Origin of the sequence: Microcoleus sp. w2-18bC1, from assembly GCF_036700365.1 — a bacterium.
In the GTDB taxonomy this organism is placed as follows: Bacteria; Cyanobacteriota; Cyanobacteriia; order Cyanobacteriales; family Microcoleaceae; genus Microcoleus.
Genome location: NZ_JAUBOS010000052.1, coordinates 1 through 42472, shown reverse-complemented (window position 1 = coordinate 42472; position 42472 = coordinate 1). Strand labels below are relative to the sequence as shown.

39 protein-coding genes and 1 other RNA gene are annotated in these 42472 nt (G+C 45.5%); 12 read left to right on the top strand and 28 right to left on the bottom strand.

Features of this window, described 5'->3' with window-relative positions:
* Positions 1-75: 75 nt before the first annotated feature.
* The 3 genes from dndE to dndD form a co-directional block, all read right to left on the bottom strand.
* Positions 76-477: a DNA sulfur modification protein DndE gene (gene dndE / locus QT979_RS21730; RefSeq protein WP_333206025.1), complete on the bottom strand. Its 402-nt coding sequence runs from the start codon at positions 475-477 to the stop codon at positions 76-78.
* A gap of 80 nt (positions 478-557) precedes the next feature.
* Positions 558-947, bottom strand: a complete 390-nt coding sequence (locus tag QT979_RS21725) for a GxxExxY protein (RefSeq protein WP_333213121.1) — start codon at positions 945-947, stop codon at positions 558-560.
* Between the two features lie 312 nt (positions 948-1259).
* Entirely contained in the window at positions 1260-3257 is a 1998-nt protein-coding gene (gene dndD / locus QT979_RS21720; RefSeq protein ID WP_333311657.1) for a DNA sulfur modification protein DndD, read from the bottom strand.
* Between the two features lie 11 nt (positions 3258-3268).
* On the opposite strand from dndD, the gene QT979_RS21715 reads away from it, so the two are divergent.
* Positions 3269-3433, top strand: coding sequence for a hypothetical protein (locus QT979_RS21715; RefSeq protein ID WP_333311656.1), 165 nt, complete (start codon positions 3269-3271; stop codon positions 3431-3433).
* 69 nt (positions 3434-3502) lie between these two features.
* Here the strand turns inward: QT979_RS21715 and QT979_RS21710 are convergent, their stop codons facing one another.
* Positions 3503-4066: a GxxExxY protein gene (locus QT979_RS21710; protein ID WP_333311655.1), complete on the bottom strand. Its 564-nt coding sequence runs from the start codon at positions 4064-4066 to the stop codon at positions 3503-3505.
* Positions 4067-4195: 129 nt separating this feature from the next.
* Positions 4196-5863: a DNA phosphorothioation system sulfurtransferase DndC gene (gene dndC / locus QT979_RS21705; protein WP_333311654.1), complete on the bottom strand. Its 1668-nt coding sequence runs from the start codon at positions 5861-5863 to the stop codon at positions 4196-4198.
* A 185-nt stretch (positions 5864-6048) separates the two neighbouring features.
* Between dndC and QT979_RS21700 the strand changes: the two genes are divergently transcribed.
* Both QT979_RS21700 and QT979_RS21695 read left to right on the top strand, forming a co-directional pair.
* A complete protein-coding gene (locus QT979_RS21700) occupies positions 6049-7227 on the top strand; it encodes a DNA sulfur modification protein DndB (protein ID WP_333213115.1) in 1179 nt (392 codons plus the stop codon).
* 67 nt (positions 7228-7294) lie between these two features.
* The gene (locus QT979_RS21695) at positions 7295-7906 is read left to right on the top strand and encodes a hypothetical protein (protein ID WP_333311653.1); all 612 of its coding nucleotides are present in this window, start codon (positions 7295-7297) and stop codon (positions 7904-7906) included.
* 65 nt (positions 7907-7971) lie between these two features.
* On the opposite strand, the gene dndB is transcribed toward QT979_RS21695, so the two are convergent.
* Positions 7972-9093: a DNA sulfur modification protein DndB gene (gene dndB / locus QT979_RS21690; RefSeq protein ID WP_333311652.1), complete on the bottom strand. Its 1122-nt coding sequence runs from the start codon at positions 9091-9093 to the stop codon at positions 7972-7974.
* 252 nt (positions 9094-9345) lie between these two features.
* Here dndB and QT979_RS21685 point away from each other — a divergent pair, with 252 nt between their 5' ends.
* A complete protein-coding gene (locus QT979_RS21685; protein WP_333311651.1) occupies positions 9346-10938 on the top strand; it encodes a DGQHR domain-containing protein in 1593 nt (530 codons plus the stop codon).
* A 362-nt stretch (positions 10939-11300) separates the two neighbouring features.
* Here QT979_RS21685 and QT979_RS21680 read toward each other — a convergent pair whose 3' ends face one another.
* From QT979_RS21680 to QT979_RS21605, 16 genes are all read right to left on the bottom strand, one after another.
* Complete coding sequence (locus QT979_RS21680) at positions 11301-13241, bottom strand: alpha-amylase family glycosyl hydrolase (protein WP_333311650.1); 1941 nt, start codon at positions 13239-13241, stop codon at positions 11301-11303.
* A 255-nt stretch (positions 13242-13496) separates the two neighbouring features.
* Entirely contained in the window at positions 13497-14075 is a 579-nt protein-coding gene (locus tag QT979_RS21675) for a hypothetical protein (RefSeq protein ID WP_333311649.1), read from the bottom strand.
* Between the two features lie 53 nt (positions 14076-14128).
* Positions 14129-15721, bottom strand: a complete 1593-nt coding sequence (locus QT979_RS21670; protein WP_333311648.1) for a M36 family metallopeptidase — start codon at positions 15719-15721, stop codon at positions 14129-14131.
* Between the two features lie 720 nt (positions 15722-16441).
* Positions 16442-17893, bottom strand: coding sequence for a methyl-accepting chemotaxis protein (locus QT979_RS21665; RefSeq protein ID WP_333311647.1), 1452 nt, complete (start codon positions 17891-17893; stop codon positions 16442-16444).
* 319 nt (positions 17894-18212) lie between these two features.
* Positions 18213-19061 (bottom strand): endonuclease/exonuclease/phosphatase family protein, encoded by an 849-nt coding sequence (locus tag QT979_RS21660; protein ID WP_333213108.1) that lies wholly within the window; start codon positions 19059-19061, stop codon positions 18213-18215.
* A 208-nt stretch (positions 19062-19269) separates the two neighbouring features.
* Positions 19270-19740 carry a DNA phosphorothioation-associated protein 4 gene (locus QT979_RS21655; RefSeq protein WP_333082402.1) on the bottom strand — a complete coding sequence of 157 codons (471 nt, stop codon included), beginning with the start codon at positions 19738-19740 and terminating at the stop codon, positions 19270-19272.
* An 88-nt stretch (positions 19741-19828) separates the two neighbouring features.
* Positions 19829-20149, bottom strand: a complete 321-nt coding sequence (locus tag QT979_RS21650; protein WP_333213107.1) for a nucleoside triphosphate pyrophosphohydrolase — start codon at positions 20147-20149, stop codon at positions 19829-19831.
* 12 nt (positions 20150-20161) lie between these two features.
* The gene (locus QT979_RS21645) at positions 20162-20815 is read right to left on the bottom strand and encodes a Uma2 family endonuclease (protein WP_333311646.1); all 654 of its coding nucleotides are present in this window, start codon (positions 20813-20815) and stop codon (positions 20162-20164) included.
* Positions 20805-22868 (bottom strand): AAA family ATPase, encoded by a 2064-nt coding sequence (locus tag QT979_RS21640; protein WP_333311645.1) that lies wholly within the window; start codon positions 22866-22868, stop codon positions 20805-20807. The genes QT979_RS21645 and QT979_RS21640 overlap by 11 nt, the downstream gene beginning before the upstream one ends.
* Positions 22865-23140 carry a hypothetical protein gene (locus QT979_RS21635; RefSeq protein ID WP_333213104.1) on the bottom strand — a complete coding sequence of 92 codons (276 nt, stop codon included), beginning with the start codon at positions 23138-23140 and terminating at the stop codon, positions 22865-22867. Before QT979_RS21635 ends, QT979_RS21640 begins: the two co-directional genes overlap by 4 nt.
* Positions 23141-23227: 87 nt before the next feature.
* Positions 23228-24595: a DNA phosphorothioation system restriction enzyme gene (locus QT979_RS21630; protein WP_333311658.1), complete on the bottom strand. Its 1368-nt coding sequence runs from the start codon at positions 24593-24595 to the stop codon at positions 23228-23230.
* Between the two features lie 96 nt (positions 24596-24691).
* On the bottom strand, positions 24692-25261 hold the full coding sequence (locus QT979_RS21625) for a Uma2 family endonuclease (protein WP_333213103.1): 570 nt from the start codon (positions 25259-25261) through the stop codon (positions 24692-24694).
* A gap of 34 nt (positions 25262-25295) precedes the next feature.
* The gene (locus tag QT979_RS21620) at positions 25296-25739 is read right to left on the bottom strand and encodes a hypothetical protein (protein ID WP_333213102.1); all 444 of its coding nucleotides are present in this window, start codon (positions 25737-25739) and stop codon (positions 25296-25298) included.
* 198 nt (positions 25740-25937) lie between these two features.
* Positions 25938-26318, bottom strand: a complete 381-nt coding sequence (locus QT979_RS21615; protein WP_333311644.1) for a phasin-related domain-containing protein — start codon at positions 26316-26318, stop codon at positions 25938-25940.
* A 23-nt stretch (positions 26319-26341) separates the two neighbouring features.
* Positions 26342-26438, bottom strand: an RNA gene (gene ffs, locus QT979_RS21610) — signal recognition particle sRNA small type.
* 23 nt (positions 26439-26461) lie between these two features.
* Positions 26462-26728 (bottom strand): YciI family protein, encoded by a 267-nt coding sequence (locus tag QT979_RS21605; RefSeq protein ID WP_333213101.1) that lies wholly within the window; start codon positions 26726-26728, stop codon positions 26462-26464.
* Between the two features lie 120 nt (positions 26729-26848).
* Here QT979_RS21605 and QT979_RS21600 point away from each other — a divergent pair, with 120 nt between their 5' ends.
* Positions 26849-27403, top strand: a complete 555-nt coding sequence (locus tag QT979_RS21600; RefSeq protein ID WP_333213100.1) for a 2'-5' RNA ligase family protein — start codon at positions 26849-26851, stop codon at positions 27401-27403.
* A 266-nt stretch (positions 27404-27669) separates the two neighbouring features.
* Here QT979_RS21600 and QT979_RS21595 read toward each other — a convergent pair whose 3' ends face one another.
* Positions 27670-28374 (bottom strand): ComF family protein, encoded by a 705-nt coding sequence (locus tag QT979_RS21595; protein ID WP_333213099.1) that lies wholly within the window; start codon positions 28372-28374, stop codon positions 27670-27672.
* A 72-nt stretch (positions 28375-28446) separates the two neighbouring features.
* Here QT979_RS21595 and QT979_RS21590 point away from each other — a divergent pair, with 72 nt between their 5' ends.
* Both QT979_RS21590 and QT979_RS21585 read left to right on the top strand, forming a co-directional pair.
* Positions 28447-30933: a putative PEP-binding protein gene (locus tag QT979_RS21590; RefSeq protein WP_333311643.1), complete on the top strand. Its 2487-nt coding sequence runs from the start codon at positions 28447-28449 to the stop codon at positions 30931-30933.
* A gap of 456 nt (positions 30934-31389) precedes the next feature.
* Positions 31390-31836, top strand: coding sequence for a hypothetical protein (locus QT979_RS21585; protein ID WP_333213097.1), 447 nt, complete (start codon positions 31390-31392; stop codon positions 31834-31836).
* A 269-nt stretch (positions 31837-32105) separates the two neighbouring features.
* On the opposite strand, the gene QT979_RS21580 is transcribed toward QT979_RS21585, so the two are convergent.
* Both QT979_RS21580 and QT979_RS21575 read right to left on the bottom strand, forming a co-directional pair.
* Positions 32106-32393: an RNA recognition motif domain-containing protein gene (locus QT979_RS21580; protein WP_015179076.1), complete on the bottom strand. Its 288-nt coding sequence runs from the start codon at positions 32391-32393 to the stop codon at positions 32106-32108.
* A 971-nt stretch (positions 32394-33364) separates the two neighbouring features.
* Positions 33365-33583: a hypothetical protein gene (locus QT979_RS21575; RefSeq protein WP_333040721.1), complete on the bottom strand. Its 219-nt coding sequence runs from the start codon at positions 33581-33583 to the stop codon at positions 33365-33367.
* A gap of 182 nt (positions 33584-33765) precedes the next feature.
* Here QT979_RS21575 and egtC point away from each other — a divergent pair, with 182 nt between their 5' ends.
* The 3 genes from egtC (at position 33766) to egtD (ending at position 37242) form a co-directional block, all read left to right on the top strand.
* The gene (gene egtC / locus QT979_RS21570) at positions 33766-34554 is read left to right on the top strand and encodes an ergothioneine biosynthesis protein EgtC (RefSeq protein ID WP_333311642.1); all 789 of its coding nucleotides are present in this window, start codon (positions 33766-33768) and stop codon (positions 34552-34554) included.
* Positions 34526-35818, top strand: a complete 1293-nt coding sequence (locus tag QT979_RS21565; protein WP_333311641.1) for an ergothioneine biosynthesis protein EgtB — start codon at positions 34526-34528, stop codon at positions 35816-35818. The genes egtC and QT979_RS21565 overlap by 29 nt, the downstream gene beginning before the upstream one ends.
* Before the next feature lie 380 nt (positions 35819-36198).
* The gene (egtD, locus tag QT979_RS21560; protein WP_333213091.1) at positions 36199-37242 is read left to right on the top strand and encodes an L-histidine N(alpha)-methyltransferase; all 1044 of its coding nucleotides are present in this window, start codon (positions 36199-36201) and stop codon (positions 37240-37242) included.
* A 149-nt stretch (positions 37243-37391) separates the two neighbouring features.
* Here the strand turns inward: egtD and QT979_RS21555 are convergent, their stop codons facing one another.
* Positions 37392-38003 (bottom strand): hypothetical protein, encoded by a 612-nt coding sequence (locus tag QT979_RS21555; RefSeq protein ID WP_333213090.1) that lies wholly within the window; start codon positions 38001-38003, stop codon positions 37392-37394.
* Positions 38004-38418: 415 nt separating this feature from the next.
* On the bottom strand, positions 38419-38727 hold the full coding sequence (locus QT979_RS21550; RefSeq protein ID WP_333213089.1) for an RNA-binding protein: 309 nt from the start codon (positions 38725-38727) through the stop codon (positions 38419-38421).
* A 942-nt stretch (positions 38728-39669) separates the two neighbouring features.
* On the opposite strand from QT979_RS21550, the gene QT979_RS21545 reads away from it, so the two are divergent.
* Both QT979_RS21545 and QT979_RS21540 read left to right on the top strand, forming a co-directional pair.
* Entirely contained in the window at positions 39670-40479 is an 810-nt protein-coding gene (locus QT979_RS21545) for an SDR family NAD(P)-dependent oxidoreductase (protein ID WP_333311640.1), read from the top strand.
* Between the two features lie 222 nt (positions 40480-40701).
* Positions 40702-41538 carry an MBL fold metallo-hydrolase gene (locus QT979_RS21540; RefSeq protein ID WP_333311639.1) on the top strand — a complete coding sequence of 279 codons (837 nt, stop codon included), beginning with the start codon at positions 40702-40704 and terminating at the stop codon, positions 41536-41538.
* Between the two features lie 419 nt (positions 41539-41957).
* Here the strand turns inward: QT979_RS21540 and QT979_RS21535 are convergent, their stop codons facing one another.
* Positions 41958-42119 (bottom strand): hypothetical protein, encoded by a 162-nt coding sequence (locus QT979_RS21535; protein WP_333217055.1) that lies wholly within the window; start codon positions 42117-42119, stop codon positions 41958-41960.
* Between the last annotated feature and the right edge of the window lie 353 nt (positions 42120-42472).

Here is a 42472-nt window from a genome sequence, read left to right as displayed (position 1 = left end):
GTGTCCTATTTTATGACACTTTGTGTACTCTGCTTACTTTTTTTCTCTCCTACCCCTACTTATTGAGCCGATACGTTAATTTCTTAATTTTTCAGGCGATAAAGCGATCGCCACCAAGTCTTCGATTTTCTTAATATTCGGATCGCCCGCCAAATAACCAATCCCTCGGTGCAAGTGCAGGCGAAACTGTTTGGCTAGAGTTTCTTTTTCTGTGCCTAAATTGTCTTGATAACAGCGCTGCTTGAGGGCCATTATTAGGATATCGGCCATGTCGCCGCCGAAGACATCCCAGCTTAATTCGACGTTGCTGTCGCTGGGAATTGGTACTGGGGATGGGATGCTGGGCTCGGCGAGCGATCGGCAAAATCCCCACCTGCATAGAATATTCCACTGATCGATTTTGGTCGATCGTTTCAGTTTTGATAGTTGGTCTTTGCCTGTTTGGGAGAGGCGGATGCGATCGACTGGTGGTTCCATAGGTTGATGATTTGTTACCGCAGATGAGGGCAGATGAACACGGATTAACGCAGATGATAGCATGAGATTGGAGCTGCGGTTTAGAAGTTGTGGACTATTCGTTTAATTTCTACTTTGGGGTTGCCGAAATTAATTAGCAAGCAGATGGTTATTTTTGTAGCTTTTATGACATTGAGACACTGTGCTGTTTCTCTTTCACCCAGTGATTTGATAGCTTTGAATTCTACAAGCACGGCTCTTTCCACTAACACATCTGGCACAAACTTCCCAACAATTATATCTTCGTAATGGACATAAATTGTAAACTGAGGTTCAACCAACATTCCTGTTTTCCGAAGTTCATAAACCAAAGCATTCTCATAAACTTTCTCTAAAAATCCGTAACCCAACCTATTCCCAACCTTAAAAGCACACCCAATAATTTTTTCCGTAATCTCATTAAGTTCCAATCTGCGTTCATCCGTGTTCATCTGCCCTCATCTGCGGTTCCAAAAATCCCACATCCAAAACTCTACCAAAAATCACCTTCTGCTACAATGTAAAATCAAATCTGCGTTCATCAGCGCTCATCTGCCATCATCTGCGGTTCATTAACAAATTTTTACACGGCGCGGGCTTGATTAAATCGGCGGTTTTTGGTATTGTATTTCTAGTAGGATTTATCCTATATAATCGGATACTAGCAAAAATAAAATTTTCACAACCATCCCATTATTATATACATATTACCGCAACTCCCCAGCAAAGTCAAGGGAGTTGTGGCTATTTTTTAGGGCGAATTTTTATTCCCAGAAGTAACCTTTTTCGACGGTGGTTTGGTGTTTGGCGGAGTCGTATTTGAGGAGATAGCTGTGGGCGATCGCCTCTAATTCTTGGAGTTTTTCGTATTCTACTTTTCTAATTTCCGTGTCGGTAGAAAGCAGGATGACTTGGTGGCTGGCCGAGGGGAAATAGCGTTCCACTAGGTTGTTTCTGTGGGAGGAGTCGAGGCGGCCCAAGGGAGTGTCGATCGCGACTGGCAATTGTCTCCCGGATACTCTAGCCAATCCCCACAAAAAGGCGATCGCCAGCAATTGTTTTTCCCCGGCTGAAAGTCGGTGTTTGGGTACCGGTTTGCCTTCTGGATCGTAAATGGAGAGGCTAAATGTTTGAGTGTCGATCGCAACTCTGTGCACGAGGTCGGTTTTGTGCAACAGGTAGCGGAAACAGTCGGTAATTTCTATTTCGAGTTTATTGAGTTTTTTGAGGGTGAGTTTTTCTTTAAAGAGTTTCAGAGTAGCTTGGGCTTTAGCGATCGAAGCGATGACGTGTTGGCTGTTTCTGATGGTGATGTATTCGCTGCTGTAGTTTTCTAGTTCTTTTTGGTTTTTGGCTAATTCTCTCTCTAATTCATCGACGCGGCGGTTGGCTGATTCCAAGGCTGCGGCTGCGATAGCGACTGCTTTTTGCGCTTTCCTGACTTCTTCTTCTAGTTTTTCGTAGGCTTCGGGGGAAGCTGCGGCTGCGAGTTGCCTGTCTGTAAAGTCGATTTCTGATTCGATGTTTTTGATTTCTTCTATTTGGTCGCGGGCTAGAACTTGCTGGGCTTTGATTTGGTAGCTAAGAAGGTTTTCTAGTTGCTGGATGCTGTTGTTGTCGGCGTTCATCCAGGGCGGAACGTCTCTTCCGGCTTGCTGTTCGAGTTCTTGGTTTTCTTGGCGGATGAAGTCTTTAATTTTATCTAGCTGTTGGGGATTTAAGGAGATTTCAGCGATGTAGTTGAGAAGGCGATCACTTCTTTGTTTGATAACATTTTGGGCAATCTTTGCTTGCTGCTGGCTGGCTTCTGTTTCTGCTTGAATTTTTGCTTCACTTAGCAATGGCGAAATTAAGGCTAGTGGTAGCGTATTTGATGCCAATTCCATCATGGCTTGACGGGTTTTGTCTGCCTGATTTCTGTAGTCATTTAGCTTGCTGTCTAGCTGACTGCGATCGGCGGCAATCTTCCCGCCTTCATAGATAAATTTTTCTGATGCTTGTTGCTGATTTTTTTGAGCTTTATCTAACTCGTTTTTAAAGCTGGCTTGTTCTTGCTTAGCTAACTCTATTTCATCAGTAATTTTCTTAAAAGTTTGTTCAATTTTTTCTAAAGCAGCCAAGTCTTTTTTGCCAGCAATTTCTTTCCGCTTGCGGCCGGCCAATATTTCTAAATCGACGGCGAGGCGTTCTGCTAATTCTAAACCTAAAAGAGATTTAATCGCCCCGACGACGAACTCCGGCGGTGTTTCGAGTTCGGCGAGTTCTTTTACTTGTTCGCCGTCAAATAAAAATAGGTTGGATATTCCGACGGGTAAAAGGGTTTCGATGTATTCGTCCCAAGTGTTAGTAATTGCTTTGTCCGACCACCAATCACTGACTATCTCGCTGTATATAAGAATGCTTAGGTTGTCTTTGATATCTAATTTTTTCCAGTATCTAACTATTTTGAATTGAGTTAATTTGTCGTCTTGGACTTGTTCAAATGTTAGTTCGACGCGGGTATCTTCTAATGGGGGAGTGTGGCGGTTGACGCATTGATTGAGAAAGTCGCTGTAGCTTAAATTGCCTCTGGTGGAACATTGGGCGCGGCCACCGTAGAGGGCGAGGCGAATGGCGTCCATGAGGGTGGTTTTGCCGCCGCCATTCATGCCGCCAAATAAAATGACTGGGCATGGATTTCCGTCTTTTTCGGGGCGGAGATTGATGGTTTGGGTGCCTGCATAGGGGCCGAAGTTTTTGAGGACGAGTTCGAGGAATTGCATTGTAGATGTATATGTTGTTGGTTGGTGGGGGGGGGCGGTTAGCAGCGGATTTGGTAGCGGATTTAGCGGATGGGTGGTTGGTGGGGGGGTGGTTAGTGGCGGATTTGGTAGCGGATTTAGCGGATGGGTGGTTGGTTGGGCGGCGGTTAGTGGCAGATTTGGTGATCTCCCACTAATGATCCGTTACATCCGTTACATCCGTTACATCCGTTACAAAATCCGCTGCTAACCGCCCCCCTCCCTTGCTACCAATCAATTACATCGGTTGAATCTTCCTCTTCGTTTTGGGACTGAATGTTGGGAGGTAATGGGAGTTCGTCATCTGTTTCTTCATAGGTTCCTGCACTTCCTCTCGTCCAACCTCTGCCATTTGTTTTCGGCCGCCACAAGTATGGTTGAATGTGTTGTTGCCAACCTTGTACAGATTTTGGTGGGAGAATGCGGTGATATTCTAATTTACTGCGTCCAAAGTTTATAAATAAACCTACTTGTGCTCCTGTAGCTGCTAAGTAAGCTATTATTTGAGCTTTATCTTTATCGGTCATTGGATAATTCACGGCTTGATCTTCTACTACAATACATTCATTCACCCAATGGTCTAGATAGAGAATTCCGATCCAAACTTGACCGTCATAAATTTGTCGGGGATATTCCATTTCTGTTGTAATACTGGATTTCAGCATTTCTGCATCAAATGCTCTTTGGTAATGTTTTTCTCTTAAACCTTTTTGTGTCCTCCGGTGTACTCTCATTGCACAGCCGATGATGCTGTATGTAAGCTCCTGATGGGGAATATTAGGATTAATCATGGTCGTAAAAATTTTGTAATTTCAACGATGAGGGTTGGGTAATAATGAGGTTAGTTGACAGCCTATTGTATCCGATCGATCGGGGGGTGGCTGTCAACAAGTTTGGGTTTAACCGCAGGCTAGCGCGTGCTAATCGCTAGGTTTTTCCTCTCCTGAATTTGGCGGTGAAAATTTAATATCCGCCCAAGATAGCTGTCTGCTTTGATTGCTGTTGCTTTCGAGTTCTTCTTTAAGTTTGGCAATATCAACGGTATCGTTTTTGGCGGAACTGTTGGTTTGGGCGATCGCATCTTTGAATTGCTGAATGTTTTCCGTCGGATTTGCTTTAATATCTTCCACCGCTTTTTTTAAATTGCGTTGATAGTGGGCGTTGCCAATTGCTTCATCCTTCGATCGCGAACTGGTTTCAAAGCATTTGTCCAAATCGGCGTAAATACCTGTACGGCGGGGCTTCGTGTAGTATTGGCGTTCTGTATCAAGGAGTTTTGCCATCAATTCGAGGTGCATTTTGTCCTCGCTGCAAATCTCTTCGATCGCAGTCCATTCATCGCTACCGAGGAGTTTTCTTTCGGCGGCGGGACGGGAATCTTCAAAACGTTCGCCCGTGACTTCTTCGTAAATCCGGGGCAAACTGTCGTCAAATTCGTGCTTTTGTTCCAGCCAAATTCGGCGGATTTCGCTAAGTTCTTCTGGGGTAATTAAGGTGATATCGCGCATTTCTAGGGGTGCGGTTTTGCGGATTTGGGTTTGTGCTTCCAAGAGTCGTCTGAGCCAGTGTTCTCGCCAGAATTTGGTGTAGGGCCCTGGGATGGGTTCGACGGAGGTTGTGTCGTCGCCCATGTTGCGTTCAAACAGTTCTACTCTACCGTAGATGCGGCGGAAGTCTCTTTTATCGTGATCGTTTTTAATGTCTAATTCGTTGCGAATATCAAGGAGAGGCTGCATCCATTCTTTTTCCTCATCGTTTTGAATCATTGCCTCCATAGATTTATCTTTGTCAACCATTGTACACACCCAGCACCCAAAGCGAGAATCGCCACAGCTAGGAGTAGAAGTATCAACAACTAAAGGACACTCATTGTCTGCGGTTGCACCCCGATACATGGCAAATAAATCTTTATTGTTATTTCCCCAAGGATTGTCCCACTGCATTAGATACAGCCAAACTTCATCATCACGCCAATTCTCAATAGGGGTATAAATTAAAGAGTTAGGTAAGCGACCATTAGGACTGAGGCGATCGCGCAATCTACCTGCTTCATACTTTTTCATTGTTGCTGCACGTTTGCTGCTTTCAGCCTTGCGAGTACCCAAAACAACAATAGTTTCACCATGTACTCGAACTAAATCTCGGATAAATTGATTGACCGGCTGAATTTTCATCCTATCTGTACACCACCGAAATCCATTGCGAGGCGCTGGATAGCCTTTACCAATTAAGCATACCCAGAATGTTTCTTTCACCTCTGGATGAAGCAGATGCGGAGAAACAGGCATTTTTTGCTCTTGAGCAAGTATCTTGAGCTTAGCTAAAGATTTACGTACCCAATTTGAAATAATCGGATTTTCCGCGAAAGTATCCGTTGTAATTACATGGATAGTTTTTGTGCGTTTCTCGATCGGAAGTGCTGCGATTGCGTTCCAGATAAGCTGCAATACTGCGGTGCTATCTTTCCCGCCACTCCAACCGATTAACCAAGGTATAGCGTCTGAGCAGTATAATTCTTGAATTTCTTTAGTTAGCTCTTTTATCTCATCGAGTAACTCCTTAACAGTTCGCGGCGCAAATAATGACATCTGCTGAATTTCTATCACGTTTTAAAACCCCTATCTTGCTAATTTTTAAGTTTTATGATACAATCTGCTTGTTGGCTAGCATACTGATCCATGTGTCTTTGTTATTGGCCTTTTTGCACAATAGCATCCCTGATTCACGTACCATCAAAAAAGTTATAATAATTAAATAAGCTTTTACCCCCATTATGTCTGAAAACAACTACCCAGAGACTGATTCGAGCCAGAAACTGGAGGAGGTTCTAGAGCCTTACTTTGCCAAGTACCACCGTCAGAAGTGCTATCCAGGGCTAATTTTCCAGCAGGGGAAGCGGAAGATGGTGCAAATAAATATCCCGGCTGATGACTTGCCTACTCTCCTCCAGGCCAAACCCTCAACTGGCAACGATCCTGATTCTGGTAAAAACCGCCCAGAGATAAAGGGTCATGCTGAGGAAGTAAAACAATATATTCTTAAACGTGCTAGAAACGATCAACCCTGGATTTTGGGGACACTGACAGCAAATGTCGATCCAGAAAAGATTGACATTATAGAACTAGGTCGGGGGATTTGTCTAGTAGTTATTCATCGTGGTGTTAAGTTAGATATTACCGATGGGCAGCATCGCAAGCGCGCTATTCACGAGTTAATTGAAAGTGCTGACGGCGAGTTAATAGGTGATAATGATTTCCCTATTACGTTGGTTTTAGAGGAAGACTTTAACCAGTGTCAGGCGGATTTTCGAGATATGGCGCAGACAAGACAACTTGATAAATCCTTACTTTTGTCATTCGGTGAGTTTGAAGGTAGGGTTGGTATTACCAAAAACTTACTTGAAAAAGTTTTAATGTTTCATGGAAAAACAGATAAAATTAAAACTAATCCCGACAGTAAAAGGAAACTTATATACACAACTAATTTTATAGCTAAATTGGTGAGTTGTGCGTTTACTGACGGCCCAATTGATGAACTCCAAGATTATGACGTTGCTGAATCCTCAAGGATTCTGGCTAGATGTCTTAACAATTTCTTTTCCGAATGTAGTCAGAGTAGACATATTTGTGAAACCAAGGTTGAAGATTTGACAGTTGAAGATGTGAATCATTTTAAGGAATACTGTATCTTAGGTAGAAGTGTAGGGCTAGAAGTTTTAGGTCGGTTGCTATACTATACCTATGACACAGATAGCAGCCAAGATTTTGATCCTGAAAAAGTATCGGAAGTGGCACAACTGGATTGGTCTAGACAAAGCCGTATTTGGGAGGGAAATGTTGTTTTATCTAACTCCAACCCTAATAATCCAAGAGCCTCCTATAAAATAACAGCAAGTGCTAGTGCTGTAAAAATGGCGGTCGAGGCAGCAAAAGCCGAGTTAGGATGGATTTAACTAATATTATCGGCGTTCATCTGCGTGCATCTGCGGTTCTCAAATCCATCCCACCCGCAAACTAAATATGTCCTACAGCGACTTCAAAACGATCGACCAAGCCGTCTCAACCCTGGATCTAACCGTTGAAGACATTCCCCACTTATTCAGCCAAATTACCCCGATCGCACCTTCAGAACGCCTCAAAGAAACTCTAGACGAAGCTTTAGACTTAGCCTCAAGTATCAGCACCGAAAAAGCTCGATCGGAATTAATCATTACCCCCATTTTACTCGAAATCCGGCGCACTTTTAACAACAAAATTGGCTACTTTTCCGGCAACACATTTAACGTAGAAGAGAGCAAAGGATTAACCGGGGCTTGTGACTTTATCCTCAGTGCATCGAGCAATCAATCATTGGTGACTGCCCCAGTCTTGACATTGGTGGAAGCAAAAGACAACGATATTAGAATAGGATTGGGACAGTGTGCGGCTCAGATGGCAGCAGCTCAAATATTTAATGCCCGCAAAGGGCAAGAACAATCTGGGATTTATGGAGCAGTTTCAACAGGTACAAACTGGAAATTCCTAATTCTAGAAAATCAGTTGTTAAAAATTGATTTGACTGAATATTTCATTACTCAGCTAGACCAAATTTTGGGCATTCTTGCAGAACCATTCAGACGCTATTTTAATTAGCCTAGTTTTTGGAGGCATTTGGGCGCAATTACAAAGGTGGCACGGGCGTCCCGCCTGTGCTGTATCTACGGGCGTCCCGCCTGTGCTGCATCTGCGGTTTCCAAACCTAACTTAACCTTCAAATAATCAGTCATCCAACTAACACTAGCCCTCGACTTAGAAATCCCCCCTTTCAACAAAATACCCCCCTCCCAATCAGGATTAGAAATCGACCAATCAACCTGCTGCAAAAGGCTCAAACGTTCCTCCCAACTCTCAGGAAAAACCGATCGCAAAGCCGCCCCAACTTCGCCCAAACTCTCAAGCACAACACTGTGACAGTGTACGCAATCCCGGCGCATTTCCCCCGCCGCAACTTGCTTGTGCAGAACTAATTGCCAATCTGGAATAAAACTGCAAACCGCATTCCAATAACTAACCGCTAGTTGTATTTTTTGAGCAAGTTCTTCCTCTTTCTGTTCTTTTTTGGTGCGAGAACCAGAGGGTTTGGCCTGTTCGCTGCCGTGAATATTAGACAGCAAAGCCACGATCGCACGATCGATCGCACTCAGCGTAAACAATTTGTGCGATCGCCCGTTCAAACTCCCCCTCTCCATCTCAGTCAAACACCGGAAAACCTCAACCTGCTTAACAACAGCCTTCACCACGAAAGCGCGATCGTCCCGGTGGTTGTAAAGTAGACTGAGTGACGCCTCCAAAGGAACTTGAAAATTATTCAAATCAGCAAACATCTGCTGCGATTTTTCCAACCCAATATCGAGAAACAAAATCAGCGCCACCGTCTCATATCCCAACTGCGGATTTTCCCTCAAAGCCATCTCGAAAGCCGCCCGGCGATGCTGTCCGTCATTAATAGTAAACTTAGCATCCATCGGCACTCGCAAGCGACCGATTTTCCGTTCTTCGGCCTCATTTCCCACTGCTTCAAAAGTAATATCCGCATCAATCGAAGCAGCAATTGCCCCACAAGTATAATTTGTAGGATTCTTAACAAAATAATCAGCAATTTCGGGAATCCTAGCTTTGTTAAGCGCGCGTTTCGCCCGCATAGACGGCGGCAATTCTTCCGATTCAAAGGGAAACAATTTCGGCAAAAAACGCACCGGACACATCGACACGTAATATTCGCGGCCCGCTTGAATGCCCCGAATTACCGGCAAAATGTATTCAAAGGAAGGAGTAGACATATTTTAGAATGGGGCATTGGGAATGGGGAATGGGGCATGGGGCATTGGGAATGGGGAATGGGGCATGGGGCATGGGGCATGGGGCATTGGGCATTAATAGCTATTGACTTTTAGCAAAGTTTATGGTAATAAGGTCGGCTAGTAGGGCATAAATTAAGTATTTCACAAGGTTTTTTTAAAAACAAGTGTTGACATAAACTTTAATATATGATATTTTTTGAAAAAAATAGCCTAATTATATAAAAACCGCCGATGAACACCAACCCAGCGGATGACCTCGCTAGCAAAATTTTAGAAAAAGAAAATAGCGACAGACAGGAAATCGCACTTTTATTAGATAATTATTTAGGAAAGGACGATCGCATTTTCGTACAAAAAACCCAGATGGGAAACAGCGAAGCATACATCGGTTCAGTCACCCTAGAATGGTTAGACTCTCGCGTCCGTTTCGCCTCGCAAATGCCGCTTTTCCGCCAAAAATTTGACCTCCAAACCAACAACATCGTCCGCGACGACGAAACCATTGACGAAATTATCCAGCGTCCCTTAGATTGGTCGCGGCAAGCCACCTTAACTCAATATTTAACCGCCCGAAAATCGCACAAATTCCCCGCAGTTTTAGTAGTCGTCAGTCCCCCGTGGGTAGACAATCCTTTAGCCGAGGAATGGGATAAAAATGGCGTAGCAACCAAATCCGCGACTGAATTTATATCCTTTGATAAAAACGAAAACTTAGGGCTTTTGAATGTCTCTCAAAAAGTCTCAATTTTTGCCTTAGACGGCCAGCATCGGCTGATGGGAGTTCAAGGTTTAATGAGTTTAATTAAAACCGGAATCCTGCAAAGATACAACAAAAATAAAAAACCTGTCGGCGCTGCAATTACTCTGGAAGATTTAGCAGAAGAGTATCAAATCGACCCCGAAACAGTGTATAAATTAGCTCACGAAAAAATCGGAATTGAGTTTATTCCGGCGGCGGTAGCGGGGGAAACGCGGCAGCAAGCACAACGGCGCGTGCGATCGATCTTTGTGCACGTTAACCTCATGGCGGTAACGCTGAGTCAGGGCCAGCTAGCATTATTGAACGAGGACAACGGATTTGCGATCGCGGCCCGAAAAATTGCCGTCACCCATCCCTTATTAAAAGAACAAGAAGACAGAAACCCCCGCGTCAATTGGGACAGCGCCACAGTCGCAGCCAAATCAACTGTCTTAACCACATTGCAAGCGCTGCAAGATATGTCCGAACGATATTTAGAATACAAATTCCCTCATTGGAAGCCGGAACGAAAAGGTTTAATTCCCATGCGTCCAGAAGATGAAGAACTAAAAGAGGGAATTGAAGAGTTTAAAAAATTGTTCGATCATTTAGCAACTTTACCCAGCTATCAAAGAATTGAAAGCGGCGAAGAAACGGCAGAATTGCGCCGATTTAGTTTTGAAAAGCCAGGGGGCGAGGGAAATATTTTGTTCCGTCCAGTCGGCCAAATTGCTTTAGCTAATGCTTTGGGAATTCTAGTATTTAGAAAGAAACTTTCCCTGAAATCTATTTTCGACAAACTCCGCAGATTCGATGTCGATGAAGGATTTAGCCACATGGACAATCCTGAGTCTGCGTGGTACGGGATTTTGTACGATCCGAACAAAAAGCGAGTTCTAGTTTCTGGAAAGGATTTGGCGACGAAGTTAATTGTATATTTGGTGGGGGGAATTCAGGACGATATGGATCGAGCTCATTTGCGGCAAGCGGTAGCGGAAGCGAGGACTTTTGAGGATAAAGCTATTAGTTTTAACGGCCGATTTGTGCAGCCGCAAGAGGTAGGATTGCCGCCAGTGCTGAGTTAATTTTGTTACTGCAGATGCAGGCAGATGTTTTTTCACGATCGGCGATCGACTGCACATATAGCCTTTCTCAGTAACATGAGGTACTATCTGGCCACGGGCATAGGGCATAGGGCATAGGGCATAGGGCATAGGGCTTGAGAACCGCTATAGCTGCGGCAATTTATTGTTTTTCTCGTACTCTAGATTTGCGATCGCACGGCGTTGCAAAGTTAATCAAATCAGTGGAGTTGAAACTGCACTGACTCGATCGCTCCTTTCGCCCATTCAAGATATGCGATCGCACGGCGTTACAAAGTTGATTTGCTCAAGGTCATGTCACCGACTGATTGATTCCGGCGATCGCACGGCGCCTCAGCTTGACTTTAGGGATAATTCGTCAAAATCAAAAATTCGGATGCTGGAAGCGGTTGGATCTCGACATAGGCAGTCCCATCTTGTCGCTGCACTGACACCGTTGATCCCACCTGATGAGCACCCCTGTAACCCGGATTACCTACTTCGGCCGTATTCAGAATTACCGTCATTGAACTCCCGATCGGGTTGAGATTGGCATCTACTAGCACTCTCGCTCCTCGATTATCCGTTCCATGACTGTTTAGCACACAAACCGCTTCTTCATCATCTAAAACCCGTGACCAACCAATAATTTCTCCACTCCGTCCATGCTCGCCAAAGGGCAAATTCAAGAAGGGAATCGCGGTTGGTCGCAAATACTGTCGTCCCAAGCGCAGCACAGGGAACTTTTTGCGGAGTGCCGCCATTGCCGCAATCCGAACATAGACAGGGTGATTCGGATCGAAACAGTGAGCACCCGCTGTCCCAAACGGCCCAAAGCCGGGTAAGTTTTGATCGATCGCTTGCAGTCCTGCTACTCCTGATTGCCGGGGATGCGAGGGGCCAAACATTGCTTCCCGCAAATAGCGATCAGATCCCTTCCAGTCGGGCAACCACTGGCGTTCAGACGGTTCTGGTCCCGCCAATGCCTGCTCAGTTCCCGCGTAAATGCAAGGAATCCCCAACGTGAACAGTTGCAATGCCACTCCCGCAATCACCTGATGATCCGATGCAGCTTCGCTGGAAAAGCGGATTTTTTCACCGAACACATGATCGTGATCGTCCAAAATTGAAACATGACGCCGCCCGAGATTCCGGTGTGAACCCATCACCGCGTTCATTGGATCAAACCCGTTAAAGTAGGCTCTTGGGTCCATCAGCCCTTTGGCAACCTGGTTAAGATTTCCCCGCATCTCGCCGATATCCAACGCAGCATTTAAGTTTTGCCCCACCACATCCAGATAACGGTCTTCGTTGTAGTCTCCGCCTGCGACTTCTCCTACCAAAAAGAAGTCACTCTTACCCAGATTGGCAGCAAACTCCTTAATCGCCCCGCAGAAATTTCGGGCTTGCTCGTAGGTAACGTGTTTGAGGGTATCAATCCGAAAGCCATCGCAGTCTGTCAGGGCAATCCAGTATTTATAACACCGGGCTAAGTTATCTAAGAGATGGGGATAGTCCAACTGGAAATCACGCAGCGTAATGAAATCCGATCGCCGGAATTCGGCATTGGGATCATCGAGATCGCCACGCCCTAAATCGCCCTTTCCGGCACGAGTATAGCAATCTGGTTCCTGGAGTTCGATCGGCCAGACTCCTTCCGCGTCGGTTTGAGGTTGCCCCGCAATGGGTTGTCCGCGATCGCCTACCCACGACCCAAACTGATACCAACTAGGTGTATAGGGTGGTTCCCATTCTCCCCCAGGGGTACCAGGAGCATAAAACCAGTTAGATCCTGAATGGTTAAAAATGATATCAAGGATAATGCGTAGCCCCTTGGAGTGCGCTTTATTGACCAGACTGACCAAATCTTGGCGAGTCCCAAACCGAGGATCGACCTCTAGAAAATCTTGAATGCCGTAACCGTGATAGCTATCCAAGTGACCCCGTTGCTGAAAGATTGGCCCTACCCAGATCGTTGTCACGCCTAGTTGGTTGAGATAATCCAGCTTTGACTCTAATCCTTTGAGCGTCCCACCCTGCCAGCGATCGCCTCCCGACTCTGCCCATTTGTCAAATTGCCAAGACTGTCCATTGGGCAGATTAGGTCGGGCCTGATTCAGTTGCTGCCGATTAAGTAGAGGGCGTGTATCTTCTTTACCATCGCTAAAGCGATCGGGTAAGAGAAAGTAAAGTACCTCATTTCTCCAATCTGCAGAGGATGGAAAGTAACTCTCACGTCGGGGTAAAGAAAAGTCTTTTAGACTAGCTGGGCGCTGATTAGTGAGATTTTGATCGGTAAATGTCATAGGAATTATCTCAAGATTCGTGAATAGCTTTGCTCGCACTTCTGAAGTTATGTTTTTTTGGTTAATGTGGGGCGATCGGCGATCGCACTCTGGCAAGAATGAACTGGACTCAGGCGATCGCCCGATCTTGTGCGGACTGAGTTAAACTTCTGTGAAACCCAGATTTTTTGTTGTGGCGATCAGTTTGGGATGATGGGTTTCGTTCCCTCAACCCATCTTGCTAGAAGATGGCGATCGCACTTACTTAGCAGCAGACTAATTATCCCCGCAATGCTGCCGTACAAGTCGATCGATCGCCTGTGCAATAGTTAGGAATCTCGATCGAGGAGTTTCGGGTTGATTATGGAGTGTTCTCAGAACATTCTCAATACTTTGACCTGTTGGCAATACCAATGTTGATGATTTCTCCCCCAGGCGAATAGTGAGCCGATGGGGGTTGAGGGTAGGTTCAGATGGGATATCAGAGGGTAGGTCGGCAAAATCCCGATCGGACAGAATATTGGCAAGCATTACTAAATCCTGTCGCTCTAATTGACATATTTGATGGGGAGATGACACTGTATCGTTGATAAAACGACTAGCCTCACAAGTCCCATTAGGGAGAATTGTCCAAGTTATGCCAGAAATCCCCACAAAGCCCATCTGTCCATCTCGGAACTCTAACTCTGCGATCGGGTCACCATCTTCCGTGAGGAAAGGATTGTTACGAGGTGTACTCATCGCCATAGCAGTCATAAACGCTAGAAGTGATACCAGAATGGTGACTGGAATGAGTTTTTGGTAAAAAGGCTTCTCCATAGCAAAAAACCTATCTCTGGGGCATGGTTTCACCATACCCCCAGTCCTAATTAGACTATTCTTCTAGTTGACATAGACAAAGCAAACTACTAAACAGGGATGCCTCGTTCAGTTTCAAATATCCGCTGGATCGTTGCTTTGTATTCTCCACCACACCAGGATTGGTCAACCGCGAGTAGCATATCCTTGGCATACTTGAAGGTCGGTGAAGTTGTTCCTAGAACCAGCATACTCCCAAAGATCAGGAAGTCTGCCACTTCTTGTCCGAGTTTTTTTCTCAAGTGCCAGCAGGCCCCGGCCCAAGCTTGACCACGGTCATGGGACTCTGTTGAAGTTTCGGAATATTTCAAATCATTATCGCAGTTGCGAATCAGCCCCGCTTTTTCAGGAGCAGGTACGACATACTCCCCTAAGTCAGGATCATTCAATAAAGAGCAAGCGAAATAATCAGCGTAACCTTCGTGCAGTGCAGCTCCTTCACTTCCAAACATAGCAGGGTGATATTCATCAATCACGGCATGGGTGAACTCGTGAGCAACTACATCAAATTCCTTGGCTAGGTCGCGAAGTCCACCGGGATTGCCGGGATAACTGCCATCTCCGAAGTAGATCTGCCCCGTACTGGAAGAGTAATAAGCATTATCGTATTTTGTTCCGGTATGGACGTTAGCAGCGAGTTGTCCACTGTTAGCTTTGCCATAGGGGTTATTGACTGTAAACCCTCGGAATCCCAGGTCCAAGAAGTATTGATAGACTTTCTCCACAGCATAGTAGACTTGGCATTCATCAAAGTGCGTATCTTCAGGAGGAAAGTCAAATCGGTAATTGCTGCCTACCACTGCGCCGGAAGCATCCTCATTAATCACCTTACAATACCGACCATCTAACTTGTTGTAAGGAGATTTGACATCGCGCAGCATCACAGTTGTTAGGGGCGTTTCCTCGGGATTTTCAGAGTAAACTCGCGCCCGAGGTGCAAAGTAAAATGAGTGAAACTTCATCGAGTTGTAGCTGTCTACAATTTCTCCATTCTGGACATCAATAAAGTATTCCCAGTCACCGAGGGGGGTTTCTGCCGGAACAGTTAAGTGATAGACTCGCACATCACCCTGTTGGGTCGGATAGAGGACGGTTTTATGACTAATGCCACCCCTCAACTCAACCGCTTCACCGAGATCTTTTCGGGCAATCTGGCGAGCTTCTTTTAGGGAGATAGCTGTCTCGCCCGGTTTGACAGAAATTTGCGATCGCAGACCACTCGTCACTATCCGAACTTGATTTTTGTCATCTACACCTACCAAAACGCTGGCACCAAAGACCGGTAATCCCTGGTGATTTTGCTGGCGACGAATGAATTTCAGCCCGCCCCACTTAAAGGAATCAACTTCAGTCAGTTCTTCAGTATCTTCTGCGCTCAGTCCTAAAATGCCAGGGTTTTCCATCAGGAAGGAACGGCTGGCGTCAGCGGCAGTGCCTGTCATTTTCATGGACAATTTTCCTTCTAAGTAAGCAGGATTTCCGGTCATGGTGTTCACCACTAAGGAAGATCCCGATCGCTGCGCTAGGAATGTTTTCCTCTGGGTCGAAGCAACCGCGACTGGCTCAGTGGCTACACCAGAGACGAAGGCATCAACACGATTTCGGTTAGCTGGATGACTAAGGCTAGACTCTTTATAAAACATAGGTTTTTCTCCTTCAATTTATGCAATGAATTCCTGAAATTCGGATTTCTAAAGACGCGGGATGATAGCGTTTGCTCCAATACTCCTTCAAATAAACTTGGGAAACAATACGATGATCTGCGTATAGGATTATGAAGATATTGCAACAAATTCTCCTTTAAGCAGTCCCAACTTTTCTTGGCAACCATCACCGCACCCGTTCGAGTTTGTATAGTTTTTTGTAAAGATTCTCCCAATGTTTTCGCACTGTTCCTTCAGTGCAACCCAGCACTTTAGCTATAGCAGTTTTCAATCGGACATCTGCACTTAAGCTGTTGCGGCTTTTAAATTGTCTGTCAAAAAACAATCAAAGTTTTGTGGGGTGCGCGTCCCGCCCGCCTTGAATATGCAATTTAAATGCGCGACAGCTTAACTCAACTGAGAAAGGCTATATTCCGGCATTGCTATTATTTTTGGCAATCCAAAACAACGCCGGGGCCTCGCGTTTGGTGAGTCTTAGGAATTCCCAAGCAGCAATAGAGAAGGATTGCGGTTGTTGTTCTTCCCGTAGCCAGAAATATTGCTTCCCCATTTGATCGGGAATGAGACGGATGATCTGTCGTCGGAGTAATTTTAGGAATATTTAGCTAAGTTTTTGCGAACAGTCGCTACCAGCCATGAAAAAGGGGGATTGAATTCGTTAAGTCCCCCTTGAGAACGGAGATGCTGAAGGGTGGAGGATCAAACAACTGCTTGCAGCTTTTGAGCAGCAGAATTGAGTTGGTGCGTGCTGACTTTGATTTGCGATACACCCGAAGCCGTCTCCCGCGCACCGTGATTAATCGCATTCATCGCTTCGACCACTTGATTAATCGCAACTGCTTGTTGTTTGGCATTCAGCGAAATCTGTTGACTGCTGATGAAAACTTTGTTGATGGAGTTAGACACACCTGTGAATGCCTCTGCCATGCTATGGGCAAGGGACAAGCCTTCATTCACTGTCTTGTTGCCTTCATCGGTGACCATCACGGTGGAGTCGATCGCCGTTTGAATTTCCGATACTAGCCTGTCGATCTTGACCGCAGACTTCTTACTTTCGTCAGCAAGTTTGCGAATTTCTCGAGCAACTACCGCAAAGCCTTTGCCATGCTCGCCAGCACGGGCGGCTTCTACGGCGGCACTCACGGCCAGCATATTGGTTTGATTAGCTAAGTCACCCACCAAGCCCGAAATATTGCCAATCTGGTTGGTTTGTTCGCTCAGGCGGAAAATTTGTTGGGCGATCGCCCCCACTTTGTCCTTAAGGGTAGTCATCTCATCAAGAGTTTGGCGCACCGCTTCAGTACCGCCTTCAGTCAGCGAGAGGGCGTGACGTGCCCCTGAAGCTGAGACTTCAGCCTGTTCCGCCGATTGGCGCGAAGATGCGCCGAGTTCGTCCATCGTGGTCGAGGTTTCATTCACTGAGCTAGCTTGTTGCGAGACGGTGCGTTCTTGCTCTTCGACCGCACTGACGATTTGTGCCGAGGAGCTAGCAATTTCGCCGGCAGTTTGGTTGAGGGTGTTGGCGATCGCCGTGGATATCAAGTATGCCACCACCAAGGCAATAACTAAAGAAGCAACAGCACCCAATACCGACATCATGACCAACACACCGAGCGCATTTTTGGTGTTAGTTTCCGACTGCTTGACTAGCTTAGCTTGCTGAGTGTCAAACTCCGTCATAACAGCCTCGAAAGCCTTGAGATTTTCTGCACCCTGCTCTGCTGTGTCCATTACCAATTTACGGTTACCAGCTTTGGCTGCTTCAATCAGATTGCGGGCGCTCTTGTCATACTGGGTTGAAAATTCAATCATCTTGGTCATCCGTTCTTTTTGTTCATTGCTGAGGTTGTGAGTCAGATCTGAGGCTCGATCTTCAGTTTCCTTCAGCTTCTTGACACCCGCTTCGTAGCGATCGAGCGCTTCTTTGTCAAGGGTCAGAGCATAACCCCTTGACTGCCGGGCAATTTCTGACACTCTCAATTCAATGTAGTCTGACATCCTAGCAGCTTCTACTGCTTGCAATGCTTCCTCAAAGTTCTTACTAACTGTTTGCGATGTACTATAGACACCGATCGCTAGTCCTGCGATTAATCCTACTGGCACTGAGTAGCCCAGTAGCATTTTTCCTCTGAGTTTAAAGCTGTTCAACATAGATTCGATCCAAAATTTGACTTCAATCAATAGCTACACTTCGGTAGGAAATGATCGATGGCGGGTGGCGCCATTAATCGCCACCTACTCAACTTCTTCATCTCAACATCCCAGGAGACCCGCACTCCCTTTCACTGCGTAAGGGGTCTTCTGCGAGTAGGGGTCTATAATACTGGTTACCAAATTTTGCACGGGTAGATGTAAATTATACCATTATGTACTGTGGTATTACCTTGAGTAGTTAGTGGAGTTTTCCGAGGAGTTTTCCGAGAGCAGGCGATCGATCTTAAGTTTGGTTGATGCTGTGGCTTACACCGCTTCATTTTAACAAAATAAGTTCAGCTCCTACAGGCAAATGATCGGACTCGGTTGCCTCCAAAACCGAACTAGATTTAGCACCCCAATGATTTGAATACCAAATATAATCAATCCGGAAAATAGGATAATTTAATCTCCAATTCGACCTTTTTACCAAGAACTTAAGTTCCCAACCGTGAGGCCAGGTAAAACCAAACCCCCATCCCGATTTTCGGAAAGAATCTTGCATGACTTTCTGCACCCTGTCATAGTCTTGAGTTCTGTCTGTCATATTAAAATCGCCCGCGACAATTACTGGCAGAGTTTCTCGCTCAACTCGCTGCACTAAGTCTTGAATTTCCGGCGATCGTTTGTCATATTTGTAAACTGGAACTTTGAGAAAACGCCATTTTTTAGAGAGTTTCAACCACGGCCCGGTAGCTTGCATATTATAAATCACTACTTCTTGTTCGTTAAATTTAATAATGGCCCGCTGCTGCGTTTCTGGATGGCCGGCTAAGTGCAGTATTTCGCTGGATACAATTGGGTATTTACTGAGAATTCCTACAGGGGGAGTGCCAATTTGATAGGGGTAGTCTGCTTTTAACCAGGTGAAAGCTCTTTCGGTATGTTTCCTAACGATTTCTTGTAAAAATATAATATCTGGTTTTTGCTGGTTAATAAGTTTTAGTAAAGTAGGTGACTGAGTTTTATGCCAACTGAGGTTATGAGATAAAACTTTGATGCTATGCTGCGAATTTGTGATGTTTATTGGTTTGGGGCTAAAGTATTTAATGTGCAGCCAACTTATTAGGATAATGCAGGCGATCGCAGAAATAACAGTGAACCATCTTTTTTTGATAATTGACACTCCGATGATCGGAAGCAAGAAAATTGGGAATAAAATTAAGGGGCTAAAAGTGCTAATTAAGGCAATAATTCCTATTCTATCCCAAAAAAATAGTTTGAGAATGAAATAGCAGATAATAAATGCTGAGTAACTGTAAGCAAGAAATTTTGCAGATTTCTGTAAGCCTCTCTTGATTATATTTTTGGGGATGTGCTTCATTGGGAACCTATTAAAATAAAAACTTGCTTAAATCGAATTCTTCATTTGATCGATGTTGGTTGTCTCTTTCAGAAATCAACACCAACAAAAGGCGATCGGTATAATCCGCCGCACCCCGCAACTCTTCTCGCAAAATTTCCAGTCCGCCATTAGCATATTCTTCAAAAATTTGCAAGCGTTCTGCTTCCAATTTTTCGTCGAGATGGGAGAGAATTTGAGGATTTTTGGTTTCGGCGATCGCAATTAACTTAATCGCCATATCGTAGCCCCTCGATACAAAAATATCAACATCTATCGCCCCCGGTTCTCGTTTAGAAATTTCCCCCAAAGGCGATCGTTTTTTCCGCTGCTTTCCCAAGGATGCAGCGAAGGCGATGACATCAGCGTAAGTCTGAAATGGCGCGGAGTTGTTATCCGATAAAGTTAATGATTTGACTAACTCCGCTTTATCTTTAGCAATTCTAATTTTGTTAGCAGCCATTGGGATTAATATGTAATTTTTAACTGAGTAATTTGATAGAGTAACCGCAGATTAGAGGCAGATAAACACAGATTAACGCAGATAATTTTCAGAATGTCCGCAACAACATAATTTTTTGGGCAAAACCTCCTCTTGCTTCCCGCCGCTTCATTTGTTCGGCCAAAAGTCGATCGCCCGAAATGCCAAAACTCACCATCACCGCATCTATTACCTCATACAAATCCGCCAATTCTGCCACCAAATCTTCCTCATCAGCCTCTGCAGCTTCCCCCGCTTCTTCAATTAATTTATGCAGCAAAGCTTGACGGTATTCTGCGTCCGACAAAATTACAAACTCGCATTCATTCCCGCTTTGGCGAATAATTTCAGGAATGCGATCGCGCACCAACTTATGATACTCTTTTTCCACGTCAAACTCCCTTCAACCTTGACTAAAAGTTTGAATCAACCAGCGATTAATTTCCCTATCATCTTGCGTTTGACTCCGATTCAAAGCTTCTTCAACTAACGCTATTTCTAAGCCAGGTAAAACAAGTGAATTTTGAATTGTCCCACTCCCTACAGCAGTAATAGCTAATGCAAATACTGCATTTGTATTAGCTATTACTGCCCAATATTCTTGGACTTCAGAATGTTCGTAAATTAAACGCTTTACTCCCAAATCATCGGCACTAGAAGATGCTCCTATTTCCACTACTAAAGCTGGAGGTGCAAACACATTCAAATTAATTGGCCTATTTGTGCGAGAAGGCAATTCAAAATCTGCACCTATATAATAAGACAAATCAGGTTGAAATTCCCGAATACCTGTTTTGCGAAAACTGGCATTAATTAACTCCACTATTCGGATATTTCTAAAAGCAGTATAAAAATTGACAACTCTCGAAACTACTGAATTATGACGACTGTGCAATGCCCCTACTGGTGACATTTCTACCCTCATGTGTTCTTGATAGTAATAAAACTTGCCCTTTTCCCATGCTGAATCCTCCGCAAAATTCATAAACTGTTCCCACGTCGCCTTCACCCAAATATCTGTTTCCAAAACCTGCGTAATTGCCGAATTAGAAGCCATAATCCACCTCTACAATTTCCGTATATTCAAATTCATTTGGACTGCGCCTAACTAAAGGATAGCGCGTCCCCCCCAGTTCGATCGCATCTTCTTCACAATCAGCTTTCGGAGAATTGTACACCAGGACGTATTCCCTGCCTGTGCAACTTTCCATCTCTTGAGCAACTTCTCCGCGCCACTGAGTTTTTGTCACCAAAACCACCAATTGATTCGCCAATTTCGGCAGCTTATTTGCAATTTGCTTGCGATAAATCTCGTCCAAACTCCCAAAGGGAGAATCCATCACAATTGGAAACGTACTGCTATCCGGGCCCATCAAAGTATTTTTTTGACTCCACTCCCGCACGCCCTCAATAATCCCGCCGATAAACGACAAGCTGAGAATTTGATTTTCTCCTGTAGAAGCGGCAACCAAAGAGTCTTGTCCCGACGTATTTTCTACTAGCGTGAGTTCGTATTTATCGCTCAACTTGGGGATATAAGGAGTAAAAGAAATGTGACTGAAAATATCTTGCACCCGCTTTTCCAACTGAGAACAAAACTGTTTTTCTAAGCGCGATCGCACTTCAGTTAGGCGATCGATCGCATCTTGAGCCGCAGCAATCCGGCGCTGGGCTAATACTTGCCTTTGCTCATTCAGTTGCTGCTTATCGATTTGCTTGTCTAGATTGGCGATCGACGCATTCAAACTCTCAATCTGCTGCTGGTTAGAGCCTGTTTCCCGGTGCAAATCGCCAATTTTTGCCTCAATTTCATCCAAGCGCTTTTGCAAGCGGCTGACATCACCTTCAGGAAAATTTCGCAGCTTGTTGTGAATATCGTCTAACTGCGTTTCCACCCGAGAAAGTTCGGTTCTGTCGCGACTGATATTGGCTTGCTGTCTGTCAATTTCTTCCCAAAAATCAGCCACTTGCCTATCAATTTCATTTACCCGATCGCTAATCCGAATAGTTGTTTCTTCCACATCGCCAACACCCGCCTTATCCATCCAACCCCTAACCTGTTGGTGAGATTCAGAACCCTCCACTAATTCCGCACCGCAGATACACCGCTGCTGAGCTAATAACTCTTCCAAAAACGGCCGCTGAATCCCCGAAAGCAACGAGCCACATTCTCGTAAACCCCCGACAATCACTTCAAATTCAGCCGCCGCATCTGACAGAAATACCGCGTAACCGCGCATAGATATTGAGCGTTTTAGAGCATCTGTAGCTTCTGAAATTTGTTGCTTAAATAAATGGCGCTGCTTTTCCAATTCGTCTCGCAAATTTTGCAATTCGGCGGCACCGCCCAGTAGCAGCAAATCACCGTTAACTGCTTTTCTTAACTCGCCTTGATGAATCAATTCTTGCTCAAGTTCTAATTTTTTTTGCAAAAATTGTTCTGCCTCTTTTTGAGATTTTTGCTTCTCTTTCAAAAGTTTTTTAATTTCGGAACTGCCAATCATTCTTAAATCTGTTTCTAGAGACTTTCTGGCATCTCCCAAATGTCTAATCGAGCGGTTTAGCACCTCTACTCCTAGCAATTCCTTAGTAGCTTCAGCAATTTCTGCTTTCTTATCGTGGCGGACTATTTGCTCGATTCGCTCTCCGTCAAAAAAGAAATATTGATGCAAACTTTCCGGCAAAATTCGTCCGATAATATCATCAGGATGCTGGGGCGGTAGCATCCAGCGACCGTCATCTTTAGCTACCTGCATAAACAATTCGCCTTTGCTATGTTCGACACTATTTTGACTTTTGTAAGCATGGCAACTGCGCCTTACTTGGTAGCGTTTGCTGTCGTGTTCAAAGACGATTTCCACCCAACAAGGTACTCGTTTGCCCGGTTTAGCTTCCGCAATAGCGCGTTTATTTACTGATTGTTCTTCCGTAAAACCCGCGCTCAGATTTCCGTAAAGTCCCCAAGTAAAGGCATTCATCAAAGCTGTTTTTCCAGCACCGTTATTGCCGTGAATCACTGTAATATTTTGCGCGCCCCAGGCTAGCTTAATTTCGGGTGTTTGGCCGAAAAACTGCCGGAAATTGCACAGACTAATTGAAATCAGCTTCATACAATTGCTTCCTTAATAACTTTCAAAATGTCATCGCTAATATAGCGGGGAGCCCTCATGTACAGTTTATCTTTTTCAATTTCTAATACCCGTTCGATAATTTGCCGGACTTCGGGCGGCGCGCTAGTAATTGGTTCCTGTACGTCGCTCAATTCCTGATGAGTTTGATAAGAAGAACGATTTTCTGCTAAAATACTTGTCGGTACGGCTGCGATCGCACTATCTTCATATCTAAATGCCATAATCAGATTTTCATTCAGATTTTCAGTCATATTCTTTTGACAAACATTAAAACTAGCAACTAAAACTACAATCAAATAATTCTCTATTCTCAAACATAAACCGAACCTTAATAAATGTCAAATGTCTAATAGCCCGTAACGCCTCTGAATTTGCAGCAATTTCACTCTCGCTTCCCCAGAATTGTCGGCTAAATCCGCAAATTCCAAGAACCGCTTTAACTCTTTTCGCAGCAAATTGCGCTCGACTTCTAACGTTTCCCGACCTAAATCTGGAGGCAAAACTATCATGTCAAATAAAGTTGCCCTTTCCTTCCCCGGATGCGGCCGCAAAATCCGTCCCCGGCGCTGAATAAACTGGCGCGGATTGCTGCTGCTTGCTAAAATTACAGCATTGCGAATGGCTGGAATATCAACGCCTTCATCCAAACAGCGAATCGCGACTAAACCTTGCAATTCTCCACTCTCGAATTGCTGACGCAATCGTTCTCTTTCTGCTAAAGGAGTTGCCGCCGTATAAGTGTTAACTCGGTAGCCTAATTCTGAACCCAATAACTTCGCGGTTTCTGTTAGTTGGCGGTTGTTATTTCGGCGGCCACCTCCTTCAATCGCACCGTCGCCGCAGTAAAATAAAGTATGGCTTGTGTCGAGACGGTGAATCATTAATTCTCGCAAAGCTATTAATTTATTAGCCGCTGCCCCAATTAACCGGGCCCGCTGCATTAATAAAGTTGTTAAAGCATCGTTTTCTTCTACGTTTTCATCACCCCAAAGCGCCCACCCAATCTTTTGAGTTAAGCGGGAATACTTGCGGGTTTCAGCTTCTGTTAATTCTACTAAAATTGGATAGTATAAATAATGTACTAAGGCTTTTTGGCGGATGGCGTCGGCTAAGGTAAGTTCCGGCTGCAAAACAGGGCCGAAATAATCTAAAATAGCTTCAGTTCCCTCTTCGTCGAAATGCCTTTCTGGGGTGGCGGAAAGAGCGAGTCGCAGTCCAATATTTCGCGGCAAACTTTCTCCTAAACGGGGCGCGCCTAAGTTGTGAACTTCGTCTCCAATAATCAGGGTTTTTTCTGGGAAATAGCGCAGTTGCGATCGCAAACTATCTCCCATTAAGGTAGCATTGGTAGTGATGATTGTGAGAAATGCTCGCTCGCCCGTTAGCGAAGCCCTCGAAGAGGATCGCACTTCATACAAACCCGCAGCCAGCTTATTTTGCCAACTGCGGGCGCTATCAAAAGCCAAAATAGGTTTTAAACCAAATTTCTCGGATTCGCGCGCCCACTGATTCACCAGGTGGCAGTAAGGGCAAATTACGAGCAGGACTTGCAGGTTAATTTTATTGTATAATTCAGTGGCGATCGCCAGTGCAGTAATCGTCTTGCCGCTACCCGTCGCCATCTTCAGCGTACCGCGTCCCTGATTCGCAAACCAATTAGCAACCGCCACTCGCTGATAGTGTCGCAATTGCAGCGATGGCGGCATATTCGGAAACCCAAATTGCGAATTATTAGCCGTTGAGCGATTCACCTTTAAATGTCGTTAGATGCAAAATTACCCTGACTCAACTGTAACTCATTTCTAATTAAAACTTAACAACTCAAACAAATTTGTCGCCGACAATTGCAAATCCGACAGCACATCCAGTACAGGTAAAATATCTTCATTCTCTTTAATCTCAGGTTCCTGCTGCGGTTTAAAAACAATTACCAATTCTTCTTCCGGGTCAATCAGCCAACCTAATTTAGTATGATTCTTGAGGCAAAACAGAATCTTATTAATTACGCGAGTTGAACTTTGCTCCGGCGATAAAATCTCAATTGTCCAATCCGGCGCAATTTCAAACCTATTTTCAATCTTTCCCTGAGAATTCAGAGGAATGCGCGGCCACTCGAACACTGCTATGTCTGGAACAATAGAACGTCCCCCAAAAGTGCAGCGCAATTCTGGAAACGCATAAGCTAATTTCTGCGGCTTGCCAACTCGATTAATAACAGATGGAAACTCGAATTGTAACGTACTGTGTTTTCCTTGTGGCATATCTTTTTGATAAATTTCACCGTCAACATACTCGCTAGCAGGCTTAGTCTCTGGCAATAGCAGAAACTCTTCCAGAGAAATCTTTGACGGAGACTGAATTGACGTTACCATAAGCCATTAACCCCTCAACAACTCAACTGGGCCATTAAAAATCTGCATCGCCGTCTGTTTCCCAATCCGCACAACTCTCCGATTCCACACCAGTAGGGTGCATCGCACAAACCAACAAATTTCCACCGTAAACTTGACCGTGATAATTGCGACAACCGCGACAAGCTGGCTGCTGCGTCGGCGAAGGGTCTACATAAGTCACCATCGACAAATCTATCTCATCAAACTCCGGGTCGAAGTCGCGGCAAATTTCAATTATCGGTTCGATAAATTCATTAAATAAACCATCAAATTCATTGAAATAACCGTCAATGTCGTTAATCAGATTATTTTGTACTTGTTCTGTAAACTCTTCCGACATTTTTGCCAAAACGTCCAGCATTTCGACAAACTCTTCGCCCATTTCGCTGAAAAACTGCTCTACTTCAGAAACAGCATTTTCCATTACTCCAAAAAAATCTTTAGACCAATCTTCCATGAATTTGACAGTTGGCTATTACAAAATATTTTACAGACAGGTGCAGCCAGCCTCATGCGAAGCGATCGCACCTACTTTCAATTCTATTACCTATTGCCTGATATCCGTCCACATCTGACAGGGCAGATATTCAAAAAGGGAACTCAAGATTATTATCCTGAGTTCCCCTCATGCTTTGCTGAGCGAGCTTTTTCCTGCTTAATCCCGCTTCAGCCGCCGCAATTCCTCTTGTAAATTCTGCACCTGTTCGCGGAGCTTGTCTACGCCGCCTGTCTCTTTAGCATCTTTTGCCAAGACATCTTCTTCCTCAGAAACAATTTCAATCCGCCGAGGTTCAGCGGGTTTTTCGTTCCCAGCCGAGGCTACGGGGGGCTGCTGCTGAGCCTGTTGCACCATGTCATCAACAAAGCGGCGAGCTTCTTCCGTGGACATCTCGCCCCGCTTCACCAATTCGTCTGCCAGCTTTTGGGCTTCAGTGCGTAATTCAGTTAACTTGCTGCCAGCTTTTTCACCCGCATAGGAAGCGAGCCCGACACCAAGGTAAACTGCTTTTTGTAAAATATCTCCGAAACCAGGCATAGGAGCTACACCTCATAAAACTGGGTGAACCGGAGACCACGCCTATTACAAGCATCCCGTGTTGCTGCTACCTTCCGGTCCTGACAAGATTTGGGCGTTGGAATCGCGTGGGTCCAGTTCATATATGAGTATAACACAGTTATTTATTCTTCAACCACACACCAGTGATAAATTTCATAAATAACGCAACCGTTCTTCACCAGCGGGTCTTCAGCGACGATCGCCTTCGCCTCATCCATCGAACTCGCCTCAAACATCAACATACCGCCGCCGCGCCGCGCCCAGTAGCCAGTTTTCGCTCGGTGTCCTTTAGAAATCAACTCTCGAACATAAGCTCTGTGAGCTGGCACGTATTGGTCAAAAACAGGCTTTTCGACAATTCCTTGCTCAATTTTGACAAACCAAGGCATTTTTATTTGGGATTTTAGATTTTATATTTTAGATTGGGAATGGGCGATCGGCAACGGGATCTAGGGCAAATGCTCTATATTCCATTTTCCACCATCCTTTCTTAACTGCGATGTTATCCTATGAACCAGTCAAAACAGCGATTTTTTATTGCCCTAGTGCCGCCTCCCGATATTGAACAGCACATTACTGAGATTCAACAGTATTTTGCGGAACATTATAACAGCCTCGGAGCTTTGAATTCGCCGCCGCACATCACGCTACAACCTCCTTTTCACTCGTTAGCGAAGGATGTTCCCAAATTAGAGGAAAGTTTGAACCAGTTTTCTGCAAATCGGCTGCCAATTCCCGTTACTCTACCCGGTTTTGCTGCTTTCGCGCCCCGCGTCATTTACGCTGATGTTGTCAAATCACCCGAATTGCTGGAAATTCACAAAGATTTGATGAGTTATATGGAGGCAAGTTTGGGAATTGTCGATCGAGTTTCTCAAACTCGCCCATTTGTACCGCACATGACAGTAGCGTTTCGCGATTTAACTAAAGAGAATTTTCAAACGGCTTGGTTAGAATTTGCAGGGCGATCGCTCCACTTTGAGTTTACCGCTTCGGCATTAACTTTACTGCTTCACGACGGCAGCCGTTGGAACATCAGCAACCAATTCCCGCTTTCCGCCTAAACTCTCTCCTTTCTCTTTCTTCGCGTTCTTCGCGTCTTCGCGGTTCGTTTTCCCAAAAAAATCTTATTAGCAAATCCTGATAAATATCATTCCCTCACTACAAACCTGTTGAAAATTAAAGCCAGTCACAACTTACCGAAAGCATCAAGGATATAAGCCCCGGATTCATCCGTGGTGGAGAAATAAAAAACCTGTGTCCGATAAACTTGCCTCCCAATTTATCCGTGGGATCAATGCTTCAATGCTTCAATTCTAAAATCTAAAATCTAAAATCTAAAATCGATTGACCGATCGCTCTTATTCGGAGTTGCAAGTGCCACAGTTCCATAAACCGAAATTCCCGATTGTTCCAAAATTTTAATAGCCGACTTAACAGTAGTACCGCTAGTGTAAATATCATCAACTAACAGCACTCGATCGCGCGGGAGGCGACGACGAAAATCTTTCCCCAAACTTAAAGCATTTTTCATTTCCGCTTGGCGCTGCTGTGGCGTCAGAGCGAATAAAGCCTGAGTATTTTTCACCCGATCCAAACCGTGCCGCTGCAAAGGCAAACCAGTCACCTCGCAAAAACTTTCAGCCAAAAGTTCTGCTTGGTTAAAACCGCGGTCCTTGAGCTTTTCTTTGTGCAGGGGAATCGGTACAACTGTTAGATTGTCTATAGCTAACTCGGGAAAACTCAGCCAAGCTTCTGCTAGCCAGCGGCCGAGAGGTTTCGCTAATTGCGGATTGCCGTCATATTTCAAAGCTGCGATCGCCCGTTTGAGAGCCCCGCCATACTCACCCCACACAAAAACACGCTGCTGTGAATGCCAAAATCGACCGGGATCGCTTAACTGACATCGCTGAAGTTGCTTGTGACAGTAGGGACAAAACTCTCCGGCGGCCGGTCGCTGACAAAGAGGACAGTTAGACTTAAGAAATAGATTGAGAAAAGATTTGACTAATCCCGTCCATTGTCGCTTGTTCATCCTAAAATTGTCGTAAGTGATTAATGGGAAAAACTTTCAACTTCAATCAGTTTCCACCGACAGGCTCGCAGCGTGAAAAACCTCTACTGGTTAGACAAAATTCAACCTTCAGACAGAGATGCAGTGGGAGAAAAAGCATTTTACTTGAGCTGTTTGCTCCAGAAAAATCATCCTGTTGTACCTGGTTTTGTCGTACCGGCTACCACATTCTGGCAGTTTTTAGAGTCGATCGAGTGCCTAGAACCGCTGTTTGCTGACTGGCCACACTCTTCACTGCACTTGAATGTCGATGAACCCAGACAACTGCAATCGATCGCCCGCAGCATCCGCCACCAAATCCTCGCCGGCAAACTGCCAGATTCACTGCTCTCCACCCTAGAGTCTGCTGTTTCTCAACTCAACTCCAAGTCAAACTTAAACTCCACAGCTTTAATTTTTCGCCCTTCCCTGACTTCCTGGAACCCGAAAACAGTGGGCATTCTGGCATCTCAGGCAGTACGGGCAGAACCCGAAGCCATTGGGGACGGACTCAAACGAGCTTGGGCAGAAATGTTCAGAGCCCGAAGTCTATTTTACTGGCAGCGGTGCGGCCTGCGGGTACAGCAAATCAATCCCGCAGTTTTGGTGCAGCCACTTCAAGAAGCCATCGCCGCGGGCGAGGTGAAAACAAAGGCGGGTGCACAGTGGGAAATCCAAGCCATCAGCGGTTTGGGATTGTCCCTCGCTAAGGGAGAAACCATCCCCGATTACTATCAAGTGCAGCCGGAAACAAGCGCGGTTAAATTCCAGCGGATCGGTTACAAAACATTAGCCTACAATCTCAAAGTCGGCGATGGTGAACCGAAAAAAAAACTCCTGCTGGGCAAGTTTGCTGCTTTCCCAATTCCCGATTCTCCCTTTATAATTCCTGATTTTGCTGACTGTTGCGTGCAAGTTTTAGCGCTGGGAGAGGAAGCACAAACAGAATACGTTTTAGAGGAATCGCAACTGCAAGAAATCATTGAATTGAGTAAAAAAGCGATCGCCGAATTTGACTCAGATTTAATTTTGGAGTGGACGCTAAACCAGACAGCAAACAGTGGCGAACCGCAGTTTTATTTCACTCAAGTTCGTCTGGTGAAAGGGGAAAAAGTCGCGCCACTAGAGGAAACTTCGATCGCCCTCCGGCAGCCCAACTCGATCGCCCCAGCCCGAACTCCTGCCATACTTAGAGGTGTGGGAGCAGCATCAGGAAAAGCCGAAGCAATTGCCCAAGTTATGACTAATTCCCACCCAGAAAACGCGGAATTCTTAGCGGGAGGCATTTTGGTAGCTCGGACAATCGATCCGAATTGGCTGCCTTGGCTGAAGGTTGCTGCTGGGGTGGTTGCCGAACAAGGAGGTATGACAGGCCACGGCGCCATTTTAGCAAGAGAATTGGGGATTCCCGCCGTTGTGGGAGTGACCGGGGCCACGCGGGCGATCGCATCGGGCGATTCGGTTTTGGTAGACGGCGATAGCGGAGAAGTTTTTGCCCTCGCCCAACACGATGCGATCGACAGAGGAGACAGCAGCCGACTTCGGGACACAGCAAAAAAGGCAAATATATACAGTACAGCAGCAAAAATGTCAATAGCCAAGCACCAATCTTCTACCTCCGAGCGATCGTCCAATTCCGGGCCTAAATCTCGACAATCTGAGTCTACTCAATATGTTTGGGGCCCACCAACGGCGACTCAACTGCTAGTTAATGTCAGCCAAACAAGTTCGATTGACCGCCTCAAAAATCTGCCAATAGATGGCATCGGATTGCTGCGATCGGAATTAATGGCATTAGAAGCTTTGGACTGTCAAAACCCCAAAGTTTGGCTACAAGACGGCCGCCAATCGGAATTTGTCGATCGCATGGCCGATTGCCTGAGCTTATTTGCTGCTGCCGTTTCGCCGCGACCAATATTTTATCGCTCTCTCGATTTACGGGAGTCAGGCGCCCACGGCAGTTTCAGTTATACCTTTGAACCGGAATTATTTGATTGGGAACTCTGCGTACTTCAAAAAGTCTGCGAGTCAGGCCATACCAATGTTAATTTAATTTTGCCTTTCGTGCGCTCGGTTGACGAGTTTATCTACTGCCGCCAGCGCTTAGAAACAATTTGGAAAAACCGTTCAGCCGAATTTCAACTGTGGATTATGGCGGAAGTTCCTTCAGTGTTATTTTTATTGTCAGATTACGTAACAGCAGGAGTTCAAGGAATTTCCATCGGCACCAACGATTTAACCCAATTTCTGTTAGGCAGTCACCGCAACTCCGACCAGGTAGCAGGTGCTTTCAACGGGCGCGATCGAGCAGTGATGAGGGCGATCGAACAATTAATCAAACAGGCCCGGGCCGCCGGCATTCCTTGCTCAATCTGCGGCGACGCTCCCGCATTGTATCCCGACACAGTTGAATCCTTCGTGCGGTGGGGAATTTCGTCTATTTCGGTCAATGTCGATGCTGTAGAACAAACTAGCAGGGCGATCGTCCGCGCCGAACAGGGCCTGCTGCTAGAAGCCGCTCGATCGATAATTAACAATTAACCACTCCCGGACGCACTTGACCTCAGAAATCCCGTTTCTACTCTAAATCATAGTTTTGGCAAGCAGTCACCCGCTCAGAAATCGGATTTCTAGACAACCCGTGCGTCCAGGAATATTAACAACTACAGAAGCCCCGTTTCTGAATAGATATAGCAACCGCGCCCGACGGTTAGGAAATCCTTAATTTCTCAAACCCGGGCTTTTATTGCTTTTACTGCTTCTTCCCTCTTCCCTCTTCCTTCCACTAACATCGGATTTTAAAGCTAGAATAGAAATATAACCAATTCTTGACCACGAATTTCAAAGGTGGTACCCGCCACGTGATTTATCCGTGGAATCAATCCCAAATCGAAAATCGAACATCCTCAAGCCCCCGCATTTATCTCGCGCAAGTCAATCCAAAATCTAAAATCTAAAATCTAAAATCTAAAATCGAATGACCCGGAGGTAAAAACCGTGAAATCAAAAATTATTGCAACCGCAGCAATACTTGCCGCCCTAGCCTTTCTGCATCCTCACCCAGCATTAGCTCAACCTGCAACTGACGGTGGCAAAAAACCAGGATTCTGGCAACCTCAAGCGCAGGTTGACAATACTCGCAACATTACCCTCAGACTGTTAAATGAAACGGGATTGAACCTAGAATACGGTGAATCAGGTGGCAGCTTGTCATCCTTGCCAGTCGGAGCCAGCAGAAACATCAGTGTTCGCATCAGCAATCGTATCGGCGACATTGCCAATATTCCGATTAATGCCACCGGAGGAACCACAACTTTGAAATACGACTATAACGTTGACTCGCAGACAAACATTTTGACGATTCGCATCACCAGATCAGACGGCAGCACTCGGCAAGACAGATCAGTTTATATTGATGAAAAAGGGCGAGTTTACTCTTTCTAAGATTAATGCTCATCAACCCGGTTTCTCCTGATAAATTTTGATTTTAGCAGTGAGGTATCGCAGAAGAAATCGGGTTTCTAGACTACCGCGCATAAACTCTGTTTTTCTCAAAAAGTTATGAATCAAGTCCAGCCCATAAAGAATAGATTTTCTTGTGCAGCGGATTTGACATTTCATCCCCAAAATCAACTGTTGCTTGCAATTCGGCGCTAGTGGCGTACTGGTGCATCAGGTGGGTTTCGAGAGGATGTCAACCGCCGCCTCGCGGACTAATATCCGTCGTTTCTCTTGATACCTGCGCCTCGATTTCCCTCTTCTTTCGGTTTAGCTTTGTTCACTCGCAAGGGGCGCCCCATCCACTCTGCACCGTCTAATTCGGCAATTGCAGCGTCTTCTTGGGCATCCTCCATCATCTCAACAAATGCAAAACCGCGCATCCGACCGGTTTCCCTGTCGGTAGGCAAGACAACTCGCTTGACTGTGCCGTATTCTGCAAATACTGCTTTGAGGTCTTCTTCGGTGGCGCGGTAAGACAGATTTCCAATGTAGATAGTCATGTCGATCGAACTGAACTTGTTGTGCTATACATAATAACCTTTTAATTTAACTGTCAAGTGCTATCTAGCATACCACTGGGCGATCGACTCTGACTAAAAGGATTTGTCGCACTCACCAACCCTTGGTACTGGCTGCAATAGTTAGTTTAATCAAAACTCATATCCTCACTCGCCCTGCGGATGAGTGAGGATATGAGTTTTGGGGCGACGAGAAATGCCACCCATGAACAATACTTGATTTTAATCAGATCACTGATGGGCGGGCGAGGAATCACCAAGCATCTTCGGAAACAAAGCGACTAGCAAGGTATAGCATTCCTAAATCATTTGTGAATTTCTTACTCCCTCAGAGCGGCTAAGGGGAGGGTTTGGGTGGGGTAACAAAATTACGGCTCCTGCAAGGATTGCTATATAAGGGTTCATGAAGTTCTAATATAAGTTAATTTAAAAAGAAAATGATACAATTACATTTGATACTTTTATGATGTGGCAACCTACCAAAACCAGGGAAAAATGCTTTATTAGTGATGGAAAATAGTCATATAAATAGAGAAAACAAGTAAAGAAACTAATCAAAAAAGGGGCGAAAGTAATATTATTTTCGCCCCCTTCGCGCCATTGATCACAAACCGGAGAATTTATGGTAAAAACTTAAATATATTTTCAGTTTTATCAACATAACAAATTATCAATAATTAGGAAAGGCGATCGACTTTGGATTCCGTCAACTTTCTCATCACAATATTTGGAACTGGTTTACACACTCCTGTTATTGTACTTCATCTATCTGAGAAAGGTTATACGGGAATCGAAAGTGTCTGTGCAGACTTTCTAGCGGGGACTGAGCAATTCAATCTACCCCAGTGTGGAAATCCCTTAAGGGAAAAACGCGAAAAGCCAAACTGTGAAGTTTGGAAACCCACGCCATAACTGTAATCAGTTTGGCGTTGGGAGGATGTTACTGCTTTTCCTTAGTCGATCGAGATTGACTGAGGCCCCGTGCTTTTACCGTTGGTGGGTTCGGCTGGGGGAGTAGTGTAGGAAGTTGAACCAGCTTGCTCGTCGATCCAGCTTTTAACGGGATCTTCGTGAAGGTTGAGTCGAAGCAGGCCAGATAAAAATCCGCCCGCGAAGGCGATCGGCTGTTCGATCAATTCTTTCGCCATTGGGATGAGTTCGTCGATGAACATTCAAGAGTCTCCTTGTGTTGCAGGGGTTCTACCTTAACTGTATCGTTTGTACTGCGATGCTGGCAGCGGCCTACAAAAAACCTTCCAGCCCTGAAGATGGGCGATCCTCTTCGAGGGCTTCGCTAACGGGCAATTTTTCGGCTCATGACTTACAATGCTAATCACATTGCTGCAAAAATTTTATGTGCCGTTTGCTTGGCTACCTCGGGGAGCCGATTTTACTCGATGCTATTCTGTACAAGCCGGAACATTCCCTAATTGTGCAGAGTTACGAGCCCCGCGAAATGACTTCTGGCGTACTCAATGCTGACGGTTTTGGTATTGGTTGGTATCACCCGCACCTAGATACTGACCCGTTTACTTATAAAAATGTACAGCCAATTTGGAGCGACATTAACCTTCCGAGTATCAGTCGATACGTTGAATCTGGATGCGCGATCGGATATGTTCGCAGTGCAACTTCAGGACAATCTGTAGATTTGAGCAACTGTCAGCCGTTTCAGAACGATCGCCTGCTGTTCGTACACAACGGCTTCGTGAAGAATTTTCGGCAAACTCTTTACAGACCAATTCGCGATCGACTCAGCGATACGCTTTATCAATCAATTAACGGCACTACAGATTCAGAGCATATCTTCGGCTTGTTTCTCAATGAATTGACAGCCGGAAATCTGACTCTAGAAGCTGCTTTGCAAAACTCGCTGAAAACTTTGGCAGAGCTAGCAAACTTTCACCAAGTAGAATTTTCAGCTAATATAATTATCAGCGACGGACACCAGCTCGTTGCCTCTCGCTTTGCTTCCCAAAAAGCCCCTCCTTCCCTCTATTGGCTGCGAGACGATTTAAATTTCCCGGATTCTGTCATCATTGCTTCTGAACCTTTATTTGATGGCAATTGGCACGAGTGTCCAGTCCAGAGCATTATCACTACCGGAGTAGATCGTGAGATCGAAATCTATCCAATCTTGTAGAGAGGCAATTTATCGCGATTTGCAGCAGTGTCGCCGCGGCACTTTCAAGCTATTTACAGACATCGACTACGATACTTTTTGCCGCCAAGCTCATCCTGATTTCAGTCCAGTTGGCTGGCACTTAGGTCACATTGCTTATACTGAGGATTTGTGGCTGTTACAGCGATGTGCTGGCTTGGAACCTGTCTTGCCTCAGTATCACCAACTGTTTGCTGCTGATATTTTGCCGAAAAAACAACGGGTTTTTCTGCCGACGTTACCTGAAGTTGAATTATATCTGGACGCGGTTAGAAAAAAGCTGTTAGATTATTTGGAAGTCGCGCCGATCGACGAGCAAGAACGTCTCTGGCGGTTTATTATTCAGCACGAAAGCCAGCACTGCGAAACTGTTGCTTTCGTGTTGCAAATGCACAGGAAGAAGGAAGAAGGAAGAGGGAAGAAGGAAGAAGGAAGAGGCAATGAGGAAGGAAGATTAATTACCGATTACCAATTACCAATTGCAGATTACAAATTACCAATTACCGATTCCCCGGCGATTGAAATTCCGGGCGGAGAATTTTACATGGGAAGCGATGCTGCTGAGGCTTTGGATAACGAGCGATCGCGCCACCTGTGTTATTTAGAAGCATACTCGATCGATCGCTATCCCGTCACTTGCCGTCAATACCGAGATTTCATGGAATCCGGTGGCTATCAAAACCCTGATTGGTGGTCGGGGGACGGCTGGAAATGGCTGCAAGGCGAAGCCGTCTCTCGACCGCTTTACTGGTCAGAAAATCCAGCTTTCAACAACCATCCAGTCTGCGGCGTGAGTTGGTACGAAGCCGAAGCTTACTGCAACTTTATCGGCAAGCGTTTGCCATCGGAAGCCGAATGGGAAAAAGCTGCAACTTGGGATGCCACAAATCAAAAATATCACATCTATCCTTGGGGAGAAGAACCGCCAAACGGCAGCCTGTGCAATCACGGTAATAATATTGCCAATACCTCGCCAGTGGATGCCTTTCCCAAAGGAGCAAGTGCGGTGGGTTGCTGCGATATGTTAGGCAATGTTTGGGAGTGGACTGCTTCAACTTTTGACGCCTATCCGGGATTTGAAAGTTATCCTTACAGGGGATATTCTCAAGTTTATTTTGATGGAGAACACCGGGTTTTGAAAGGCGGGAGTTGGGCAACTTTTCCGCAGGCTCTGCGATCAAGTTTTCGGAATTGGTATTATCCGGGCGTGCGGCAAATTATTGCTGGTTTTCGGTGCGCTAAGTAGTTCGCTAGGTAATTGTAACTACCCTCAACTTTGTTCATAGTCAGGAATTTATTCATCGGAAAAGTCCGATGAATAAATTCTTTAATAATTGCATTATAAAGCTTATTTGACGAACATCAAATAAATGGCTGGAGAGGGAATTGGGGACAAAATTTGTTTGTGAAATGCCCAACTTTTTTCCATGTAACAAGCTCAAACAAAACAAGTTTGGTTAAGTATTCAATAATTTTTGTGGATAAATTTTAAGTTTTAATTGTGGAAGCGAGATCCATCGGGTGAGACAATACAGAACGGAGAGTGGCCTGAAAAATCTGACTTGAGCGCGATATTTGGCAACGCGACTGCGTGCTATACCGATATGTGCATCTAAAAATTACTTTATGAAATCCCCAAGACTGTCCGACACGACAAACTCAGCCTCAACGAAAGAAAACCGGCTGCACTTAGAGCGACTGGTGAGCTCTGCGGCACTGACACCCGCAGAAATCAATGCTGGCAGCGATGTAGTTAGCGGGTTGACTCAAACCCCCAAATCCCTGCCTCCAAAGTATTTCTACGACGATCGCGGCTCGAACCTGTTTGAGTTGATTTGTCAGTTGCCGGAATACTACTTGACGCGCACTGAAACGGCTATTTTGCAGGGGTGCGCGGGGGCGATCGCCAATTTAACTGGCCCCTGCGAAATCGTCGAACTCGGCAGCGGCAGTTCCACCAAAACTCGGATTCTCCTTGATGCTTACAGTCAACTGGAATATCCCCTGCACTATTTGCCGATCGACATCAGTCCTACTATCCTAGAAAGCAGCGCTTGTCAACTGTTGGCCGATTATCCGTCGCTCCAGATTCACGGACTTGTCAGCACATACGAATTAGCCTTAGCTAAAATTGCACCGTCGCCCTTGCCAACCCGAATGATTTGTTTTCTCGGCAGTACCCTCGGCAATCTCAATGCTCAAGAATGCGATTTGTTCTTCTCGCAAATTGTCGGTGCATTGCAGCCGGGAGAGTATTTTTTGCTGGGAATTGACTTGGACAAATCTAAGGATATTTTAGAGCCTGCCTACGATGACAGTCAAGGAGTAACAGCAGCATTTAACTTGAATATGCTGCGACATTTAAATCGAAAATATGAGGGAAATTTTGATTTAGCACAGTTCGAGCATTGGGCTTTTTACAATCAAGAGGAATGTCAAATAGAAATGCACTTGAAAAGTAAAAAAGCGCAAACAGTGCAGTTGCGTTCTCTCAATTTAACGGTTGAATTTGCAGCGGGAGAAACTATCCGCAGCGAAATATCGCGCAAGTTTAATCTCAATACTGTAAAAAAAGAACTTTCGCAGCGTGGTTTAATTCCAGTGCAGGTTTGGACAGATCCAAATCAGTGGTTTGGCTTGATGCTTTGTCAGATGTCAGTTGACAGTTGACAGTTGACAGTTGACAGTTGACAGTTGGCAGTTGGCAGTTGGCAATTGCCAATTGTTATTTGTTATTTGTTTTGAATATCTCCCAATAATCAGTAACTACTGACTACTGACTACTGACTACTGACTACTGACTACTGACTACTGACTAATTAACAAATCGGCCGCTGTCCGGGTTTGACGGCGTGAATGTACTCGCTGCCCGATGTCGGCCATCCCCGCTTATAATAAGCTTCCTCCGGCTTCCCCCAGCCCAACTGCAACAAAATTTCTAGAAAATCCAACTTTTCCCACTTCGAGAGGCTGGCCCATTCTGTGCGCTGGGCTATAGCCTCTACATCAACCGACTCGATCGCTCGAAAATCCTTTCCGCTGTTAACACTTAAATACAAATCCATCCCGGCAGTTACCTGCTGCCAGAATTCCAACATAGCAATCTTAGCTGCCTTCAACGTAATCAAATCAACCGGTAGAGCTATTAATTCGTCATCCACTGCCGGATAGCGTAGAGTATTGCCTTTAACCGCAATTTCCCGCCAGACAATCCCAGAAACTTGATGTTCCCGCTGGTATTCGTGTACGGCTGCCTTAAAATTTTGATAAGCGGTGAACTTCTGTACGCCCTCAGATTTGAGAAAGCGGTCAATCACGGGGTTGCCTGTAGCAGGAGTTTCGGTCAAGTTGAGGCGCCGCCCATACAAGCAGGCTTGGCGCTCTTCTTCGAGGATTTTAATGAGTTCCGCCGTGCTGTAGACCTTGGACATCTTTATTCAGGCAAAATCAAGATATTGGCTGATATTCGGCTGGTTTTCTCGACTAATCTTCGGTAAAGATAGTTTTGCTGTTCTAGGCAATATTCAGTTTTGCCGTTATTCTAGCTTTTCTTGCTGCTTAATTCTAGTTTGATAGTTTACAGGCGTCGAGCCGCGAAATCCCGACAGCCTCTTAAAAAAAGCAGTTAAGAGGAAGAGGGTACTGAATCACGAACTAGAGTGGGAACTGGATCGCGAACGTATCTCGCCGGATTTTTCGCCAAAAACAAAGCCCCCTCAAAGGAGGGGGCAAAGCTGATTTAGAGGTTTGGGAGTTTTATTGGATGGGTCGATCGAACAACCCGAAAAAAAGGCAGCATTCGCACCTGCCGTCAACTACCAAAACTCAAATTTTCAGTCTCAAAGCTTAGTAGCGTCGAGCAGAGCGATCTTTGTCGCCCCAGCCGCCGCCGCCACCCGGGCGTTTGTTGTCTTCGCGAGGTTTGGCTTTGTTGACTTTCAAGTCACGGCCCATCCACTCAGCGCCGTCTAAAGCTGCGATGGCTGCTGCTTCTTCTGCCTCGCTTGCCATTTCCACAAAAGCAAAACCCCGCATCCTGCCTGTTTCCCGGTCCATTGGCACTTGGACGCGGCTTACAGTACCGTACTCGGCAAATACTTCGTTGAGGTCATCTGATGTTACCTCATATGAAAGATTACCCACGTAAATCGACATAAAATCTCCAGAATCATTAGGGTGCAGAGACTTAGATTCGGAGAGACGCTTGTAAATAAACACCAACAAACTACGCAACCGAATTTAATTCTTGGAAAACCACTATAACATGAAGCCAGCAGAATCAGCAATTGGCTGTCATAATTTTCAATGTTGGGTGCCGAGCGGGCAATCGGCAACAGAAAGTATTCTTGATAAATGACATCTTACACTCTTGGCATCCTCCGGTTGGTTTCTTGGTGCGCGATCGACCTGATATCTGAGATTTTGCGTCGCTGTTACCAGGTTGATTGGGTCTGATTGAGACCAGTGCCTGAGATTCACTTATAACTAACATCACCCACTGTTATCCCTGGACAAGCCTCCTGCCCGTTCCACCAGAGATAAATGTTTTTAGCCCAGGATTAATATTCCGAGTCAATCTCCCATCTTCCATCTCCCGTCTCTCATCGCATCCGATTTAGCGCCCGATAATGGCGGCTCCCCAATAATTATCAAAAGAGTTATTAGCCATATCTACGCGCATTTCATAGTTAGATAGCAATCCTCGCATCATTTGTGAATTTCTTACTTGCTCCCCGATCTCGCGGGGAGGGTTGGGGTGGGGTAAAAATTTTACGACTCCTGCAAGGATTGCTATCTAAGTATAATTATTTCTTTAATATTTCCATTTTATTCATTTTTTAAGGCTTTATGTAGTTTCTCTATTTGCTCTTTCTCTAAGATGATTCTCGGCTGTGATTTTTACACTAATTGCATGAAGTTTGTTTTCGACTCTACCGTATTTAAATGCCTAAAAGCTTATGTCCTAGGAAAGATGCGATCGCACTCCTATCTCCCTAGCATTGTAAAAGTTGAACGTCCACAGTCCACAAAGATTGTCTAGTACAGACAGAAGCAAGCCTAGACAAAAGAGCGTGGAGCAGTTACAGAGGATTTTAAATGGTTATAAACAGTTCGTTGACCCGGCCTTTGGCTATCGTGACGGGTGCCTCTAACGGTATCGGCTACGAACTCGCCAAACAGTTCGCTCAAAACGGCTTCGATCTCCTAGTCACCGCCACCGGAGCGAGCATCAATGAAGCGGCTCAAGCCTTTGAGGGGCTCGGTGCCAAAGTCGAGACAGTGCAGGCAGACCTCGCTACCTACGACGGTGTTGAGACGCTCTACAACCAGATAAAAGCGACTAATCGGCCAGTGGATGCGATCGCAATTAATGCCGGTGTCGGCGTCGGTGGCGACTTTGCCCGCGAGACAGACTTGAAGGACGAACTAAATCTGATTAACCTCAACGTTGTCTCGTCTGTGCATTTGGCTAAACGGGTAGTCAAGGATATGGTCGATCGCGGCCAAGGACGGATTCTATTCACTTCCTCCATTGCCGCCCTAATGCCGGGGCCATTTGAGGCAGTCTATGCAGCATCCAAAGCCTTCATCCACTCGTTTTCCGAAGGACTCCGCAATGAGTTAAAAGATACAGGTGTAACTGTCACCTCGCTGATGCCCGGTCCCACCGATACTAACTTCTTCCACCGGGCGGGAATGGATGACACGAAGGCGGGCGCCGACAAGAAAGATGATCCAGCCGAGGTTGCCAAACAGGGATTTGAAGCCTTGATGGCTGGTAAGGACAACATCATTGCAGGTTCGCTCAAGACAAAGATTCTAGCCAGTGCAAGCAAGGTTTTGCCTGATACCGTTAATGCCGAAATGCACCGCCAGCTTACTGAACCGGGTTCTGCTAACCAATAATTTCCGCCCGTCTTACTATGCTTATGTGTAGATTTAAAGAAAGTAAACATCGCAGATAGTGGCAAGATTGCAGCCAATAAAAGCGTGTTTACTTCTCCCAGTAGTGACGACGATTTAGCGAATTTTTCTCAGGCGTTCATCGATGGCATTATGCAGCATCGGCCTTGGATGCGAACTGAGTAATAAATGGTTCCCGCCTAAGTAATTTAGTACAGCACATTTATGCAAATTCATCATCTCAATTGTGGCTGTATGTGTCCCATTGGAGGGGCGCTTTTCGATGGCTTTAGTAGCGGTTTGACGGCTAACCTCGCCTGCCACTGTCTGCTGGTTGAAACCAATCAGGGACTTGTTCTGATTGATACCGGCTTCGGATTGCGGGATATCCAGTCGCCTTACTCTCGGCTCAGCCCGTTTTTCGTTTATTTTAATAACATCCAGTTCGATCGCAAGTACACGGCAATCCATCAAATTGAACAGCTCGGATTTTCACCAAGCGATGTGCGCCATATTGTACTCACCCACCTCGACTTCGATCATGCCGGTGGTCTAGAGGATTTCCCTGAAGCAACCGTACACGTCATGCAGGCTGAAATCGATGCCGCACACGATCGGCATGGTTTCATCACAAAAAGGCGCTATCGTCCGGGGCAGTGGGATGAAGTCAAACGGTGGAAATACTATTCGGCGGGTGGCGAACCTTGGTTTGGTTTTGAAGCAGTCCGCGAGCTCGACGGATTGCCGCCGGAAATTTTGCTAATCCCGTTGGTGGGGCACACGCGCGGTCATGCTGGCATTGCCATTGATACACCCGATGGCTGGCTTCTGCACGCAGGCGATGCCTATTTCTACCGACACGAGATGGATGCAGCTAACCGACGCTGCACGCCCGGTCTGCGCGCCTACCAATGGATGATGGAGGTCGATCGCAAGGCTAGGTTGCTCAATCAAGGCCGGCTGCACGCATTATCGGTGCAGCATAGTAAAGATGTGCGCGTGTTTTGCAGTCACGATGCTATTGAGTTAAAAGCCTTCGTTGACGGACCTAGGAACTCTTAAAACTAGAAATTTCATCATTACTATTGATTACACCAAGTAGGCGGTTGGGGAAGTTGCAGCCGGACTGCGCTCTGGATTTTGATACATCTTAAATTCAAAACTCATACTAAGTTGCGTTCAAAGAGCTTATTCTTAAATGTGGGAAATATGTCATTGAGCGCCAGCGCTCCCGGTTAAATGCTAGATTGACAAGTTCTTGACAAAGCTCATCGATTACCTTAGACATTGACTTGAATATTAGGTTATTAAAGTAGTTTTCGGGTAAATTTCCCCACTGATGTTCAACTGGCATTAATTCCGGGCTATTTGAATCTAATCTAACTAGCACAAACTATAAAATAGGTGTCGGTTTATTTCCCTGACCCAAAATTATGGGATACTTTTTGCACGAATTGCTGTTGGAGAGACAAAGCATTGACTCATCCCTCAACCTCTCGTGCCTTGCGAAACTTTTCCTGTAATTGCTCGCACGCAGTCTCTAAGGGGATTCCCTCACCCCGCGATAGTTTTGCCTCCGCTTCCTCCACCGAAGAGCGCACCTCCTCCACCCACTCCCAATAATGCTGGCGTGTTTGAGTCAAAGTCTGGAGGGCTTTTGTAATAACCTCTTCCGGCGAGCTAAACTGCCGCGCGTGCTAATTGCGCTTCGATCAATTTCATTTGCTCAGGACTCCAAGTAATATTGATAAGAATCTCCCGGAGTCTCGCTGACACAAATCCCTTTTCTAAGAATAGCGCTACTTTCTGGGCAGTGCGATCGTCCAGAAAAATGGCTGGACAGTGCCGGATCTGCCAAGTTGATTAGACCTCTTGCGAAAGTCTCAGACGAGCGCTAGTTTGTCTTCAAAAAAAGTTCATAATTAGGGCTTGCTGAATAATCGATCGCACATCAAGAATAAGAGCGATCGATATCTTCAAGCCGAGTTAAATATAA

What these genes read in the sequence shown, in the direction of transcription:
- QT979_RS21655 (WP_333082402.1), bottom strand. Translation starts at nt 19,740, where the DNA reads ATGGCTGCTAACAAAATTAGAATTGCTAAAGATAAAGCGGAGTTAGTC.
- QT979_RS21615 (WP_333311644.1), bottom strand. Translation starts at nt 26,318, where the DNA reads ATGCCTGGTTTCGGAGATATTTTACAAAAAGCAGTTTACCTTGGTGTC.
- QT979_RS21680 (WP_333311650.1), bottom strand. Translation starts at nt 13,241, where the DNA reads ATGACATTTACCGATCAAAATCTCACTAATCAGCGCCCAGCTAGTCTA.
- egtD (WP_333213091.1), top strand. Translation starts at nt 36,199, where the DNA reads ATGAAATCCCCAAGACTGTCCGACACGACAAACTCAGCCTCAACGAAA.
- QT979_RS21630 (WP_333311658.1), bottom strand. Translation starts at nt 24,595, where the DNA reads ATGCCGCCATCGCTGCAATTGCGACACTATCAGCGAGTGGCGGTTGCT.
- QT979_RS21605 (WP_333213101.1), bottom strand. Translation starts at nt 26,728, where the DNA reads ATGCCTTGGTTTGTCAAAATTGAGCAAGGAATTGTCGAAAAGCCTGTT.
- QT979_RS21640 (WP_333311645.1), bottom strand. Translation starts at nt 22,868, where the DNA reads ATGAAGCTGATTTCAATTAGTCTGTGCAATTTCCGGCAGTTTTTCGGC.
- QT979_RS21540 (WP_333311639.1), top strand. Translation starts at nt 40,702, where the DNA reads ATGCAAATTCATCATCTCAATTGTGGCTGTATGTGTCCCATTGGAGGG.
- QT979_RS21580 (WP_015179076.1), bottom strand. Translation starts at nt 32,393, where the DNA reads ATGACTATCTACATTGGAAATCTGTCTTACCGCGCCACCGAAGAAGAC.
- QT979_RS21675 (WP_333311649.1), bottom strand. Translation starts at nt 14,075, where the DNA reads ATGGTGAAACCATGCCCCAGAGATAGGTTTTTTGCTATGGAGAAGCCT.
- dndD (WP_333311657.1), bottom strand. Translation starts at nt 3,257, where the DNA reads ATGCAATTCCTCGAACTCGTCCTCAAAAACTTCGGCCCCTATGCAGGC.
- QT979_RS21555 (WP_333213090.1), bottom strand. Translation starts at nt 38,003, where the DNA reads ATGTCCAAGGTCTACAGCACGGCGGAACTCATTAAAATCCTCGAAGAA.
- QT979_RS21575 (WP_333040721.1), bottom strand. Translation starts at nt 33,583, where the DNA reads ATGTTCATCGACGAACTCATCCCAATGGCGAAAGAATTGATCGAACAG.
- QT979_RS21685 (WP_333311651.1), top strand. Translation starts at nt 9,346, where the DNA reads ATGAACACCAACCCAGCGGATGACCTCGCTAGCAAAATTTTAGAAAAA.
- egtC (WP_333311642.1), top strand. Translation starts at nt 33,766, where the DNA reads ATGTGCCGTTTGCTTGGCTACCTCGGGGAGCCGATTTTACTCGATGCT.
- QT979_RS21600 (WP_333213100.1), top strand. Translation starts at nt 26,849, where the DNA reads ATGAACCAGTCAAAACAGCGATTTTTTATTGCCCTAGTGCCGCCTCCC.
- QT979_RS21715 (WP_333311656.1), top strand. Translation starts at nt 3,269, where the DNA reads ATGTTGTTGGTTGGTGGGGGGGGGCGGTTAGCAGCGGATTTGGTAGCG.
- QT979_RS21625 (WP_333213103.1), bottom strand. Translation starts at nt 25,261, where the DNA reads ATGGTAACGTCAATTCAGTCTCCGTCAAAGATTTCTCTGGAAGAGTTT.
- dndB (WP_333311652.1), bottom strand. Translation starts at nt 9,093, where the DNA reads ATGTCTACTCCTTCCTTTGAATACATTTTGCCGGTAATTCGGGGCATT.
- QT979_RS21635 (WP_333213104.1), bottom strand. Translation starts at nt 23,140, where the DNA reads ATGACTGAAAATCTGAATGAAAATCTGATTATGGCATTTAGATATGAA.
- QT979_RS21670 (WP_333311648.1), bottom strand. Translation starts at nt 15,721, where the DNA reads ATGTTTTATAAAGAGTCTAGCCTTAGTCATCCAGCTAACCGAAATCGT.
- QT979_RS21545 (WP_333311640.1), top strand. Translation starts at nt 39,670, where the DNA reads ATGGTTATAAACAGTTCGTTGACCCGGCCTTTGGCTATCGTGACGGGT.
- dndC (WP_333311654.1), bottom strand. Translation starts at nt 5,863, where the DNA reads ATGTCATTATTTGCGCCGCGAACTGTTAAGGAGTTACTCGATGAGATA.
- QT979_RS21645 (WP_333311646.1), bottom strand. Translation starts at nt 20,815, where the DNA reads ATGGCTTCTAATTCGGCAATTACGCAGGTTTTGGAAACAGATATTTGG.
- QT979_RS21695 (WP_333311653.1), top strand. Translation starts at nt 7,295, where the DNA reads ATGTCCTACAGCGACTTCAAAACGATCGACCAAGCCGTCTCAACCCTG.
- QT979_RS21550 (WP_333213089.1), bottom strand. Translation starts at nt 38,727, where the DNA reads ATGTCGATTTACGTGGGTAATCTTTCATATGAGGTAACATCAGATGAC.
- QT979_RS21710 (WP_333311655.1), bottom strand. Translation starts at nt 4,066, where the DNA reads ATGATTAATCCTAATATTCCCCATCAGGAGCTTACATACAGCATCATC.
- QT979_RS21665 (WP_333311647.1), bottom strand. Translation starts at nt 17,893, where the DNA reads ATGTTGAACAGCTTTAAACTCAGAGGAAAAATGCTACTGGGCTACTCA.
- QT979_RS21725 (WP_333213121.1), bottom strand. Translation starts at nt 947, where the DNA reads ATGAACACGGATGAACGCAGATTGGAACTTAATGAGATTACGGAAAAA.
- dndE (WP_333206025.1), bottom strand. Translation starts at nt 477, where the DNA reads ATGGAACCACCAGTCGATCGCATCCGCCTCTCCCAAACAGGCAAAGAC.
- QT979_RS21595 (WP_333213099.1), bottom strand. Translation starts at nt 28,374, where the DNA reads ATGAACAAGCGACAATGGACGGGATTAGTCAAATCTTTTCTCAATCTA.
- QT979_RS21620 (WP_333213102.1), bottom strand. Translation starts at nt 25,739, where the DNA reads ATGGAAGATTGGTCTAAAGATTTTTTTGGAGTAATGGAAAATGCTGTT.
- QT979_RS21700 (WP_333213115.1), top strand. Translation starts at nt 6,049, where the DNA reads ATGTCTGAAAACAACTACCCAGAGACTGATTCGAGCCAGAAACTGGAG.